A 57,671-nucleotide genomic window follows, 5' to 3' on the forward strand; every position below is an offset into this window, starting at 1 on the left:
CCTGTTCCCATGCCGAACACAGAAGTTAAGCTCTTTAGCGCCGATGGTAGTTGGGCTTACGTTCCGCGAGAGTAGGACGTTGCCGGGCAAATAATAAATATTACATTACATATTTTAAATGGAGAATTAGCTCAGCTGGGAGAGCATCTGCCTTACAAGCAGAGGGTCGGCGGTTCGAACCCGTCATTCTCCACCATTTAAAGCCGGCCTAGCTCAACTGGTAGAGCAACTGACTTGTAATCAGTAGGTTGGGGGTTCAAGTCCTCTGGCCGGCACCATGTTTTTTAGAGCCATTAGCTCAGTTGGTAGAGCATCTGACTTTTAATCAGAGGGTCAGAGGTTCGAATCCTCTATGGCTCACCATTAGCGGGTGTGGCGGAACTGGCAGACGCACTAGACTTAGGATCTAGCGCCGCAAGGCGTGGGGGTTCGACTCCCTTCACCCGCATTATTATTAATATGATTTACAGCATTTAATTTTGCAGAAGTAGTTCAGCGGTAGAATACGACCTTGCCAAGGTCGGGGTCGCGGGTTCGAATCCCGTCTTCTGCTCCATTATTTGCCGGGGTGGCGGAACTGGCAGACGCACAGGACTTAAAATCCTGCGGTAAGTGATTACCGTACCGGTTCGATTCCGGTCCTCGGCACCATATTAATATGCGCCCGTAGCTCAATTGGATAGAGCGTTTGACTACGGATCAAGAGGCTAGGGGTTCGACTCCTCTCGGGCGCGTAATGACCATTTTGGTTACGGGAAGTAGCTCAGCTTGGTAGAGCACTTGGTTTGGGACCAAGGGGTCGCAGGTTCGAATCCTGTCTTCCCGACTCTTTAAAAGTTTCATGTTAAATGGGGGCTTAGCTCAGATGGGAGAGCGCCTGCTTTGCACGCAGGAGGTCAGCGGTTCGATCCCGCTAGTCTCCACCATTTAAAATTAATATTATTACGGCGGCGTAGCTCAGCTGGCTAGAGCGTACGGTTCATACCCGTGAGGTCGGGGGTTCGATCCCCTCTGCCGCCATTTAAAATTTTGAATATAATACATATTTTAAATTTTGGACCTTTAGCTCAGTTGGTCAGAGCAAACGGCTCATAACCGTTGGGTCGCAGGTTCGAGTCCTGCAAGGTCCATACTTATATATTGGAGGAATACCCAAGTTCGGCTGAAGGGATCGGTCTTGAAAACCGACAGGGGCTTAACGGCTCGCGGGGGTTCGAATCCCTCTTCCTCCGCCATTATATTTGTCAAATAACTTTATATTATCGCGGGATGGAGCAGTTCGGTAGCTCGTCGGGCTCATAACCCGAAGGTCGGTGGTTCAAATCCACCTCCCGCAATTATTATTTTTTTAGGTCCCGTGGTGTAGCGGTTAACATGCCTGCCTGTCACGCAGGAGATCGCGGGTTCGATTCCCGTCGGGACCGCCATTTTTAAAAATTAATGTATGGCTCAGTAGCTCAGTCGGTAGAGCAAAGGACTGAAAATCCTTGTGTCGGCGGTTCGATTCCGTCCTGAGCCATCTTTTAACATTATGCCGGCCTAGCTCAATTGGTAGAGCAACTGACTTGTAATCAGTAGGTTGGGGGTTCAAGTCCTCTGGCCGGCACCATCTATCGGGAGGGGTAGCGAAGTGGCTAAACGCGGCGGACTGTAAATCCGCTCCTTCGGGTTCGGCAGTTCGAATCTGCCCCCCTCCACCATCATTATTTTAATAGGGGCATAGTTCAAAGGTAGAATAGAGGTCTCCAAAACCTTTGATGTGGGTTCGATTCCTACTGCCCCTGCCATGGCGGTTGTGGCGAAGTGGTTAACGCATCGGATTGTGGTTCCGACACTCGTGGGTTCGATTCCCATCAGCCGCCCTTAATTTTTTATTAATGGGCTATAGCCAAGCGGTAAGGCAACGGACTTTGACTCCGTCACCCGCTGGTTCGAATCCAGCTAGCCCAGTAGTCAGGCGGCATAGCCAAGTGGTAAGGCAGAGGTCTGCAAAACCTCTATTCACCGGTTCAAATCCGGTTGCCGCCTCCATTAATAATTTGCGGGAGTATTTCAACTCTTAGAATACATTCCTTCCCGGAATGAGATATAGGTGTAAATCCTATCTTCCGCTCCATTTTCATAATTAAATATTAATATGCGGGAGTATTTTAACTTTCAGAATGCATTCCTTCCCGGAATGAGATATAGGTGTAAGTCCTATCTTCCGCTCCATTATTTCTTCCATTGGGAAGATTTTTTTGTTTATATGAGTAATTTTTGAGCAATCTTTAATGATATAATCTGTTATGTACAATAAATAAATTTAATATAGATAAAAGGCGATACGACAAAATGAGTCGTATCGCCTTTTTTAATTTGATATTATAAACAGTGTTTAAAAGCATATCATTGACATATCGAGAAAAGACGATATAATAGGGCTTATGGAATATATAAATATGTTTAAAGCATTATCAAACGAAACACGGTTGAATATTTTGAAATGGTTAAAAGATCCTGAAGTGAATTTTCCAAAACAAGGAGCACATTTACCAAAAGGGGTGAGTCTTAAAGGCGGAGTGTGTGTAGGTGATATACAGGAAAAAACAAATGCTTCTCAGTCTACTATTTCTCAATATTTAACTATTCTACAGAATGCTGGGCTATTAGAGTCTGTTCGTTATGGACAATGGACATACTATAGAAGAAACGAAGAGACGATTAAAGCTTTAGCTAGAGCTATTGAAACAGAAATTTGAACTTTTAAATTTCTGTTTATTATTTTCTGTATTATATCGTGATATTTAGATATTCAAATATACAATTATTTAAATAGGAGGATTTGCATGAAAGTTTTTATTTATATTATAGCTATATTAGCTGGCTCAGTGCTTAGTTTTGAAAGTGCTATATATGGAAAATTGGGTGAGAATATAGGTCAACTAGAAACGAGTTTTTACAATTTTCTTATGGGTACTTTAATTTTAGGTATTCTAGTACTATTTTTCGGTAAAGGAGAAATGTCGTTTGTTCCTAAAGCGCCTAAATGGTCTCTATTCGGTGGTATACTAGGTGTTATTTATCTTACAGTAATCGTTGTCAGTGTTCCATTTGTGGGCGTTGGCATAACAATGACTGCTGTTATAATTGGTCAATTAATTATGAGTATGGTTGTTGAACATTTTGGTTGGCTTGGAATTGAAAGAACGAGAGTGAACAAAGAAAAAATATTTGCAGTTATCGCTATGGTGATTGCACTTATATTAATATATTAGGAGGGAATATAATGAGTGTTATAATGGTTTTACTTACTTTAGTAGCAGGGATTACATTAAGTGCGCAATCATCAGTTAACGGCACTTTAAGTCGTAAAGCAGGGACTTTAGAGACAACATTTTTAACGTTTTTAACAGGTTTAGCATTTCTATCGATCATCATTATTTTCTTCGGACAAGGGAATGTTTTAGGTATACTACATGCACCTAAATGGCAATTAAGTGCTGCATTTTTAGGTACGTTGTATCTGCTGCTTTCTGTAATAGCAGTTACAAGAATTGGAGTAGTAGCAACGAATATTTCTGCGATAATCGGACAATTAACGATAGGTATTATAATAGATCACTTTGGGTGGTTTGATAGTTTAATTATTTCTTTTGATATAAAAGGATTTTTTGCACTTTTATTTATGGGTGTAGCATTGTATTTTATTTATAAAGGTAACATGCGCTCTAATAATGAAAAAAAGGCAATATATAATAAAGAAATGGCATCTAATATTGAAAACATTTAGCTATAAAAACATTATCTAATTCGAGAGTTTGGGACATAAATATCCTAGAAACTTAAAAAGGACAGAAATTCATTGTTAAAATTGAATTTCTGTCCTTTTTCTTATAAAATCTTTTGTGTAAAATTGCTATAAACATGAATTTAATGCGGTTTGTAGCAGAAAAGTATTGACGTTAAATACGCTACATATTATAATGAGGATACGCGTTTTGGTCAGGAATTCGAGTAATCCTATGTGATTATTTAGACTTTTATGCTTACATAGTCGCTAGTAGTAGCGTTTTATGCCGGTGTGGTGGAATTGGCAGACACGCGGGACTCAAAATCCCGTGTCCGTTGAGGACGTGTCGGTTCGAACCCGACCACCGGTACTTATATAAAAAACCTTAAACAATTTTGTTTAAGGTTTTTTTATTTTAAAGTTTTATAATATAATCAATTCTTTGATCTTTGTACATTTTATTTCTTGTCATTACTTGTGGTATATCGTATTTAGCTTTCATCTTAATTGCTTTAGATAAGCTTTCATCTGCGCATGCTACAATGTCAATATTGCTTGTGTGTTGAAGAATTTCTACATATATTTCTGAAGTAATGTTACATCCATCAATGCCAACTTTTTGTATATTCATTTAAATTACCCCCTAAGATATGTGATTGAGTAAAGGATAATCTATGAAATGCATTTCATGTCAAATATTAATATTTTTTACTGATTGTCTTGCTATTAAACGTGTTTCAAATAATTGATTGCTTACAGATTTGTCATAAAGTTGATTGAATAGACTTTTTCCTATGTTTATAAGAGGTATTTCTATTGTTGTTAAGTTAAGTAACTTTGAAATTTTATGGTTTTCAAATCCTATGATTGATAAGTTTTCTTTTAAATCATCATTTAAACTTAATAACAAACCAGCTGCAGTATTATCACCTGAGACTACGATGGCGGACGGGGGATTTAGTGATTTTTGAATTTCCTTTGATAAATCGTAACCATCTTCTAATAATACATAATTTTCATATATATTGTTGTCATTATAAGTGAGTGATTTTTCTATACAAAAATCTTTATAAGCAGCAATTCTTTCTATAGAGCTAGTGCTCTTTTTTCTATTAATAGCACATGAAATGTTTCGATGCCCATGTTCGTATAAGTGATTTAACGCTGTAAGAAATGATTGATAGTGATCGATATAGGATGTACGTAGTTTCGAATGTGTTATATTTTCAAAAATTGAAATAGGCCCATATTCAATATATTGCTCAATAATCGTTAAAGATATATTTCTAGAACATATGATTAATGCGTCTAATTGCTTCAACTTTAACATTTCTAATGCATCAATTTCTTGATCAGTATCATAAGATGTTTGGAAAAGGACTATTTTTTTTTCTAATTTAATTGCTTCTTCTGATATGCCTTGTATAAGTTGTGAAAAGTATGGATGATTTGAAAAAGGTATGACAACACCTATTAAGTTTGTTTTGCCCCTTTTTAAATGTATAGCGTTTATATTAGGGATATAATTCATTTCATCTATAATTTGAAGAACTCTATTTCTTTTTTCTTCGTTTACATAAGGGTGGTTATTAATGACTCTCGAGACGGTACTCGGAGAGACACCAGCTTTTCTTGCAACTTCTTTTAGATTTGTCATATAGATACCCCCTCATTTATACTATGTATGATACTAATAGTTTAGCATATTAGGTTAAGTTATTATTTTAAATTTATAGAGTAGGTGACATTTATTAAACAGCAATTTTATGAACTAGAGATTTCTCACTTAAACGCGAATAATCGTGAAGATAAAGATATTATATTAAATCTTCTTGATGAAAATTTTAAAGAAATAGGTAAGTCAGGTAAAATTATTAAAAAGAGTGATATTGAAAATAACTCATTACATACTTTTGAATATAAAATCAGTGAATTTGTAACTGAAAAGATTCAAAAGGGTATTGTATTAGTTACATATAAGTTATTCAATGAAACAGATAATGTGACAACGAATAGAAGTACTTTGTGGATTAGAAAAAACTCAGAATGGAAAATGAGATTCCATCAAGGAACTATTATATAAATAAAATGGAATGACTACTGATTTTAGTAGTCATTTTTAGGTTTGAAAATTAAAATGTGATTGTCTAAAATTTTAAACTCATATATGATGAATACATATTTAAATATGGAGGAATTTTATGGATAAACGGTTCACGGTAAAGGAATTTTTCTTTAACATATTAAATGGTATTGGCGTTGGAATTGTGATAGCGCTTATACCTAATGCGATACTTGGTGTTTTATTTAGTTATTTAGCACAGTTTCATCCAGTACTTGAAATGTTTAATCAAGCATTGTTACTCATGCAGTATGCTATGAGTTTTATCATAGGGATAGTTGTTGCTAATCAATTTAAGTTTCAAGCTACAGATGCAGTAATGATCGGAGCAGCCGGTTTAATTGGTTCTGGTGCTGTAAAAGTTCAAAATGGACAATTCATGTTTGTTAGTATAGGGGATGTCGTCAATTTAATCGTTGTATTAATCATAAGTTGTTATTTAATGATTAAATTAAAAGGAAAATTTGGTTCTTTAGATATGTTGATTATGCCAATCATCATTTCCGTATTAAGCGGATTTATAGGTATGCTTACATTACCGTATGTCAGTAATGTAACTAAAGGAATAGGGAAATTAATAGAGCATTTTTCAACCTTGAATCCATTGCTCATGTGCATACTGATTGCAATAGCATATGCTTTATTGATGGTAACACCTATTTCCGTAGTAGCTATTGCAACAGCAGTAGGGTTAGAAGGACTTAGCTCAGGTGCCGGTAATATGGGTATTGTTGCTGCATGTGTAACGTTCTTGATGGGATCTTGGAAAGTGAATGATAAAGGTATTAATATCGTTCTGATAGTCGGTGCTGCAAAAATGATGATTCCAGTGTACTTTAAAAATCCTATTATAATAGTACCTTTAATGATTAATGGATTAATGAGTGGATTGTTAACATACTTTGTAGGTATAAAAGGAACACCAATGTCTACTGGTTTTGGATATACAGGATTTGTAGGCCCCGCGAATGCTTTAAAATATATGGACGGCTCGTTAGCCTTAAATATCGTGATTTTAATATTTACATACTTTGTTATACCATTTGTATTTGCATACATTGTGCATAGAATCTGTTTGAAGTTGTTACCAAAATATTATCAAGAAATATTCTTATTTAAAGAAAATGCATAAAATAATAGATCTCTTCATTAGGTTATAGCCTAGTGAAGAGATCTTTTTTTATTATAAAATCTCACGATTTTGCTCGTGCATGCTTGCCTAGGGGTATGGTTCGAGCCTGTAGTCTCTCACTCATACTTTTCCCCCGGGCGTCAGCACTTTACAAAATCGTGAGGACTATCTATGTAAAATTAGGATTACGGTGTTTAGTGAGTGATATGGCTATTTCTCAGTAAATAGCGTCATATGTTTTAAAATCTCACGATTTTGCTCGTGCATGCTTGCCTCAAGCGTTAGCACTTTGCAAAATCGTGAGGAAATATTATAAAGATTTTTTGCTATTTATCATGTGGAGCATGACTTGATAAAATCACGGGCTCTATTGATTAAATTGTAAGAATATTATGAAAAATGGATTGTTTGTTTTCATAAAGTGATGTAAAATTAATCATTATTATTAATTTAGGTATTGAAAGGAAGTTATGCTATGCGCTTTAAATTATTTAATGTAAGAGAAGATGAAAAGGCGTTTGCTTATAATTGGGGCGAATCAAATGGACATGAAATTGTGTGTACTGACGAGGATTTGACGTTAGATAATATAGAGACTTTAAAGACTTTTGATGCTGTAAGTACACAACAACTTTTTAAGTTTGATGACGGAATATATGAAGCGCTTAAAAATGTAGGAATTAAACAGATTGCTGGCCGTGCTGCTGGATTTGATATGTTTAATCTGTCTGAAGCTTCTAAACATGGAATTAAGATTACTAATATACCTTCTTATAGTCCTAATGCTATCGCTGAATTTGCAGTGTGCAGAGCTTTAGAGCTTATTCGAAATATTAATAAAATCAATAAAAAAGTTAACAATCAAGATTTTACATGGAATGAATCTGTTATAGCAAAAGAGCTAAGAAATATGACAGTACTTATTATAGGTGTCGGAAGGATAGGAAAAGTTTCTGCACAGCTATTTAGTGGGTTTGGTGCAAAAGTTATAGGATATGATCCATACGATCAATCTTTAGATAGTATAACGTATGTTCAAAGTTTACATGAGGCTTTATCAAAAGCAGATATCGTAACGCTTCATGTACCGGCTAATGAAGAAACGACACATCTGATAAATGAAGAAACTATTAGCTTTATGAAAAATGGTGCATATTTAGTTAATACATCAAGAGGTGCAACTGTAAATACAAATGATCTCTTACATGCATTGAATATCGGCAAAATACATAGTGCAGCATTAGATGTATATGAGCATGAATTCGAATATTTTTCATATGATTATACAGATAAAAAAATAGAAGATGCTGTTTTGAGAGAATTGATAAATCGAGAAGATGTATTAATTTCACCACACATTGCTTTTTATACTAATATAGCGGTTAAAAATATGGTTGAAATTGCTTTAGATAGTGCATTAAATATAATTACACAAGGTTATAGTGAAAACGAGGTTATACTTAATGAAGTATGAATGAATAACCATTCATACTTTTTTATAAAAACAGGTTGCATAAAATTACATAAATGCGTATAATAATGAATATTATTAATCCAGGAGGTAACAACTTTGAAAAGAAATTTATTTGTAAAAGTAGTAATTGCAACTATTTGTTTACTACTTACTATCCCATATTTAGTCCCCATACAGTCACAAGCCGCAGAAATAGATCAATGGGATAAGGCAAAAGAACGTGGCGAGTTGAGGGTTGGTTTATCAGCAGATTATGCACCTTATGAATTTGAGCACACTAAAGATGGAAAACGTGAATATGCTGGTATAGATATAGAACTTGCCAAAAAAATCGCGAAAGATAATGACATCAAACTCAAAATTGTGAATATGCAATTTGATAGTTTATTAGGTGCTTTAAAAACCGGAAAAATTGATATGATTATTTCTGGTATGGCGCCAACTCCTGAGAGGAAAAAAGAAGTAGATTTTTCTGATGATTATATGGAAGTTAATCAACGATTGATTATACAGAAAAAAAATAAAGATAAATTAAAGACAGTTGAAGACTTCAAAGGAAAAATGATTGGTGTCCAAAAGCAGACTACTCAAGAAGAATTAGCTAAATCTGAAATGCCAGATTCTCAGATTAGTTCATTAACAAGAGTACCTGAAGTTATTATGTCACTTAATTCAGGAAAAGTTGACGGGATGATTATTGAAGGTCCTGTAGCAGATGCATATTTAGAGAAGAATCCTAATTTAACTTATTCAGATGTTCAATTCTCTGATGCAGATAAAACAACTGCTATTGCTTTACCTAAAGATTCACCAGAGTTAATGAAAAGAGTTAATAAAAGTGTGAAAGACGTTCGTGATCATAATTTAATCAAAGATTATAAAGATAAAGCAACAGAAGCAATGTTCGATGACGGTTCGTTTTTCAGTAAATATGGTTCGTATTTCTTACATGGGGTTGGCATTACAATTTTATTATCATTCTTAGGTGTTGTAGCTGGTGCACTTATTGGTTGTTTCTTTGCATTAATGAAGTTAAGCAACAGTAAAATTTTAAAAACAATTGCGTCAGTATATATAGAATTTATAAGAGGTACACCATTATTAGTTCAAGTGTTCTTAGTGTATTTTGGTACGACAGCAGTATTAGGTTTAGATTTATCCGCGCTTATTTGCGGTATTATTGCACTCATTATTAACTGTAGTGCATATATTGCAGAAATCATTAGAGCTGGAATCAATGCAGTTGATAATGGTCAAATGGAAGCAGCAAGATCTTTAGGATTAAATAAATCTCAAGCTATGAAAAAAGTTATTATGCCTCAAGCGATTAAAAATATACTGCCTGCTTTAGGTAATGAATTTGTAACAGTTATTAAAGAATCATCTATTGTGTCAGTTATAGGTGTTAGTGAATTAATGTTTAATGCACAAGTTGTTCAAGGTGCATCATTCGATCCATTTACACCATTGTTAGTAGCGGCAGTATTGTACTTTATTTTAACGTTTACGTTATCTAGAGTGATGTATTTTGCTGAAAGGAGGTATAGTGTCAGTGATTAAAGTGAATGATTTACACAAAACATTTGGTAAAAATGAAGTATTAAAAGGTATAAATTTAAATATTGAAAAAGGCGAAGTCGTCGCAATAATTGGACCCTCAGGTAGTGGTAAAAGTACGCTATTAAGATGCTTGAACTTATTAGAAGAACCTACTTCAGGACAAATCATTTTTGATAACAATGATTTAACAAACACTAAAGGTGCTAAGTTAGATCAATTAAGACAAAAAATGGGCATGGTGTTCCAAGGTTTTAATTTGTTTCCTCATAAAAAGGTTTTAGAAAATGTCACGTTAACACCTTTGACATTAAAAAAAGGAAATAAAGCTGAATTAGAAGAACAAGCTCATCAATTGCTTAAAAAAGTTGGCTTAGAAGATAAGTCAGATGTTTATCCATCTAAACTTTCTGGAGGTCAAAAACAACGTGTGGCAATTGCTAGAGCGTTAGCGATGAATCCTGAAGTTATTTTATTCGACGAACCGACTTCAGCACTTGATCCAGAAGTTGTAGGAGAAGTATTAAGTGTTATGAAAAATTTAGCAAAAGAAGGTATGACAATGGTAGTTGTCACCCATGAAATGGGCTTTGCTAAAAATGTGAGTGATCATGTCATTTTTATGGATGAAGGAATTGTTCAAGAAGAAGGTACACCTGAACAGATTTTTGACAATCCACAAAATAGTAGAACGAAACAATTTTTATCTAAAGTATTGTAATACTAAAAAATAAAAGAGGTGTTTTCGTGTTAGAAATAGGTATAGTCGGCGGAAGTGGGTATGGCGCAATAGAATTAATGAGATTACTCAATCAACATAAAGAAGTGAAAATTAAATATGTGTTTTCACATTCTAAGTCTGGGGATGACATTAAGGAAACATACCCCCATTTACAAGACAATATTAATGTACCATTTTCTAGTTTAGATGTTGATAAAGTAGATTGTGATTTAATATTTTTTGCTACGCCATCAAATGTAAGTAAACATTTTATTCCTAAATTAATAAAGCGAGGAATAAAAGTCATTGATTTGTCTGGGGACTTTAGGTTGAAAGACCCCGCAGTGTACGAAAAATATTACGGTGAAAAGCCTGCTGAACAAAGTGTTCTTGATGAAGCGGAATATAGTTTAGCTGAGTGGTCAAATATAAATAAAAACTCGACTAACGTTATCGCAAATCCGGGTTGTTTCCCAACTGCAATTTTACTATCGTTACATCCGCTTTTAGAAAACAACTTAATAAATAAAGAATCTATCATTATTGATGCTAAGACTGGCGTTTCTGGTGCAGGAAGAAGTTTGAGTCAAAATGCTCATTTTGGAGAAGCGAACGAGAATTTTTCTGCATATAAAATAGGTACACATAAACATACGCCAGAAATAGAGCAATACTTATCACAAGTTTCCGGATCAGACATAAAAGTGATGTTTACGCCACATCTTGTTCCAATGACAAGAGGTATATTGGCAACTATTTATGTTGACTTGAATGAGCATATGACAGGAGAGGCACTATATAATTTATACAGTAAAATCTATGAAGAAAAACCATTTGTTCGTATTCGAGCATTAGGAGAACTTCCGAAAACTAAAGAAGTATTAGGAAGTAATTTTTGCGATATCGGTATTTATGTTGATGAAGAAAGAAATAAAGCAGTTATCGTAGCAGTTATAGATAATTTAGTAAAAGGTGCAAGTGGTCAAGCAATACAAAACATGAATATTTTATATGGATTTAACGAAAATGAAGGATTAAATTTATTACCAGTATACCCTTAGAAATGGAGGAATTTGATGTTAGAAGAAACTAAACAATTAATCGACACTGAAATGACAGTAATCGAAGAAGGTGATGTTGCAACTCCCAATGGCTATGTTGCAGGAGGAATCCACGTCGGCTTACGTAGAGAAAAGAAAGATTTTGGTTGGCTATTTTCATCAGTTCCAGCCAATTGCGCAGCGGTATATACACAAAATGCTTTTAAAGCTGCACCATTACAAGTAACTGAAGAAAGTATTAGTGTTGATAACAAGCTATCTGCTGTAGTCATTAACTCTGCAATCGCAAATGCTTGTACAGGTCATAGAGGTATAGAAGACGCTAAACAAACTCAAAAATGGGTTGCATCTAAGTTACAAATTCCTGAGCATCATATTGGAATTGCTTCAACAGGATTAATCGGTGAATTTTTACCAATGCAAAAAATAGAATATGGTGTTAATAATATAGATATTCAAAATGATTCTAATTCTGAAGACTTTAATGAGTCTATTTTGACTACAGATAAAGAAACTAAACATATAGCGGTACAAGTGACTATTGATGATGAAGTCATTACTATAGGTGGTACTTGTAAAGGTTCAGGAATGATACATCCAAATATGGCTACAATGTTAGGATTTATGACGACTGATGCAAATGTAGAAGTTGAAGATTTAAATAGTTTATTAAAAGAATCTGTTGATGAAACTTTTAATATGATAACTGTTGATGGTGATACGAGCACAAATGATATGGTTATACTTTTAGCGAATGGACAAAGTCATAATCAACCTTTAACGAAGCAACATCCAGAATGGAATAAGTTTGCAAAGGCTGTTCAATATGTAAGCCAATATTTAGCACAAAGCATTGCTAGAGATGGTGAAGGTGCAACAAAATTAATAAAAGTGAATGTTACCGGTGCTAAAACAAAACAACAAAACAACGTCATTGCTAAGACAATTGTTGGTTCTAGTTTAGTTAAGACAGCTATTCATGGTGCAGATCCTAACTTCGGTAGAATCGTAACTTCTATCGGGTATGCAGATCACACAATTAATCCAAATGAAATAGATGTGTGGTTATGTGGTCATTTATTAGTCAGTAAAGGAATGAATGTCTCTTTTGATGAGCTAGATTTAAAAGCTAAAATGGAGCAGGACACGATTGAAATCTGTGCAAAAATTGGCGATACACCACATAAATCAACAGCATTTGGATGCGACTTATCTTATGAATACGTAAAAATTAATGCATTATATAGAACTTAATAGGAGGTCTTTAAGTGAAGTATGCAGTAATTAAAATTGGTGGCAGTATCTTAAACAATTTAAGTCAGACGATAATAGAAGATATTTTAACTTTAAAAAAAGAAAATTATGTCCCGATCATTGTTCACGGTGGTGGTCCATTTATTAATAAACAACTTAGTAAAATGGGCGTAGAAAGTAAATTTGTAGATGGCTTACGCGTGACGGATGATGAAGTGTTACGACAAACTTCTAATACATTGATAGGTGAAGTGAATCCTCAAGTTGTTTATCAAATTAATCAACATGCTCCTATAGCTATTGGCGTAAACGGAATAGACATGAACTTATTTGATATTGAACCACTTCATTCTAAATATGGTTATGTTGCTGAATGTTCTTCAGTTAACAAAGATGCCATTGAACAAATTTGTTTGAATAGCATACCTGTGGTTGCGCCTATTGGCATCGATAGAAATAGCGGTCAACGTTATAATATTAATGCAGATAGTTTAGCATATAAAATTGCGAGTGAAATGAAAGGTGATTTATTTCTCATTAGCGATATACCAGGGGTACTGATTAAAGATGAAGTAAAATCAAATTTAAGTATTAATGATATCAACAATTATATTGAAACGACTGAAATTTATGGTGGTATGATACCAAAAGTTACAGGGGCAATAACAGCAATAGAAGATGGATGTAAAAGTGTGAAAATCATCCCTGGCGCTTCTGAACATGCATTGTTGAAAAGTTCAATTTCTAATAAAGTAGGTACTACTATTACATTATAAGAAAACCAACTTTGTAATAGCACAATCCATATACTAAGAGTTTGGGACATAAATCCCAACTTAAAATAAATCACCCAATCCGTTGTAATCATTTCCGGATTGGGTGATTTTATATTTCTGATTTTGTAAAGTGCTGACGCCTGGGGGAATAGTATGTGAGAGAGACTACAGGCTCGAGCCATACCCCAGGCAAGCATGCACTTTACAAAATCATTATAGTTTAGGACATTTATGGCCCAGACTCTTTTTTTATTTGCTCAAATAATAGTTATAGCAAAAATTCTCTTTTAAATATGTTAAAATATATAAGCATGTTTGATAGTGAGGTGAATAAATTTGAATTTAGATCAATTGAAGCAAGAAGTGATAGAATACGCACATTCTATAGGTATCGATAGTATTGGATTTACAACTGCAGATCCATTTGATGAACTTAAACAGAAATTAGAAGATTATCATTCAAAAGGATATGCTTCTGGTTTTGAAGAAAGTGATATTGAATTAAGAACTGTGCCAAAGCTCTCTTTACCATCTGCAAGATCTATAATTGCAATTGCTGTAGGTTATCCTAATAAATTAAAAGGCGCACCTAAAAGCGTTAAAGGTGATAGAAGAGGTATGTTTGCACGAGCTTCATGGGGTCAAGATTATCATACTATTATGAGAAATCGTCTAGATAAACTCAGTTTATTCTTACAAGAAAAAGTTCCAGATGTAGAAGTGAAATCAATGGTCGATACAGGTGTATTATCAGACCGATCAGTTGCAGAAAGAGCAGGACTTGGTTTTGAAGGAAAGAATGGTTTTATTATTAACGAGGAATTAGGGACATGGAGTTATTTAGGCGAAATGTTAGTAAGCATTCCATTTAAACCTGATGATCCAGTTATCGACAGCTGCGGTGATTGCAATATATGTGTAGACAGATGTCCTACAGGTGCATTAGTAGGAAATGGACAGCTTAATAGCCAAAAATGCATTAGCTTTTTAACGCAAACTAAAGGCTATTTAAAAGATGAATATCGCTATAAAATTGGGAACAGATTATATGGGTGTGATACATGCCAACAAGTATGTCCTAGAAATAGAGGGATTAATACAGAACATGATGATATCATTTTGGAACCTGAAGTATTAAAACCTAGATTAGTTCCATTATTAAAAATGTCTAATAAAGAGTTTAAAAACACATATGGTCATTTAGCTGGTGCATGGCGTGGAAAAAAACCGATTCAAAGAAATGCAATTATTTCGCTTGCGCATTTTAATGAAGAAAGTGCAATTCCTGATTTGAAAGATGTCGCACTAACAGACCCAAGACCAATGATCAGAGGTACAGCATTTTGGGCAATTGGTCAAATACAAGGTGAAGAAGCAAGACCATTTATAATGTCCCACTATGAGCGTGAAATAGAAGAAGTACAAGAAGAAATGATAAAAGGATTAGAGATTAGGAGAAAATAAAATATGACAAATCATGTAGTTTTATATCAACCAGAAATACCAGCTAATACAGGGAATATTGCACGTAGTTGTGCAGCAACTGATACTACTTTGCATTTAATAAGACCATTAGGATTTAGTACTGACGATAAAATGTTAAGAAGAGCAGGTTTGGATTATTGGAAGTTTGTAAACATTGTTTATTACGATAGCATTGAGGAATTTTTCGAAAAAACTGAAGGCGGAAACTATTACTTACTAACGAAATTTGGTACGCAACCGCATACTCAATTTGATTATAGTAGCACAGAAGAAGATCATTATTTTGTGTTTGGTAGAGAAACGACAGGACTTCCTGATTGGGTTAAAGAAAAATATAAAGAAACAGCTTTAAGAATTCCGATGAATGAAAATGTAAGATCATTAAACTTATCTAACACGGCTGCTATATTAATTTATGAAGCTTTAAGACAACAAAATTATCCTAATTTATCATAAAAAAAACTGAGGCCCAATGGTCTCAGTTATTAATTATTTGATTTTAGAGATTCAAGCTCTTTATTTAAATCTTCTTCTTTAAGACCATAGTCCTTAGAATCGCGACCAGCAGTTAACATCGCAGTAATAAATGCTACACCAACCATACAAATTAATAACGTGTTCATTTAATTAGCCCCCTTGTAATGTTATGTTATCTTTATTATATACGAATTAGAGGGATATTTAAATACATTTTTAAGGAGACCTAGAAATGAATCATTATATTTTGAAAAATGCTCAAGTGTATACTGAAACAGCTAAAATAGAAAATGGATATATCGAAGTACGAGATGGATATATATATGACATTCAAGAAGGCGAGTATAAAGGTGATGCACAGTCTGTAGATTTAAAAGGGCAACACTTGCTACCTGGCTTCATAGATATACATATACACGGTGGCTATGGACAAGATGCTATGGATGCTACACCAGAAGCATTAAACATATTATCAGAGAAATTGTTATCAGAAGGAACGACAAGTTTTCTTGCGACTACAATGACGCAATCAGCTGAAGCGGTAAGTGATGCATTAGAAAATGTTGCGAATTATAAACAGCTAGATGAAAAACGCGCAGAAATTTTAGGTGTACATTTAGAAGGTCCATTTATATCTGAACATAAAGTTGGCGCTCAAAATCCAGCATTTGTTACGAGACCTTCAGTTCAAAAATTCAATGACTTTCAAGATAAAGCGAAAGGGAATATTAAAATCGTAACAATTGCTCCTGAAGTAGAAGGGGCAGCAGAAACGATCAAACAATTAAACAATGAAGTGATTTTTTCTGCAGGTCACACTGTAACAGATTTTAATGGCATTGAAGAAGCGGTAGAAAATGGTCTTAAACATATAACGCATTTATATAATGCACAAACAACTTTTACACATAGAGAACCAGGTGTGTTCGGTGCTGCTCTGACAGATGAACGACTGACAACAGAAGTGATTGTCGATGGTATTCATTCACATCCAGCTGCAGTTAAATTAGCTTATTTAGCAAAAGGGAATGAAAACTTTTGTATTATAACTGATGCGATGAGAGCTAAAGGGATGTCAGAAGGTAAATACGATCTCGGTGGACAAGACGTTTATGTTAAAAATAATGAAGCAAGATTGAAATCTGGATCATTAGCAGGCAGTATATTGTTGATGAATAAAGGATTGAAAAATTTAATGGACTTTGCAAACGTGTCACTCGAAGAAGCGTGGCGTACTACTAGTTTAAATCAAGCTATACGATTACATGTAGATGATAGACTCGGTTCAATCAAAGTTGGCAAGCAAGCAGACCTTGTTGTAGTTGATTCAGAATTAAATGTTTTAACTACCCTTAAAAAAGGGTATATTATAGATAATGAATGAAGATTATGATTTAGAAAATAGATAAGTTGAAATGAGGAGTGGACAAAATGGCTTTAAATTTTAAAGTATTTGAAACAAAAGATATCGCTGCACGTTACGCTGCAGATGTAGTTCGTAAACAATTTAATTCAGACAGTACTTCAGTAGTTGGTATTCACTTAGATGCAGAAAACACTTCATTTTTTGATGAATTATTAGATGACGTAAAGAAAAATCCAGTGAACTTTAGCCAAATTCATGTTTTAGATTTTGATGGTAAAGAAGATTACTACACAGAATTAGGTGTACCAAAAAAACAAGTTTTAAAAACTGATGTCGGTAGTGATCTAGAATCATTTATCAAAGATAAAGTGAACACTGACAAAAAGAAAAATAAATTAATGTTAGATGTCATTACTTTAACTGAAGATAGTAGAACTGGATTGGATTATAATCAAGCGATACATCCAGCTAGAGAAGTTATTGTACTTGTTACAGGTAAAGAAAAAGCTAAAGCAGTTAGTCAGTTATATGAAGAGCCAGCAAATGGTTCAGTTGAATCAGCAAAATTAAAACAACATAGAATGGTCACAGTTTTATTAGATAACGAAGCGGCACAAGGATTGCCAGAAGACGTTAGATCTTACTTCTCAATTCAATTTTCATAAGAAGGTGAAACTTTTGAATAAACATCCTGAAGTAGAAAATGAAATGGTTCAAGACTTAGATGATGTAAAAGAGCTAGGTAAAGAAATGGAACAAATTTCAGAACAGAACGACGAAGCGTATGAAGAAAAGAAAGAAGAACAAGACTCATAACTTGAACTGATTAGATGAATTTTAATTATAATAAGTTGACTAAAGTTAAAAGACTGTCCATTGTGACAGTCTTTTTTGTGAAAATTTTAATTTTCTGACAACTGAGAGTTTAAATCAAAGGCTTTATAAGATATAATAAAGATGAATAAAAAGTGATGAATACAAGAAATAAAGGGGCGTAATAAGAATGAGTTATAGAATCGAACATGATACTTTTGGTGAAATAAAAGTACCAAGTGACAAGTATTGGAAAGCGCAAACACAAAGAAGTAAACAAAATTTCCCAGTAGGTAAAGAACAAATGCCTATCGAAGTGATATATGGATTTGCGCATTTAAAAAGAGCAGCTGCAATTTCAAACCATGATCTTGGTAAATTATCTGACGATAAGAAAGATGCAATCGTCTATGCAACTGATGAAATTTTAAAAGGAAAATTAGATGATCATTTTCCATTAGTTGTTTGGCAAACGGGTAGTGGTACACAAAGTAACATGAACGTGAATGAAGTTGTAAGCTTTGTTGCAAATGAATATTTAAAAGACAAAGGTTCAGAAGAAAGTGTTCATCCGAATGACCATGTAAATATGTCACAAAGCTCAAACGATACATATCCTACTGCTATGCATGTTGCACTGTATCATGAAATTGAATCTAAATTATTACCAGCTTTAAGTACTTTAAGAGATACTTTTAAAGAGAAAGAAGAATCGTTTAAAGATATCATTAAAATTGGTAGAACACACTTACAAGATGCAACGCCGTTAACTTTAGGTCAAGAAGTTAGTGGTTGGAGATATATGTTAGATAAAAGTGAGTCATTATTAAATCAATCTAAAGGTCAATTATTAAACTTAGCAATTGGTGGTACAGCTGTAGGTACTGGTATAAATGCACATCCTGAATTTGGCGATAAAGTAGCTAAACAAATTGCAGAACAATTAGGATATCCGTTTGTATCATCTGAAAATAAATTCCATGCTTTAACTGCTCATGATGAAGTTGTCTACGTGCATGGTGCATTAAAAGCATTAGCAAGTGATTTAATGAAGATTGCCAACGATGTAAGATGGTTAGCATCAGGACCAAGAGCTGGTTTAGCTGAAATTTCTATACCTGAAAATGAACCTGGGTCTTCAATTATGCCAGGTAAAGTAAATCCAACTCAATGTGAAATGTTAACAATGGTCTCTGTTCAAGTACTTGGTAATGATGCAGCTGTAGGTATTGCTGCTTCACAAGGTAACTTCGAATTAAACGTGTTTAAACCAGTTATTTTATATAACGCGTTACAATCAATATATTTATTAACAGATGGAATTGAAACATTTAACAATAATTGTGCTGTAGGTATTGAACCGATTGAAGAAAATATTGATAAATATTTAAATCAATCATTAATGTTAGTTACAGCATTAAATCCACATATTGGATATGAAAATGCAGCAGCAATTGCGAAAAATGCTCATAAAAATGGCTTAACATTGAAAGAATCAGCTATACAATCAGGACATTTAACTGAGGAACAGTTTGATGAATGGATTAAACCAGAAGATATGATAAGCTCTCAAAAATAGTAGCAGCTATAAGACATAAATATAAAGAACATAAAAAGGTGCTATAAGCACCTTTTTATGTATCAAAATATATTCCTGGAGGCAATTTATGAAAAGGTTAGGATTAATAGATATAGGTTCCAACACTATAAGGCTCGTTATTTTTGAGTATTCTAAAGAAACAGGTTTAAATGAATTACAAAACGTAAAGACACCTGCTCGCTTAAGTCAATATTTAGATGAAGATAAAAATATGAATGAAGAAGGTATAAACGTCCTAGTAGAGACTTTAAATAGCTTTAAAAAAGTTGCCAAGAAATTTCATGTTGAAGAACTTGTACCTGCCGCAACAGCAGCAGTTAGACAATCACAAAATATTAATCAAATAATTGAAAAAGTAAAAGCTAAGACAAATTTAGATATTGAAATAATACCTGAAGAAGATGAAGCATTTTACGGATTCTATGCAGTGACACATACATTGAATATTGAAAATGGCATAACAGTCGATATTGGTGGTGGTTCTACTGAGATAACTTATTTTGAAAATAAAAAATTAAAAGAAGCAATCAGTTTTCCTTTCGGTGTCGTAACTTTGGAAAAAATGTTCTTCGTCGATAAAGATCATAATGACAAAAATGCGATAAAAAAATGTGAGAAATATGTTAAAGAGCAATTTGAATCACTAAAATGGATTAAAGATAAAAAAGTTCCAATCATCGGAATTGGTGGTTCAGCTCGAAATAATGCACGTATCCACCAATCTTTAAACAACTATCCTATAGCAGGTGTACACGGATATGATATGACTAAAAAAGATTTAGAAGAAGTTTATGAAGTCTTGAAAAAATCAGATAAAAGTGATTTGAAAGATTTAGATGGTTTGAGTAGAGATCGCACAGATATTATTATCCCAAGTTCCATCGTATTTAATGCATTGTATGAAATTTCCAACGCAACACGATATACATTCTCGAGAAAAGGGTTACGTGAAGGTGTTGTTATGACAAGGTTGGAAGAAGAATTTCCTAAATCTTTCAATAAGGATAAAGTAACTTCAGATGCTTTAAAATATTTAGCTAATGAATACAATATACATGCATCAAATGGTAAGCAACGTATGAGATTAGCCGAAGATTTACTGAATAAAGTAATCGATATAACTGGTTTTGAAGTTTCTAAAGAAGACAGAGAATTATTTAAAGAAGCGGCTTATTTATATTATTTAGGTTCTTTCATTGATGCAGACTCCAGCTCTCAACACACGTATTATATTATCGCTAATTCAAGTATTAATGGTTTATCGCATAAAGAACGCGTTAAATTAGCGCTTTTATCAAGCTTTAAAAATAAAACATTACTCAAGTTTTATGTTAAAGAAACGTCTTGGTTTAAAGATGGTGAAATTGAACTCATTCAAAAACTTGGCGGTATTATAAAATTTGCTAATGCATTAAATGTTTCAAATACAGATTGTATAGAATCGATGGAACTCATTGAAAAGAAAAATGAATTTGAACTAAAAGTAAAATATGTAACAGACCCAATTGCAGAAGAATATCAATCAGAAAGACAGAAAAAGCATCTAGAAAAATTACTTTCGAAAAAACTTAATATAATATTCACACAGGATTAACAATTATACGTTTTAATAAAACAGTATGAGTTTTTAATGATGAACGGAAATATGTAAAGGGTGAGGTAATTATGGAAGCACAAGCGGAACAATTTTATTTAGACAATCCAGAGTATTACAACAACAGAGAGTTAAGTTGGCTAGACTTTAATTATCGTGTTCTTGAAGAAGCAATTGATTCTAACAATCCATTGCTAGAACAATTAAAATTTTTAGCTATTCACAGTTCTAATTTAGATGAATTTTTTATGGTTAGAGTAGCAGGTTTAAAAGACCAAGTAGCAATGAATTTTAATGAACCAGAGAACAAAGCACAAATGACTCCGAAAGAACAACTTGCCGGCATTGAAAAGAAAAATAGAATGAACGTCGAGCTTCAATATAAGAGATTTAATGAATTAAAAGATTTGTTAAAAGCTTATAAAATATGTATTACACAACCTGAAAGACTACCAGAAACTTTAATTGAGCAACTACAAAATCAATTTAATACAGAAATATTGCCAACGCTTTCTCCATTAGGAATTGATGCGTATAGACCATTTCCAAAATTAAATAATAAAATGCTGAATTTATTTGTTGATATTAGATTAAATGATGGAGAAATAAAATCTGCAATAGTACCCGTTCCAACATTATTAGAGAGAATTATTAAGTTAGAATATGATGGTATCAAATATATCGTATTTCTTGAAGACGTGATTTCATTATTTATTGAACAATTATTTAATGGGTTTGAAGTCATCAATACGTATACGTTTAGAGTGACGAGAAATGCCGATTTAACAATTCATGAAGAGGGCGCAGAAGATTTATTAATAGAAATAGAACGATTTTTAAAAGAAAGAAAAAGTGGTGCAGCAGTAAGATTAGAAATAGATAGTAGACATATCGATACAGAAGTGAAAAGTTTATTTTTGATGAACGAGTTAGAATTAACTAATAAAGATATATACAGAGTAAATGGCCCATTAGATTTAACAGTTTTATTCTCATTAGTAGGGCAACTAGAAGACTTACACCCTGAATTATTGTTTAAACCGTATACACCACAATTACCTTCCTCTTTAAATAATAATAATATTTATGAATTATCTTTAGAAAGAGATATCTTTTTCCATCACCCATACGAAACTTTTGAGCCAATAGTAGAATTTATTAAAGAGGCTTCAGAAGATCCAAATACGCTTGCTATTAAGCAAACACTTTATCGCGTGAGCAGTGATTCACCTATTATCCAAGCACTCAAGAATGCAGCAGAGAATGGCAAGCAAGTTACAGTACTTGTTGAACTAAAAGCTAGATTTGATGAAGAAAACAATGTGCAATGGGCGAGAATGCTAGAAGATGCAGGTTGTAACGTCATATATGGTATGACTTTCCTCAAAACGCACAGTAAAATAACGCTCGTTATCAAAAAGGTAAATGGAAAAGTAACGCCATTTGTACATTTAGGTACTGGAAATTACAATGATAAAACAGCTAAGATTTACACGGATATGGGTATCATTACGACGAATCCTAAAATAGGAAAAGATGCGATTAATTTCTTTAACTATTTAAGCGGTTATTCCTTAAAACCTGAGTATAATGAGCTGATCGTTGCACCATTTGAAATACGAGACTTCTTCGTAGAACATATTGAACAAGAAATAAAATCACATAAAGAGCATGGCAACGGACTTATTATAGCTAAGATGAACTCATTAACTGATAAAAAAGTTATTAAAAAATTATTCGAAGCTGCGCAATGTGGCGTAAAGATTAAACTCATTATACGGGGGATTTGTTGCTTAAAACCAGGTATTAAAGGTGTCAGTGAAAATATCGAAGTTATAAGTATAGTAGGAAGATTTTTAGAGCACTCTAGAATATATTACTTCTTCCATAACGGTGAAGAAAAAATGTATCTCTCTTCAGCAGATATGATGACGAGAAACATGATTAAACGTGTAGAAATATTATTTCCAATTCTTGATCCTAATTTAGTAAAACGTTTAAAAGAGATCATCAATTTACAATTAAACGATGGTTTAAAAGGACGCATTCAAAATTCTAAAGGTGAATATCGATACAATGATGCAGGAAATAAACGTATGAATTCACAAGAAATGTTGATGGACGAAGCAATGTTAAGTGCTAAAGAAATGAGACAATCACAAATTACCATTGGAAAACCAGTAAGAAGTAAAAAAAATAACTTCATAAACAAGTTTAAAGAACGATTAAAACGATGAAATTCAACAACATAAAAAGCTGCCAATAAGGTCAGAGACTTTATTGGCAGCTTTTTATGTTTGTTGTGAATTAATCATCTAACCTAACAGATACGAGTTCATCTTTAAATGGATGTTCGAATTCAATTTTATAACTGTGTAATTGTAATTGTCTAAGTTTACTGTTGTTATATAAAGGATCTCCAACAACAGGGTGTCCTATTTCTGTTAAATGAACACGGATTTGATGGGTTCTACCAGTATCTAATTTAAGCTCAACTTCTGCTGTGCGTTCATCAATCATATGACTTTCGATAATGTGTGTAATCGCACGTTGACCGGTTGGTGATACACGTCTTTTGTTCGGATGGAATTTATCCTTACCAATTGGCATATCTATCGTTTGTGGTTTAAGCGGTAAATGACTATCGACTTGTGCTTTATATGTTCTTGTAATTTTTCTGTCTTCTAGCATATGATCCAGTATCTTTTTAGCAATTGGGTGTTTTGCGATCAGTAATAAACCAACTGTTTCTTGGTCTAATCTATGAACTGGTTCTGCATAATCTGAATCTAAAGTATAAATGACATGATTCATAAGTGTGTTTGCTTCTTTTAAATCATTAGGGTGAGTCTTTACACCTTTAGGTTTAACGACGATAGCTAAGTATTCATCTTCATACTTAACTTCAGCTAAACGATAACTAGGAACATACTGACTCGTCTCATTAAAAACGGGTATGCTCAGTTTATCACCTTCACTTAACGAGTCTCTTAAAGCGCTCGCTTGATCATTTATCGTAATCTCTTTTGACATTCTCAAAAGATGTAGTTCTTTTTTTGGAAGGTGTAAAGATTTGAACATTTCTTCAATTGTTTGGCCTTCATATTTTGATGGTATTGTAATTTGCATAGTATCCTCCAGGAATATTTCTCGTAAAATCGGGAAAAATTATATTGTAACTAAAAATAAGTTATAATTAGTATAACAAGAAAAATAGATAAGGAGTATCATTCATGTCAAAATCGATCGATAATAATGAATTTAATGTAAGTATTCATACAAGACAAATGACTTTTGAAGATATAGATGAAGTCATTGAACTGCAATCTAAATGCTTTCCAGGTATGGAACCTTGGGAAAGAGGACATTTAGAAAGTCACTTAAAAATGTTTCCAAGAGGTCAAATGGTCGTTGAATTTGAAGGCGAAATTATAGGATCATGCTCATCACTGATCATTAACTTTGATGAATATGATGATAGACATACGTGGGATAGTATTACGAACAACGGTTATATAACAAATCATAATGACCACGGTCACAATCTATATGGTATTGAAGTTATGGTTCATCCTGAATATAGAGGGATGAAAGTCGGCGCAAGATTATATGAGGCACGTCGTGAAATTGCATATGAACTGAACTTAAAAAGTATCATCATCGGAGGCAGAATTCCGAACTATCATGAATACAGTGATGAGTTAACTCCGAGGGAATATGTACAAGGTGTTATTAAACATAGAATCAAAGATCCAGTATTAACTTTCCAACTGATGAATGATTTTACGTTAATGCGTATTAACCCTAATTATTTAAATGATGATGTAAAAAGTATGAAATATGCCACTTTAATGGAATGGAATAACCCTGATTACATAGCTCGAAGTAATGTGCGTTTTAAAACGAGTGAACCCGTTAGAATATGTACTGTAAACTATATGATGCGTAAAATTAATTCTTTCGATGAATTTGCAAACCAAATTGAATATTTTATAGATGTTGCATATGATGCAGATAGCGATTTTATCGTGTTCCCTGAACTTTTAACGACACAACTCATGAGCTTTGATGAACAAAGTAATCCAGCAGAATCAATTAGAAAATTAACGACTTATACTTCTCAATATATTGAAATGTTTAATCAATTTGCGATGAAATACAATATTAATATTATTGGAGGCTCACATTTCGTAGAAGAAGGCGAAGATATTTATAATATTTCTTATTTATTCCGTCGAGATGGCTCTATAGAAAAGCAATACAAAATACATGTAACACCAAATGAAAGAAAATGGTGGGGCGTATCACCAGGTAATGGTGTAGAAGTGTTCGATACTGATTGTGGCAAAATAGCAATTCAAATTTGTTATGACAGTGAGTTCCCTGAAATGGCTAGAATAGCAACTGAAAAAGGTGCGAAAATTATATTTACACCATTCTCAACTGAAGATAGACAAAGTTATTTACGTGTTAAATATTGCTGTATGGCAAGAGCGATCGAGAATCAAATTTATACTGTTACATCAGGAACTTGTGGTAATTTACCTCAAACTGAAAATATGGATATTCAATACAGTGCTTCAGCCATTTATTCACCATCAGATTACGGATTTGCACGTGACGGTATCGTCGGAGAAACAGGCGAAAATCTAGAAATGGTAGCTATAGGTGAGATAGATTTAGAAGTATTAAGAAGAGGTAGAGAAAATGGAACAGTTAGACATCTTAGAGATAGAAGACATGATGTCTATAATGTAACTTATACTCAATAATAATAAAGGTGATGTAGATGGAAAAACCAACACGTACAAGCCTCTTAAAAGAAATAGCAGAATTTTTGAATGAAGAGACAGAGATGTACAGCATGATGCATGGTGCCTTAAAAAAATTAGTAAATGGCAGTAATTTTCACACTGGTTGGATCTTTTTTATAGATGAAGATGGTAAACATGAGTTAGTTGCAGAAGAAGCCTTACCACCAGCATTAACGCACAATAACTGCCAATATATGACTGAGGGTACGTGTTGGTGTGTTACTGCATATCAAAATAAAAAATTAACTAAAGCATCGAATATTATTACGTGCTCGAGAATTGTAAAATCTACTAAAGAGCATCACGATAAAACGGATGGTATAACACATCATGCAACTGTGCCACTTAGGTCAGGTAATGAACAATTCGGATTGTTGAATATCGCCACACCTCATACGAAACTATACTCTGAAGAAGATTTAGAATTACTAGAATCAGTAGCGTTTCAAATTGGGTCAGCCATTAAGCGTATCATTTTAACGGATCAAGAGAAGGAAGCGGCACGTATTAACGAAAGAAATAGGCTTGCTAGAGACTTGCACGATTCTGTTAATCAGATGTTATTCTCTTTAAAAATTACTGCTCATGCTGCTAAAGGATTAAACGATCAACAAGCAGCTAAAGAAGCTTTTCAAACTATAGAAGATACGAGTCAAAGTGCTGTAAATGAAATGAGAGCCCTTATCTGGCAATTAAAGCCTATTGGTTTAGAACAAGGTTTGATAGCCGCCATTAAGCAATATAGTCAATTTATCCATATTCAGCCAGAATTTGAAGTAGAAGGTTTAATAGACTTACCTAATACGATAGAAGAGAATGTGTATCGCATTATTCAAGAATCTCTAAATAATATTAATAAACATTCTGGGCAAAATCGTGCGAAAATTTATCTAGAGCAAAATAAAAATGAATTTAAGTCGCGCATTATAGATGAAGGAAAAGGATTCGAAAGCAATAAATTAGAAAACAGTTTATCACATGGATTAAAAAATATGAAACAACGCGTTCAAGTTATGAAAGGCCATATCGTCATCAACTCTGAATTGAATAAAGGAACGGAAATTAGTATATCCATTCCACTATAAATGTTAGGGGCATCGTACATGAGTTATAAAATAATCTTGGTAGATGATCATCATATTGTGAGACAAGGCTTAAGATTTCTATTAGATACTGTTCCGGATTATGATATTCTTGCTGATTTTTCAAGTGGCGCTTTATTACTAGATTACTTGGAAAATCATGAAACGCCGGAAATTGTACTATTAGATTTAGTGATGCCTGAAATGAATGGTATAGAAATAACTGAAATAGTGAAGAAGAAATATCCGAATATCAAAATATTAGTATTAACAAGCTTTTATGATGAAGAACATGTTATTTCTGCACTTGATAAAGGGGCTGACGGCTATGAAATAAAAGACGTAGAACCTGAAGCGCTGATTCAAACAATTAGATCGGTATTAAAAGGTGAAAAAAGCATTCATCCAAAAGTACAATCTATTATTACTGAAAGTTCACAAAAGCCACATCGAGAAAATAAATTATCTAAAAGAGAACTCGAAGTATTAGCAGAAATGGTTAAAGGTAAAACAAATAAAGAAATTGCAGATACACTTTTTGTTTCAGAAAAAACGATTAAAACACATGTTAGTCATATACTAAACAAATTAAAAGTTTCAGACAGAACTCAAGCTGCAGTATATGCTATGGAACATCAATTGATCAATTAAAGACTATTATTGATACGAGTATGTATTGAACAATTCAATATTTACTCGTATTTTTATAAGTTATTTAAAAAATAAATTTACAAAATGAAAGCGCTTAAAGTATAATGTGTTACATGGGAGATATAATTTCACTATTTTATAGGGGGTAGTTTGTATATGAAGGTCAAAAAGAATTTAACTTTAAAAATTGTAATAGCCTTAGTACTAGGTATATCGATTGGTTCAATATTTAATATGTTCGCAGGAGCGGACTTTGTACAAAACACAAATCAATATGTATTTAATGTGCTCGGTCAAATATTTCTAAATTTAATCTTTATGCTTGTAGTACCAGTAGTGTTTGTATCTATTGTACTTGGTGTAGTAGGTGTAGGTGATCCTAAACTACTTGGTGGCATAGGATTGAAAACAGTAACATTCTTTTTATGTACAACAGCAATCGCTATTATAATAGCAATGCTGTTAGCTTTAGTATTTAAACCAGGTGTAGGACAATCAGATTTATTAAATAGTGATGATGTTAAAAAATATGGTGCTGAACAAAAAGCCAAATCCGGTGATGCAGCTGCGCCAGAGAATCAAACATTTGACCAAACATTAATTAACTTGTTCCCACAAAATCCAATGAAATCTATGGTTGAACAAGATATGTTACCAATTATTACATTTGCAATCTTTATTGGTATCGGTATGATAGCGCTTGGTCGAAAAGTAGAAGCGGTAAAAAAAGTTTTCGAGCAGACAAACGATATACTGATGTATATCGTTACAATGATTATGAACTACTTTGCGCCAATTGGAACATTTGGACTTATCGCGACAGCATTTACTAACGCTGGTTTTGGTGCGATTAAACAATTAGGAATGTATTTCTTTGTTGTACTACTAGCATTAGCTGTACATTTCTTTGTTATATATGGTGGGGCAGTTAAAGTACTAGCTCATAAAAATCCATTCTGGTTCTTTAAAATGTTCTTCCCAGCTATGACAGTTGGATTTAGTTCATCTAGTTCTAACGCAACGTTACCCATTTCATTAGAATGTACGAAAGAAATGGGTGTGAGAAAGGAAATTAGTTCCTTCGTTCAGCCTTTAGGTGCAACTATAAACATGGATGGTACAGCTATTATGCAAGGTGTAGCTATCATATTCATTGCACAAGTTTCAGGAGTGGATTTATCAGTGATGCAAATGGCTACTGTTGTCGTAATTGCGGTTATAGCCTCAATTGGTACAGCAGGCGTACCAGGTGTTGGCCTTGTTATGTTAGCCATGGTACTGACATCGGTTGGTTTAGACCCCGCAGCAATCGGTATTATATTAGGTATTGATAGACTACTTGATATGACGAGAACATCTGTAAATATTACAGGCGATGCTGCATGTGCGTTAATTTTATCTGAAAGAGAAAAATCAAAGTTCGTAAAAGAATCATAATTTAACGTATTAAAGGGGTAAATTGATATTAAATTCAATTTACCTCTTTTATTTTGTCTCAAAATGTATTATGATGATACTTGTGCTTGAAAAAATCGTGTATTTTTGCAACATATAAAATCAATTAATAATATATATTAAGAAGAAAGGTAGATATAGATGGATAAACAGACATTTACAACGATAATCCAAACAAAATTTAAAATGGTTCGTATTGAGGCAGGTTATACTCAAGATACAATGGCGAATACAGTAGGATTATCTAAGAAAACTTTAGTACAAATTGAAAAAGAGAGAGTATTACCTAACTGGACAACATGTGTGTCTATATGTGCATTATTTAGAGATTCAGATGTATTAAACACTACTTTTGGTTGTGATCCATTAGAAGTTATTCAAATTATATCTCGCCATCATTGTGCTTATCCAAATCATGACAACACTAGTGATATTTATTGGGTAACACTTGATTCTAAATCAGGACATATTTTACAATCTAACAAAAAATCAGATTTGTATAGAGTATTAAATGAAGAACGTCAACCTATCTTCGGTACTGCTAAAAAACGTGAAGCAGAAACATATTTCTTACGTAAAACACAATCATTATTTGTATAATATTTGTTAAAAGCTACTTCTTAGATTATTCTATAGAAGTAGCTTTTTTAGAAGGAGAATTCCCATGTCAACAATTTTAACAATTATAAGTATGATGGTTATTGGAGCAATAATTGGTGGCTTTACGAACTTTATTGCCATTAAAATGTTATTCCATCCATACCATGAAATAAGACTGTTTGGTTATAAATTACCATTCACGCCAGGGTTAATACCTAAAAGAAGAAATGAACTATCGGAAAAAGTAGGAGAAATGGTTACAAAACACCTCTTAACACCAGAAGTGTTTAAAGAAAAACTTGTTAATCCTAGTACAAAACATGTACTTGAAGATACAATCAAAATCCAATTCAATACTTTGAAAGAGCAAAAGTATACGATTCAAGATTTTGTTGATCGAATTGATTATCCATTAGAAGAAAAAATAAATGAAACGCTTGAGGCGACGATTCAACAGAAAGTTGATAAATATTACGAAACACATAAAAATGATGAGCTACAAAATCTAATTCCAGAAGAAATATTTGAGCAATTGAGTCGCCAAGTTGATCGCGTAACGCCTGAAATATTAAATAAAATTGATCAATATTTATCATCAGAAAAAGGCGAACAAGACATTTATTTAATGGTAGAAGAATTTTTCGAACAAAAAGGTAAAATGGTTGGCATGATTCAAATGTTTATGACAACTGAAGATATCGTTTATAAAGTTAAAAATGAGTTAAGAAATGTTATTAAACAAGAAAAAATTGAAACCATGATAAATTTACAAGTTCAGATGCAATATGAAAAATGGATGTCTAAGCCATTAAAAGATGTTCTTACAATAGAAAGAAAAGACAAAACGAAATTATTAATAGCTGAAGAATTAACAGAATCTATTAATATTAATAAATATTTAAACACGCCGCTTGATGAATTAGTACCGAAATTATTCAGTTATATGGAAGGTGAAGGTACTGAAAGATTTATTGAGTATATGGTACGAAAAGTAGGAGATAACATCAGCTTAATTTTAGAACGTATGAAGTTGGCTGAATTAATTAAAAATCAAATAGATAAATTCGAGTTATCTTACTTAGAAAAATTAGTCATAGAGATATCTAATAAAGAGTTGAAATTAATTACATTACTAGGATTTGTATTAGGTGGGATAATAGGATTATTCCAAGGAATAATCGCTATTTTTGTATAAGATCTAGAATTATGATACAGTGTTATTGGAATTGATATTCTAATACATTTATTTATTATAGGAGCGAATTAATTATGGCAGAAGTAAACATTTACGACAAAGCGAATGAACTAGAACAAACTTTACGTGAAAGTGAAGAATATAACAAAATTAAAGAACAATACGAAAAAGTTAATGCTAATCCAGAAACTAAAAAGTTATTCGATGAATTCCGTGAAGTTCAATTAGAATTACAAACTAAACAAATGCAAGGCGAAGAAATTTCAGAAGTAGATATCGCTAGAGCTCAAAAATCTGCTCAAGAAATTGAACAAAATGATACAATCGCTGAATTAATGCAAGCTGAACAAGCTATGAGTCAATTAATTCAAGATTTAAACCGCGTTATCATGAGACCATTAGAAGATATCTATGGTAGCCTTGAAGAAAATCAAGAAGGTTAATACGTTATAATTCTTGTGAACCTTATTAGATACAACAAGTATCTAATAAGGTTTTTTTATTTTGTTATAACGGCTTTCTTACCTGTCCAATGTATCGTACAGCCATGGAATATGGTAAAATTAAAGCATTAAAAGTCTTTATTAAATCTGATTATTCTATTGTTTGAGCTTGAATAAAATAATTAAGAAATGAGCTAATATTGAAAGAGGTTAGGTATATGATTAAATTTATACATTGTGCGGATTTACACCTTGATAGTCCATTTAAGTCTAGACATTATTTAAGCCCTTCTATTTTAAAAGATGTTAAACAAAGTGCTTACTATAGCTTCACAAAAATTGTGGATGAAGCTATTAAAGAGCAAGTAGACTTTGTTGTCATTGCAGGAGATTTATTTGATCAAGATAATAGAACGCTTAGAGCAGAAGTGTTTCTTAGAGAGCAATTTATTAGACTAGAACAAGAACAAATATTTGTATATATCATACATGGTAACCATGATCCATTATCAATAGGTGTTCATACTGTATGGCCAGAAAACGTTACTGTATTCACCGACCAAGTATCTACGCATCAACTCATTACGAAAAACGGTCAGGTTGTTTACTTACATGGGTTTAGCTACCAAAAAGATCAAAGTTACGAGAACAAAGTAGATGAATATCCAGAATCAACAGGTAATAGAGGTATACATATTGGTGTGTTACATGGGACTTATTCGCAAGCTTCGAATGTAAAGAAGAGATATACGGAATTTAATATTGAAGACTTAAATAGTAAGTTATATCATTATTGGGCATTAGGACATATTCACGAAAGAGCAATGATTAGTGAACTTTCTCAAATACATTATTCAGGAAACATACAAGCTCGTCACTTCAAAGAAAAAGGTGAGAAAGGATATTTGCTTGTTGAAGGCGATGAGTCTAAATTGCAGGCTACTTTTAAACCTACACAGTACATACGTTTTGAAAAAGCAGTAATTGAAACACAAGCTCAAGGCAAACATGCTTTATATGAAGCCATTCAAAAATTCAAAGATAGTGTGCGTACTGAAGGAAAAGCATTTTATCAATTAGATGTTTATGTTAAACATGATGACGTTCTAAAACAAGATGAAATCAATCAAGTTATCCAGCTTATTCAAGAATTTGAAGAAAACCAAACAAACTTTATTTTTATCGAACAGTTAAATGTCTTTTTTGAACAAGACTCTGAAATAGCATTAGCTAATGAATTCAACGATGATATTTTGCAAGATGATACCATTCTTGAAGATGCATTAAGTGATTTGTATATGAACCCTAAAGCCAATCGTTTCTTAGAACCATTTAGCGATATTGACAAACAGGCATTGATTGAACGCGGGGAAGCTATTTTAAAAAGAAGAATGAGAGGTTAAAGCGATGAAAATAATATCCTTAGAAATTTATGGCTATGGCCAACTCATGTCTAGAAAAATTAAATTTGATCAAAGTTTTATGCAAATATATGGAGAAAATGAAGCAGGTAAATCTACAATTCAAGCTTTTATACACTCTATTTTATTTGGGTTTCCAACAAAAAAAGAGAATGAGCCAAGGTTAGAACCACGTCTTGGCAATCAATACGGTGGTAAATTAGAACTGGAATTTGATGGTCAAAAAGTGGAAGTAGAAAGAGTCAAAGGTCGTGTTACTGGCGACGTGAAAGTTTACCTTTCAAATGGTAAAATTAAAGACGAAGAATGGCTCAAACAAAAGCTTAATTATATTAATAAAAAGACATATCAAGGTATCTTCTCCTTTAATGTATTAGGATTGCAAGATATTCATAAAAATTTAACTGAAGATCAACTTCAAATGTACTTATTACAAGCAGGTGCTTTAGGTTCTACTGAATTTACCGGTATGAGCGATTTAATGCAAAGTGAAAAAGAAGCGCTGTATAAAAAGAATGGTAAAAATCCAGTTTTAAATGTTCAATTAGAACAGTTAAACGATTTAGAAATAAAAATTAAAAACGAAGAAAAGAAGTTATCGGAATACGAAAGACTTCAAGATGAACGTGATAAAATATCGAGAAGACTCAATCAGTTAAAAGATAATTTAGGCAACCTTACAAATCGATTAACAAATAAAGAAAAAGAAATTTTTTTACATAATGATGTTGTAGAATGGAAAAAGCTAGAAACGAACTTAAATATAGAACCGTATGAATTTCCAGAGCAAGGTATTGAAAGATATGAATCTGCAGTACGTTCAAATGAAAGTATTAAGCGTGATTTAACATTAAGAAATGAAAAGCTAGCGCAAGTTGTTCATACTTTAGATCATGTGAACGTTATGTCTGAAAGAGATGAAAAAGCTTTAAATAGTATTAGACAACGAGAATCAGATATTAAAGAAAAGCATCAAGAATTAAAGCAATTAAACAAACAAATTGATGATACAGAACGAGATAATGAACTGTTGCGTCAAGACATTGGTTGGAATGATGAATATTTAGATGTTGATACTTCTGAAGCGATGAAGACGCATATAGCAGAAGTGAATCGTGTTAAAGAAGAAAATGTAGTTGAACGTGAACAAATAAAACGAACTTTAAATCAATTGGATATTGAGCGAGATAGATACAATAATAATGTTGATAGATTGCACAATGATTTAGTTTCTGACGAAAATTATGAACAAAAGAAAGTTTACAACCAAAAAGCTTTAGAGTTAGGCGAGAAGAAATCACTTTATAAAAAAATGGAAGAAAGCTTTAAAAAGCAAAAAGAAGAAAGTGAAAAAAGAAGTAAGCAATATAAATTAGCTTCATGTATCGGTGGCATATTATTAATAGCAATTGCAATATATGCTTTTATCGCTTCTCAGCTTATATTTAGTGCAATCTTTGCGATAGTTGGTATAATTTTAGTCGTATTATCTTTCTTTATAAAATCTAAAAACTTAGATCATGATCAAGCTTTTTCTAAAGAGATAGATGAATTAGAAGAAAAGGTTAAACATTTAAAGCAATTTTATGATTTAGATTTTAACTTAGATGAACAGACTAAAATGAGACAAGAATTAGAAGGTTATTACCAATCGCAAGAAATTTTAAATACAAAGAAAGCTGAATTGAAGAAAGAGTTAGAACAAGTCGAAGAAATAATAGAGCAGAAAGAACGTGCATTAAAAGAAACAAAAGCAAGTATCCACGTTTCTAATCAACTGTCATCTCAATTATTAAATGATGCGTTAACGACCATTAAGAAAATTAAGCAAAATAGATTCGAAATCAAGCGTTTAACTAAATTAAGAGATGAGAAACATTCGGATCTTGAAGCATTTTATCTTGAAGCAGAAAGTATCGTAAGTCATGCACGATTACATTATCAAAAGGTTTCATTATTTCATGACGTAAAACAAGCTTTAGATGAGCATCAAAAAGAATTTAACATTCAATCAAGAAATGTTGAACAACAAGCACTGCTTACAAACGAAATCACTGCGCTTTCAAAAAGACTAGAAGAAAACAATAACGTGATTCAATCATTATTTAGCTTCATTAATGTAGAAGATGAAGAATCATATTATCGACATCATAAATCTTACATATCATATAATGAGGATATGGAGAGATTTAACTATTTAACTGAGTTGCTCAACAATCATAATTATGATTATGATAAAAATACTCAGCTAAGTTATATGACGAAAACGGATTTAGAAAATGAAAGAAATCAATTAGAACTGCAAGTTGATGAATACAATGACAACTACTTAAATGTACAAGCAGAACTTAGTGATTTAAATGCTAAAATTAATCATATGGAAACCGATGAAACATTGTCAGCATTGAGACATGAATATCATTTACTTAAAGATAAAGTTAATGAAACAGCAAATGATTGGGCAGCATTAAGTTATTTGCAAAACTTAGTTGAAGCGCATATTAAGCAAATTAAGGATAAGAGATTACCTTATGTTGTGAAAGATGCAACAGATATTTTAAGTGCATTAACAGAAGATAGATACAATCAAGTGATCTATGAAGACCAAAATGTACAAGTAAGACATGAAAATGGTCAAGTATTCCATCCAACTGAGTTAAGCCAGTCAACAAAAGAACTGTTGTATATTGCGCTTAGATTTAGCTTGATTAAATCCTTGCAAAAATACTATCCATTCCCGATAATAGTGGATGACGCATTTGTCCACTTTGATAAACATCGTAAAGAAATTATGATTAAATATTTAATGAGCATGTCAGAAGATATTCAAATACTTTACTTTACATGTAACAAAGATCAAAACGTACCACAAAAACAAACGATAACTCTGACAAAAATAGAAGGAGCTAAGAGCAAATGAGAACAATCGAAACATTAAAGCCAGGAGACCCAGTTGATCATTATTTTTTAATACATCGCGCCATTCAAGGTGTAACTGCTCAAGGTAAACCATATATGACACTTTACTTGAAAGATAAGAGTGGAGATATAGAAGCTAAAGTATGGACTGTATCAAGCGAAGATATTCAATTACTTGTACCTGAGACAATTATACGCGTTAAAGGTGATGTAATAGATTACCGCGGACGTAAACAAATGAAAATTAATCAATTTAGAGTTGCTGTAGACGAAGATAATGTAAAACTAGAAAACTTTTTAGAAGCAGCACCATTAACAATTGATGAAATGTCAGAAGAAATTATGACATTTTTATTAGACATTGAGAATGCCAAATTACAAAGAATTACACGTATATTACTCAAAAAATATCAAAAAGAATATTTCACATTCCCAGCAGCGAGCTCACATCATCATAATTTCGTCTCAGGACTCAGTTATCATGTCGTGACAATGTTGAGGCAAGCAAAAGCTTTGTGTGACATATATCCAATATTAAATAGAAGTTTATTATATAGTGGTGTTATTTTGCATGACTTAGGAAAAGTGAAGGAATTATCAGGACCAGTCGCAACAACTTATACGGTAGAAGGTAATTTGTTAGGTCATATTTCTATAGTAAGTGATGAAATATCGCAAGTAGCTAAAGAACACAATATAGAAGGTGAAGAAGTACTATTACTAAGACATTTAGTATTAAGTCACCATGGTAAATTAGAATACGGCTCACCAAAATTACCAATGGTAAAAGAAGCTGAGATTTTGCACTTTATCGATAATATTGATGCTAGAATGATGATGTTTGAAAAGCATCTTAAAAAAGTAGATAAAGGTCAATATACAGAACGTATCTTTGCTCTAGAGAATAGACAATTTTATAAACCTGAAACGTTAGATTAAAACAGGTAGGGACATAAATACCCGTAGTTAAAATGAAAGATCTCTTCATTAGGTTATAGCCTAGTGAAGAGATCTTTTTTATGTTTTATAATTTTACGATTTTGAAAGTGATGCTTGCCTAGGGGATATAGCTCGAGCCTGACATGATAAAATCAAGAGTTCTATTTATCATGTGAGCCATGACATGATAATATCAAGGGTTCTATTTATCAAGTGGAGCCTGACATGATAAAATCAACGGTTCTATTTATCATGTGAGCCATGACATGATAAATTTACGAGCAAAGCGCACGAAGACTTAAAAGATAAAATAAAAAGAGCGCAAATTCTTATTTTCAAAGAATTTACGCTCTTTTTTAATATCCAAAACTTTTCGTTTTGTTATATCATATTTTAGCTAGCTGACTGTTGTTGTGCTGCTTGCATTTGTTGTTGTTGTAGTGCTTTTTCGTTTAAGATGTTATCTTCAATTGCTTTTTTAATGTCTTTATCTTTGTAATCTACTTTGTATTCATCTAATAATTTTTTGTAAGCATTAATGATAATCTTAGGTTCTTTTTGAATTTTCATTTGACGATATTGTTCTTTAAGGCTGTCTTTTTCTTTTTTAGATGCTTCGCCTTTATCTGCTCTTATAATATGGTATCCATATTGAGATTTAACAACATCTGAAATTTCGTCGTCTTTAAGGTCGAATAGTGCTTTTTCAAATGATTCATCCATTTGACCTTTCAATACGAAACCTAGTGAACCATTTTTATCTTTAGTACCTTCATCTTGTGATTCTTTTTTAGCAATTTTGTCGAAGTCATCTGGATTTTTCTTAATTTGAGCTAGTAATTCATCAGCTTTTTTCTTAGCTGATTTATCACTTAAACCATCTTTTGAATCTTCTGATTTAACTTTTATTAAGATATGAGAACCTTTTTTAGTGTTTTTATCAATTTCTTTATCGGAAACGTTCACCGCATCATTGATAAATTCTTCTTGGAATTTAGAAGTTTTTTGAGATTCTTTAAAGTCTTCTAAAGTTGCACCTGGTTTTTCTTGTTGAAGTGCTTCTTCAAATTTCTTCTTACCACCATATTGCTCAATTTGTTTATCAACTTGTTCGTCTAATTTCTTAGTATCAACTTTGTCTTCGTATTTATCTTTTAAGACTTTGTTAAGTACAATTTGGAATGCATTTTGGGCTACTTCGTTGTTACCCATCTTGTCTAAAACGTCTTGTGAAGTTACATTTCCAGCCTTAGTTTCAACTAAAGTTTCTCCGGAGTTATCTGAACCGTTACCACAAGCTCCTAATGTTAATACAGATGCTGAAAGTGTTATAGGTAACACTATTTTTTTAATTGATTTCATAAATAGAACTCCTTTTGTAAGAATACAATGATAAATATAGCATATTTAGTAATTTAAATACAAAAAATAACTTATAAATGTTCAGCATCCAGTGAACGTTTTGTTAACAATTCGATACCGTTCTTTCTTTCTTCAATATAAGTACCTCTTTTTGTAAATAAAATTATTTTAAAATAAAGTAAGTCAATAATTGATATACCAATATTTATAGACATTATAAATAAAATGTAGTGTCCATATTGAGGGATAATATTAATTAATACAAGTGATAGGGTAGTTATTGCAATTAATGGACAGATAAGTGCTAAACAAAACACAATTTTATTAACGGGTTGATCCACTCTAATATTATATAATGGTAAAGCGCGTTTCGCTTTAGTAGTTTTATTCATTTTAAATGACTTACGATAATAAATTAGTACAATCAAGTGCAATAATTTATGGATTGGATAAATTAAGCAAAGGACGAATAAGAATAAAATAAACTTATCGTCCTTTAATGGTTGTGTTTGTATATAATTAAATATTTCGTAAGTGACTATAAATGTTAAAAATGAAACTAAAGCACTGATTAATACGATTCTCTGTAGTCCATATCGAGAATGTATGTTAATTGATTTAGAACATAAGAACATAAGATACGTCACCTTCTAAGTTAGATTTATCTTGATATTATGCATCATCCTCAGAGTGTTCGTCAAGTAGATATTTTCTTAATTGTTCGTGGTTTTGTTCAATGTGATTAATAAAGTCACTGCCGTATATTTGCCCAACAATATACTTTACATCTGTAAACTCTGGCATACTATACATAACTTTTTCATATTCAGCTGCAATATCATATAATCTATTCGTATCGTTTGTATAGCTCACATACGTTTTTCTTAATACTTCAAGCCCTTTATCCGATAACTCTAAATATGTTGTACGTTTATCATGTTGGCTTTTAGGCATCGTTAAATAGCCGCGTTTTTCTAAGTTTTTAGCAAAATTGAAAACTGTAGAAACATGCATAACACCATATTTACTAACTTCTGAAATTGTTGCTTCGTCTAAACTTCTGATGATAATAAGAATGTGATGCTCATTAATATTTAAATCAAATGGTTTAATCCATTGTTGCCAATCTTTTTCAATCGTCTTCCATAAAGCTTTAGATAATTGAGAAACTTTATGTGTGAATAACATTTTTTCGATCATGTCCCGTTCGTTCGCCATCGCAATATCCCCCTTTAATTGTATAATAAAAGCATGATACTAATGTATCATGCTTACATATAACACTTTCATAATATAATAATTTTAACACGTTTTCTATTTTTTTAGAAACGGAAGCTTCGTATTTTGGATTTCTTTTTGGATTTCATTTCCACGATTGCTTATATTCTCAATATTTTTCTGAATTTGTTCGATATTTGGATTGATATCTGCTTTAAATTCATTAATCATCGTTTTGATTTCTTCACTTAACGATTGAATGGCAATTTGGCTTTCATCTTTAGTTTTTAATACATAATCTTTAATTTCCATAGCATTGTCTTTAATTTCGCTTAATTGAATTTTTGAACCGTCAGCAGTGGATTTTAAATCTGTCTTTAAAGCATCACCTGAACGATCTGTATTTAATATTGCTGTTGTAAAACCAGTAACAAGTCCTACACCAACACCGATAGCTAATCTTGAAAATTTCATAATATTCCTCCTTGATTTCTCTTACTTGAATATATACCCTTAAAGCTTGAAAATATGCAATGAATTAAAATTGTTGCTGGATCGTTTTTGCAATTTCTGCCTTTTTATCGTCATCTATTCGGTCTTCATTAGTATTCCAAATATATCCGAATCCATCTATGTCTTCTTTATACCTTGGGATTAAATGAAAATGAATATGGAATACAGATTGTGAAGCATACTCGCCATTATTTTGGATGATATTCAAACCGTCTGGATTGAATGCTTTTTTAATAGCATTAGCGACAATCGGTAACGCTTCTGCTATATGTTTCATCGTTTCAGGATCTGTTTCATAAATATTAGGTGATGCTTTTTTCGGTACGAGAAGTGTATGACCTTTAGAAACTTGAGATATATCTAAGAAAGCATAGACATAATCATTTTCATAAATTTTGTAAGAAGGAATTTCACCATCGATAATTTTGCTAAAGATTGTTTCTGACATAATATCATCTCCTATGTAAATATTAGCTTTATTATATCATGCAAGTAGTATCATCTCACTGATAAAGATATTATTTAATGAATGTAACAATGAGAACATGCTACAATATACTTTGGAGGTGTTTTCACGTGACAATTAAAGTGAACAATTTAACAGGTGGATATGGGAAAAAGGCTGTTATCCATGATATCTCATTCGAATGTAAACCAAGTGAAGTCGTCGGACTGATAGGATTAAACGGTGCGGGAAAAAGTACGACTATTAAACATATATTAGGTTTATTAACACCACAAAAAGGTGAGATGTCCATAAATAATATTGATATCAAATCAGATATAGAATCATATAGAAGAAATCTTACATATATACCTGAAAGTCCAGTATTATATGATGAGTTAACATTAGAAGAACATATATATATGACTGCAATGGCATATGGAATAGATAAAGATACTGCAATGTCAAAAGCTATGCCGTTATTGAAAAGGTTGAGACTTGATAAAGAGCTAAAAGTATTTCCGATTCATTTTTCTAAAGGTATGAAACAAAAAGTTATGATTGTATGTGCTTTTTTAGTCGAGCCAACACAATACATTATTGATGAACCATTTTTAGGATTAGATCCGCTCGGTATTCAAACAATGTTAGATTTAATAGTAGAAAGACGTAATCAAGGTTCATCCGTACTCATGTCTACGCATATTTTAGCAACTGCGGAAAGATATTGTGATAGGTTTATTATTTTACATCAAGGTAAGTTGATCGCAATGGGGAATTTAGATGAATTAAGAGCTGAAACTGGTCTTACAAATGCAACATTGGATGATATTTATATCCATTTAACACAAGGTGACAGTTATGAATGATGCTAAAACTTTATATAACTTAAGACAAAAAGAAGAAGTGTTAGAGAAGCTTAAGTATAATAAATTTATATTTAATGGTCATTTTTTAATTTTTTTAACAATTATGCTCGGGGCATTTGCGTTAGGCTACAGTAATTGGTTGAAAGATATTCCTCAAAATATTAATTATAGATTGATTGTTTCTTTAGTATTATCTATTTGTTCAATCTTTCCAATGAGAACGTTGTTTCGAGAAGCGGATAAGTTATATTTATTACCGTTTGAAAAGCATTTATCAACATATATAAAAAAAGCGATAACTTATAGTTATATAAATAGACTTTATTTACCAGTCGTAATTCTAGTGATAGGCCTTCCATTATTTTATCAATTATTGGGAAGCGAATTTCATTTATACATTACTGTAATGGTATTAAGTTTCATCTTTCCAATATTAGGTTTAGTTATAAAATGGTTCTGGCTAAAATATGGCTTAGAAATATGGGGCGTTAATGTCTTGCTTTTTATCGTATTTGCTAGTGGGTATTATACAACGTTAAAAGTAGCGATGCTTTCAGGCTTATTGACTATCGTCATATTGATAGCGCTGATTATATTAATGGAAAACATTAATAGAGGTACATTTTATCAGTGGGAAACATTGGTATCTCTAGAACATAATCATAAAATGAATTACTATAAATTCGTCAATATGTTCACAGATGTAAAAGTGTTAAATGAAAGAACGGTTAGAAGAAGATATTTAGATGTATTTTTAAAAGTACCAAGGTCGAAGAAATTTAATCAAGACTATATGTATAAATACTTGTTTGTAAGAAGTTTCGCAAGGGGTAAAGATGCATTCTTCATTGTTTTAAGATTTTTAATCATTGGGTTACTGCTTATATGGTGGATAGATCAATCAGTTATCTCCGCTATACTTGGCGCGTTGATAATGTATTTACTTATTTTGCAACTTTCTCAATTTTATAAACAGCAAGCATATGGTTTATGGCCGCAAGTATGGCCAGTCAGTGAACATCAAGTCATAAAAGGCTATCATCAGTTTTTAATAAATATGATGTTAATATTAGGTGTTATTCTGTCGATTATATATATTGTTAAATTCCTATCAACAACATATTTTGTAGTTGTATTCTTTATAGTAGGTTGGTTAACGATAGATTCATCGATTAAAAAGATTAAAAAACATCAAGAATTATTGAGAGACTAAAATAAAATATCTCTCCATTAGGTCATAGCCTAGTGAAGAGATATTTTTATATTTTAAAATCTTACGATTTTGAAAGTGCATGCTTGCCTGGGGTATGGCTCGAGCCTGTAGTCTCTCTCTCATACTATTCCCCCGGGCGTCAGCACTTTATAAAATCTTGAGTACAAAACAAAAGGGAATCTAGGATGTTAATGTCCTAGATTCCCTTTTGTTTTATTCATCTTCATCTGGTCTATACCAATATTTAGTATAATTTGCTGTTGAATATTGATCTGCACCTGAGAATTTTCTCGTAGCATCTCTTGAAAAATATTCTGTATATAATGATGATTTCGTAAAATCTTCATAAAGTTCATTTGAATCAAAACCAACAATAATCATATAAGTATCGCCTTTTCTAGGTCTAAGTAGTCTAAATGATTCAAAACCTTCAAAGTTATCAAACTGACCATCAATATCTACATAATGATTTTCAAATCGGTGTTGCATTTCTTCTGATACAGGAATGTAGCTAACAGCTAAAAATTCATGATTAACAAATTCACCTTTAGATTCTAGAATTCGATATTCTCTAGGTTGTGAGAATACTGTTTCTCCAGATGTTTCATGAATAAGTACCGTCGTATCTTGTCTCGTATAATGATGAATGTTTTCTTCAGGATATTTTTTTAAAATACTATGAAGAAAATGATACGTACCTGTTGTTATATAACATTTCATAATTACAAACCTCCTATATCTCTTTAATTTGATTATAAACATGTAAGCGCTAAAATCAACTGATTCATTAAATCTTTTGTATAATTTATGAATTTTTGTACACAAAGATGTCTTTATAATAGAATATGTTAAAATAGATTGTAATGATTATAATGAGGTGAAATAAATGAGTGTACCGTTTAACGATACAATTTTAAAAGCAGCAAAAGGTGAAAGTACAACTCATACGCCAGTTTGGTTTATGAGGCAAGCAGGTCGATCACAACCTGAATATAGAAAGATTAAAGAAAAGTATTCATTATTTGAAATTACGCATCAACCTGAACTTTGTGCATACGTTACAAAGTTACCTGTAGATCAATATAATACAGATGCTGCAATTTTATATAAAGATATTATGACGCCTTTAACAGGAATTGGTGTAGATGTAGAAATTAAATCTGGAATTGGTCCAGTGATACATAACCCAATAAAAGATATTTCTGATGTTAATAAATTAGGAAGAATTAATCCTGAAGAAGATGTGAAGTATGTATTAGATACAATCAAAATTTTAACTAAAGAACAACTAAATGTGCCTTTGATAGGTTTCACAGGAGCGCCATTTACGCTTGCGAGCTATATGATTGAAGGTGGACCATCAAAAAATTATAATAAAACTAAGGCGTTTATGTATACACAACCAGAAGCTTGGTTTAAATTAATGGATTTACTTGCTGATATGGCTATTCGCTATACACATGCTCAAATTGACGCTGGTTGTAAGATGATACAAGTATTTGATTCTTGGGTAGGTGCTTTAAATGCTGAAGATTATCATTACTTTATTAGACCATCAATGAATAAAATAATTACAGCAATAAAAGAAAAAAATGTACCTGTAACAACATTTGGTGTTGGCGCAAGTCATTTAATAGAAGAATGGAATCAATTACCAGTTGATGTTATAGGTTTAGATTGGCGCTTACAAATTAAGGAAGCGCGTGAGAAGGGCATAACTAAAACATTACAAGGTAATTTAGATCCAGCTTTATTATTAGCACCTTGGGAAGTAATTGAACAGCGATTAATTCAAATATTAGATCAAGGATTAGTAGATCATAATTATATATTTAATCTTGGACATGGCGTGTTTCCTGAAGTTCAACCTGCTACATTGAAAAAAGTAGCGCAATTTGTACATGAATATTCAGCAAACCATAAATCACAACTATGATTAATCAATAAATAGCTTTAATTTTACTTAAAGGGAGTATAGAAAATGAATAAAAAAGTGGGACTTTTAGTTATGGCATATGGTACGCCATATAAAGAAAGTGATATCGTGCCATACTATACGCATATCAGACATGGTCGTAAGCCATCTGATGAACAAATTGAAGATTTAAAAGGACGTTACAAAGCAATCGGTGGCATTTCACCATTAGCTGGAACAACTGAAAAACAAGCTGAAAGTTTATTAGGTGCATTAAATGATACTTATGATGATGTTGAATTTAAATTATATATCGGTTTAAAACACATCCATCCATTTATTGAAGATGCTGTTGAACAAATGCACAATGATGGTATTGATGAAGCTATTACAATTGTATTAGCACCACATTATTCTAACTTCTCTGTAGGTAGTTATAATAAACGTGCTAAAGAAGAAGCGGATAAATACGGTATTAATTTGCATCATGTTGAGCAATTTTATAATGAACCAGCATTTATTTCTTATTGGACAACAATGATCAATGATACTTTACAAATGATTCCAGAAGAAAGTCATGATGAGACTGTTTTAATTGTTTCAGCACATAGTTTACCTGAAAAAATTAAAAAAGCTAATGATCCTTATCCAGATCAATTAGAAGAAACAGCTAAAATTTTGAGTGAACAATCAAATGTTAAACATGTTTCTGTTGGTTGGCAATCAGAAGGACAAACTGGCGAACCTTGGTTAGGACCAGATGTTCAAGATTTAACGAGAGATTTGTATAACAAACATGGATATAAACATTTTATTTATACGCCAGTAGGTTTTGTATGTGAACATTTAGAAGTTCTATATGATAACGACTATGAGTGTAAAGTTGTATGTGATGAATTAGGCGTAAATTATCATAGACCACCTATGCCAAATATCGATCCTAAATTTATAGAAGCAATGGTATCAGCAATTAAGAAAAAATTCTAATTCGATTTTCGAATAAGAAAGAAGTGTTAAGCATGTCAAAACGTATTGCAATAATAGGGGCAGGGATAACTGGGTTATCTGCTGCCCATTATTTAAGAAAAGAATGGCCAGATGTTGAAATTGACGTATATGAACAATCAAATAGAGTAGGCGGGAAAATTAAGACTTATCGTAAAGATGGCTATACGATTGAATTAGGTCCTGAATCATATTTAGGTAGAAAAACAATTATGACTGAATTAGCTGAAGAAATTGGTATAGCGGATGATCTCGTTACGAATAAAACGGGACAATCATACATTTATAGTCATAATAAACTTTATCCTATTCCAGGCGGTTCAATAATGGGTATACCAACAGAAATAAAGCCGTTTCTAAAAACACAACTTATTTCACCAGCAGCTAAATTAAGAGCTGGTTTGGATTACTTTTTACCGGTGAAACCAATGAACACCGATATATCTATTGGTCATTTCTTTAGACAACGTTTAGGAAATGAAGTGTTAGAAAATTTGATTGAGCCACTTATGGCGGGTATTTATGGAGCGAATATCGATAATTTAAGCTTGAAGACTACTTTTCCTCATTTTAAAGAGCAAGAGGAAGAAGAGGGCGGTTTAATTAAAGGAATGATCGCTCAGAAGGCAAAAAATAATGCCGATAAAAAAGTGACTGTGAAACCTAAAGGTCAATTTAAACAATTTAAACATGGGCTTGAATCATTTGTGAATACTTTGCGAAATGATTTAGAAAGCAAAGGCGTTAATATACATCTGAATTCAACTGTTCAAAATTTTACTGAAGAAAACGATAAGTCCATTTTAACAATTAACGGTGAACGTCATGAGTATGATGGTGTAATTGTTACAATTCCACATCAACATTTTGTTAAATGGTTTGATGATGACTTGAAGCTAGACTATTTCAATTATATGCCTTCTACAAGTGTAGCAACAGTTGTTATGGCATTTGATAAAGAACAAGTCGTTAATGATAAAGATGGCACAGGATTCGTCATTGCTAGAACGAGTGATACTGCCATTACAGCGTGTACATGGACAAATAAAAAATGGCCACATACAACACCTGAAGGTAAAGTGTTGTTAAGAGCATACGTTGGTAAGCCAGGTTCAAACATTATTCACCATAAAGATGAAGAACAATTAAAACAAGTTGCTTTAAATGATTTAAATAAAATCATGACAATTAAAGGCGAACCAGAATTTTCAATTGTAACGAAATTACCTCATAGTATGCCTCAATATGAAGTAGGGCACATTGATCGTATTAGAGATATAGAGCAACATATAGAAAAAAACTACAATAATTTAATTATTACTGGAGCTTCTTTTGATGCAGTAGGACTACCTGACTGTGTAAAAATGGCTCAAGACGCTAGTCATAAAATGATAAATTACTTGAAATGATTATAAATTTAGGTGAAAACGATATAAAGAATCGATCGTTTTCACCTTTTTTATGTGTTAAAATCGGAAGATTCCGATGTTTATTTTTCCCTTTAGTGAGAATTGTTACATAGATGTTAAAAGTTCAAATTTTTATTAAGAAAAGTAAAGAAATAGCATTGACGTTCTATGGTTTTCTATATATACTTAAGAAGTTCTCAATTAGAGGCCCCTTGGTCAAGCGGTTAAGACACCGCCCTTTCACGGCGGTAACACGGGTTCGAGTCCCGTAGGGGTCACCATTTTTTATAAAAAAGAATTAATATTTTCTTGACATAATATTAATAAATGTGTTATATTTAAAAGGTAGTCAAATTACTTAATATTAACGCGGGATGGAGCAGTTCGGTAGCTCGTCGGGCTCATAACCCGAAGGTCGGTGGTTCAAATCCACCTCCCGCAATACTTTTTTTAATGAAGGTCCCGTGGTGTAGCGGTTAACATGCCTGCCTGTCACGCAGGAGATCGCGGGTTCGATTCCCGTCGGGACCGCCATTTTTATTTTGGCTCAGTAGCTCAGTCGGTAGAGCAAAGGACTGAAAATCCTTGTGTCGGCGGTTCGATTCCGTCCTGAGCCATACTTTTTAACAAGTATGGCGATTGTGGCGAAGTGGTTAACGCATCGGATTGTGGTTCCGACATTCGTGGGTTCGATTCCCATCAGTCGCCCCATATTTATATTAATTAAGCGGGTGTAGTTTAGTGGTAAAACCTCAGCCTTCCAAGCTGATGTTGTCGGTTCGATTCCGATCACCCGCTCCATTATTATTCCACAGTAGCTCAGTGGTAGAGCTATCGGCTGTTAACCGATCGGTCGTAGGTTCGAGTCCTACCTGTGGAGCCATAAGGCCCCTTGGTCAAGCGGTTAAGACACCGCCCTTTCACGGCGGTAACACGGGTTCGAGTCCCGTAGGGGTCATATAATCAGAGGTGAAATATCGCTTCTGATTTTTTTGTTTGTGGAGAGTTGTCCGAGTTGGCCGAAGGAGCACGCCTGGAAAGTGTGTAGGCGTCACAAGCGTCTCGAGGGTTCGAATCCCTCACTCTCCGTTTGTACCTTAATAATCAACTCATCCAAGACGTTGATATTACTGGGTTTTCTTGCAATAGGTAAGTAAACCTAATCGAGCAATGTAAACGTGTTAGAGAATTATTCTCTAACACGTTTACATTGCTTTTTTTACGTTCATCAAGAAGATCGGAGTAAATATCTAATGCAGTCATAGCCTTGTCTTTTTCAATTTCTGCACCGTTTTAAAATGTAATATATGGAAACACCATTGTGAAGTAGGTAAGAACATCTTTCTTATTCACTTCAATCCATTGATTATAAGATCTTGCATGAATTTATTCTTGGCTTGAGTTTCTCCTTCAGTAGCTTCACGTTATCTTTTGTAACTTTGCTTTCGGTAACGTTTACCTTCATGACGAAGTAATATCCCCATTTACTATAATTTTATTTTGTGTTTTTGCTTGAAAATATATGCAATATATAATTCAATAACAATATTTAGGAACTAAAACAAAACACTAAGAAAATAAATATTGCAATGCATTTATGAAGAGTGATAATATTGTTTTGTTGAAAAATATTCGAAAAATAATTTAATTAAGAAAAAATAAAATTCTAGGACAGTTTGTACGGCAAGTTTAGCACTCTCACTTACATTATCCCCTTTAGCAGATGCTGCTCAAGTAAACCAAAATGTTCAAGGAGCAAAATATGTAACTGTTGAGAAAGGTGGGGTTTCAACGGTCTTATGTTATCTATCGAATCCCTCACTCTCCATTTGCATCTTAATAATCAACTCATCCAAGGCGTTGACCTTGCTCTTTTTTATGTTCATTAAGAAGGTAGGGGTATATATCTAATGTAATTGAGATGTTCGTGTGGCCTAATCTTTTACTTATATATTCCATATTTGCTACTAAAGCTATAATTATATTATATATTCACGGATATATTGACGAATAAAAGTATTAACATGAGATATAAACAAACAATTTAAAGGGTAATACAATGAAAAAAATAATAAGCGTTGCCCTAAGTACAACAATATTACTAGCAGGTTGTGGATTGATGTCTAATAAAAAAGAAATACCTGAAACAGTAAGTGTGAAAGATTATGACGGTAGATATATCGGAGATCATGATAAGAAAAATGAAGCATTTTTGGAAAAACATAAAGCACAAGCTGAAAAGATGTATAAAGATTACGTGAAAGAAGTATTTGGTAAAGAGGCGAAAATTAATGGCATACATTCATATAGTAACCCTTCACCGAGTCTAAAAACCTCAGAGGGCATTTCTATCGTGGGAACGATTGATTATGATGTTCCTTTTCAATTGAGACTTTTGTTTGTTGAAAGCGAAGGCAAGTTAGTGATGACCACATTTACACCTGGACATCAAAATGAACTATCTTCTGCAATATCAGCTATGTTGTATAAGCGCTATGAACAAGACATAGAAACTGCACGCCAAAAATTCAAAGAAGTTGTGGAAAAAGATGGCTACTATGCGATGAATAAAAAATTAGAAAAGCATCAAGAATTTAGTGGTGTTACAAAACAGTATCTTGATTTCACAACCAAAGCTACAATCGGAGTAAACGAGTTTAAAAAAGATTTCAAACCAATCATGGAGTTAAAAGGGGAAGCATTCAATCAAAGCATGGATAAGCTCATACAAAAATATCCTGAAATTAAAAATAGTATGAAAACAGATTTTGTGGCGTATTATAAAGATAAAGATGAAAAATCTGTAAATGAATACAATTGGGATTTACAAATACCCACAAATGAAACTATGAAAAAAATACATGGTGATAAGGGCATGTACTTTTTCAAAGATAAGGTATCACCTACTGACATAGATCAATATGGTCGACTAGAATCTACTACTCAAGAAATTTCAATGACCGGAGGAATGTGGGATGAATATAAAAAAGAAGAAAATAACTGATTTAGACGCAGTAGAATTATGTGGAATAAAAGTATTAACATGAGATATAAATAAACAATTTAAAGGGGGATACAATGAAAAAAATAATAAGTGTTGCCCTATGTACCATAATATTACTAGCAGGTTGTGGATTGATGTCTAGTAAAAAAGAAATCCCTGAAACAGTAAGTGTGAAAGATTACGACGGTAGATATATCGGAGATCATGATAAGAAAAATGAAGCATTTTTGGAGAAACATAAAGCACAAGCTGAAAAGATGTATAAAGATTACGTGAAAGAAGTATTTGGTAAAGAGGCGAAAATTAATGGCATACATTCATATAGTAATCCTACACCGAGTCTAAAAACCTCAGAAGGCATTTCTATCGTGGGGACAGTTGATTATGATGTTCCTTTTCAATTTTATTTAAGCTTCGTAGAAGTGGATGGGCAATTAGCACTCAACACGATTACACAAGACCAGTCCAATGAAATCAGAGGCGTATTTGCGGCGATGTTATTCAAACGCTATGAACAAGACATAGAAACCACACGCCGAAAATTCAAAGAAGTCGTAGAAAAAGATGGCTACTATGCAATGAATAAAAAATTAGAAAAGCATCAAGAATTTAAAGGTGTTACAAAACAGTATCTTGATTTCACAACCGAATCTACAATTGGAGTAGAAGATTTTAAAAAAGATTTCAAACCAGTCATGGAGTTAAAAGGGGAAGCATTCAATCAAAAAATGGACAAGCTCATACAAAAATATCCTGAAATTAAAAATAAAATGAAAACAGATTTTATAGCGTATTATTCAAAAGATAAAGAAGTGGAAAACAAAGAAGTAACTAGATATGCATTAAATTTAAGAAAACGCACAAACAATATTATGAAAAAAATCAACGGTGAAAAAACAATGTACCTCTATGAAGATACTGTAATGCCGGACGAGATTAGTAGTTTAGGTCTATTAGAATCTAAAGGTCACAAGGTGAATATTGGAGGCGGAGACTACTAATGAGGTTAAATAACAAAATCTCCTTTAAAACTCTGATCATTGAACTTTTTTTGTAGCTATGCTACAAGTGATATTCTCTCATCACTCAACATATTCAATTATTGATTAAAAGGTGAGTAGCTTAGATAGTTTTCTTTCTGTTTTTAAATTTCAGAATCTTTATTAATATATTTAAATAATAATAATAGCAATATTTTTATTAATTTATATTAGGATTATTACCATAACAACACTTTTAAATATGCTTTATAACAGTGATGTTATACTAGGATTATAATAAGTCGTTTTATTATATGTTTGTTGGAATTTATGGCTTCTATTTTTAATTGTATAGCGATAGAATATATGGTATTAATAAACTTAGAGTTAAAATAATACACATAAAAGATTCGTATATTTTATATACAATGGAGGAAGTCATGAAATTAGCATGGTTAATTGATACAACGACTTATATTGATCAAAATATTGACGAGAAAGATTTATTTGTAGTTTCTTTATCAACAATTATAGAAGGAAAGCCATATAAAGATACAGAGTTTGAAAGTTCTAAATCATTTTTCGATATGTTAAAAGATAATGGAAATGGAGCAAAGACTGCGCAACCTACGCCTCAAGATTTTATTGAAACATTTCAACAAATTGAAGATGAAGGATATACGCATGTTATAGCGATTCATCCTTCTAGCAGCTTGTCAGGTACTTACGCATCATCACTTTCAAATTCAAAATCTTTTCCTATGAAGATTCATGTCATAGATAGTGGTACGGGTAGTTATCCTCAAAGAGCGTTAATTGAATACGGGAAGCAACTTTATGATGAGAATAAATCATTCGATGAGATTGTGAATAAGTTAGAAAATATTAAACAGACGAGTGAATTGTACTTATTACCAAGAAATCTACAGCAATTAAAAAATAGTGGTAGAGTTTCTAATAGTAAATACTTATTAAGTAGTTTGCTGCATATTAAACTTTTATTGAAACTAGAACATGGCACGATAGATTTAGAGCTTAAGTCTAGAGGTATGAAGAAAATTGAAGCTTATTTAATAAAACGTATTAATGAAATGATTGATAAAGGGGTTACAAGTATAGGTGTATTACATGCTGGCAATGAGCGTGAAGCACATATTTGGAAAGAACGGATTTTAACATTAAGTAATGATATTAATGTATATGTTGAACCATTAGTACCGGTTGCTTCTGTTCATACTGGTTTCGGTACGATTGGTATAGGTTGGATCAATACAACAGAATGAAAACGTTTTATAAACTGAGAATTTATTTCTCAGTTTTTTTATTTAATAAAATAATAAAAAACTCTTGTCATATGCTTATAAAAGTAATACTATGGATAAATCTGATTAAAATAATAAGGTTAAAGGAGAGGTGTTAGATGAAGAAGTATCCTTTAGCGATATGGATATTAAGTCTTGGTGCATTTGCAATAGGTATGACAGAGTTCGTAATTATGGGATTGCTACCAAATATTGCAAGAGATTTGAATGTAACAGTATCTGATGCTGGGCAACTTATTACTGGTTATGCACTAAGTGTTGCAATTGGTGGACCAATTATTGTCCTTGCGACATATAAATTACCGAGAAAAAATTTACTGATTTTATTAATGGGAATCTTTATTATTGGTAATGGTATCGGTGGAATTGCACCAAGTTATGGTTTATTAATGTTAAGTAGAATTGTAGCTGCTTTAGCTCACGGTTCATTCTTTGGTATAGGATCAATATTAGCTGCAAATATGGTACCACCTCATAAAAGAGCAAGTGCAATGGCGCTTATGTTCACAGGTTTAACGATGAGTAACATTATTGGTGTACCTTTTGGGACTTTTGTAGGACAAATATTCGGATGGAAAATGACTTTTATTATTATTAGTGTATTAGGTCTATTAACATTAATAGGAATTATAAAATTTGTACCTAATCAAAAAGACACGCAACCGATATCTATTAAAAACGAATTAAATGTATTAAAAGATGTTAAGCTATGGCTAACACTTGGCGTAACATTATTTGGATTTAGTAGTGTATTTGCATATTTCACATATATTTCTCAAATATTAACTGACGTTTCACATATAGAAGAACGTTGGATCTCATTTGTGCTTATCATATTCGGTGTTGGTGTAACATTCGGTAATATAATTGGTGGTAAACTAGCAGACTGGAACTTAAATAGATCTTTAAATATTATTTTTATAGTCTTCCCAATTTATATTTTTATGATGTATTTTATTCAAAGTAATAGTTTACTAATGATTGTAGGTATATTTGTATTTGGATTAATAGGATTTAGTATGAGTCCTTCATTGCAATTTAAGAGCATGGTCATTTCAAAAGATGCGCCAATGTTAGCAAGTACGATGAATCAATCTGCATTTAACATTGGTAATGCACTAGGTGCATTTATCGGTGGAATAGTTGTAAGCCAACTAGAAGTTAAAGACTTAGCATTAGTAGCTCCGTTTTTAACATTAATAGGATTAATCTTCTTTATATTAGAACGTATAGTTTCTAAAAAAAGAGGAGAATAGTATGAGTGAGAGACTATCGTCTCGAGCCATACCTAGGCAAGCATAGACTTTACAATACTAGAAACATAAAAATCACCCAATCCGAAAATAAATTTAACGGATTGGGTGATTTATTTTGAAAAAGAGAATGATATCCTAAGCTCTTTTATGTTTAATCATAATCTAGTTCTAAATTATAGAGCATTTTTTATGTTCATTTATTAAATTATCGTTATAATGAATAATGGTATAAGGAGGTCCAAATATGAAACATTGGATTGAAGAACGTAATATTGAGACACCGAACAAAATAGCGATTAAACAAGGTGATGTTGAACTGACATATCGACAATTGTTTAACAGAGCAAAAATTTATGCATCTTATTTAAACCAACTTAATTTAAAAAGAGTGGCATTCTATATAAAGAATGATGTGCATCATGTTTCATTAATTGTTGGAGCTTGGTTAGCGAATGTTGAAATTGTCATGGTTAATACGAAATTAACTTCAAGAGAAATCGAACAACAGTTAGAAAGTATAGGTGTTGAAACGGTATTAACTTACAAACCCCTTAATATAAAACAAAATCATATCATAATTAATGATATTACGAGCATAAATAATAAAAATTTAGATTTCCATCTTAATATGGATGATATCGCGACAATTATGTTTACTTCCGGAACGACAGGGCCAGCTAAAGCGGTACCTCAAACTTTTTCTAATCATTATTATAGCGCAATTGGTTGCAAAGAAAGTCTTGGTTATCATGGTTTAACGAAATGGTTATCTGTCCTACCTATTTATCATATATCTGGATTAAGCGTGCTTATTCGTAGTTTAATTGAAGGCTTTACTGTTGTATTAGAACCTAAATTTGATGTTGATCGTGTCATGTATTTAATTAAACATGAAGATATTACACACATTTCACTCGTTCCACAAACATTACAATGGTTGATTAACGATGAGCTCACACAGCCTTACCAGTTAGAGAAAATACTATTAGGTGGAGCGAAATTATCCGAAGCGATTATCAATAAATCACTTGAATATCAATTGCCTATCTATAACTCATTCGGTATGACAGAAACTTGTTCACAGTTTGTAACAGCAAGTCCTGAAATGTTGCGCATAGAACCACGTACTGTCGGTAAAATACCTTCAAATGTTAAACTTAAAATTATGAACAAAAATGCTGAAGGTCATGGTGAAGTGTCAGTGTTAGGTAAAAATGTTATGAATGGCTATTTAACGAATGGCAGTAATGCGGATACATTTGAAGATGGCTACTTTAAAACAGGTGATATCGGCTCAATAGATGATAATGGATATGTATATATTTATGATAGAAGAAAAGATTTGATTATTAGTGGTGGTGAAAATATATATCCTTATGAAATTGAACATATTATTTTAAATCATCCAGAAGTTACAAATTGTGTCGCTGTTCCTGTCGAAGATGAAAAATGGGGACAAGTACCTGCGTTAGTATACGAATCTCATAAAAATATTGATAGCAGTGAATTTAAGTGTCTGCTTGATGAGTATTTAGCAAAATATAAACATCCTAAATATTTTTATAAAATGACAGAAATACCAAGAACGTCAACTGGAAAGCTTTCAAGATATAAAGTGAAAGAGTGGATAACGCATGCGTAAAAATAATATGAACTTTTATATGTTTAAGGCACCATTTAGAGTTCCCATCAAAACGCCTTTAGTAGAACTTGAAGAGCGTGAAGTATTAATCGTTGAATGGCAAGATGTTGATGGTCATAATTATTACGGAGAGTGTAATGCATTTAAGACGGATTGGTATCATTTTGAAACAATAGAATCTATAAAAGAGGTATTAACGAATTGGTTTAAAAAGCATGAATTTGATCAAATAAACCATTATAAATTAAGCTGTCAATTAATAGATGAACTCAACGATTTTCCAAATGCGCGAAGTGTTATGTCTATGATTTTCTTTCAGAAGTTTCATGAATTACATGATGTTAAGGTTGAATATGGTGCTACTGTTAATCATGATATTGAAACATATTTCAAACAATATAATGGGCAATTACCTTCTAGAATTAAAATCAAATGGCATGACGATATTAAAAATGACATTGCGTTTTTAGAAAAAAATTATCCCAATATCCAAAGAGCAATCGACGCTAATGGTGTATTAAGTCAAAACGAAATTTCTTTGTTGAACACATTTGAGCATCAGAATTTTATTTATATAGAGCAACCATTTCTTACATTTGATTCCTATTATGAATATCATAAGTCATTATCATTACCGATATTTATTGATGAGTCGGCATTAAATTTAGAACAAATTAAACAATTTAATGATTCTCAGATAATTGATGGGGTTGTTATTAAGCCTTCTCGAGTAGGTGGAATAGATAAAGCTTTAGAGATTATCGATTATTGTAAAGCGCATAACCTTAAATATGTAATAGGTGGTATGTATGAGTTTGGTTTGAGTGGTTATTTCACTGCTTATTTAGCTGAGCAAAGCAACTATCCTAGTGATATAACGCCAAGTGATTATTACTTCGTTGATGATATTGTTTTTGAGAAAGCTGTTTTAGAAAATAATAAAATTATATATTCACCGCCAAAAATAGACATAAATAAATTAATAAAATAAAGGCATATACGCGCATCAGTGCGTATATGCCTTTTAGATATTAGTGCTTATGGTCTTTCTTAGGTGGTACTGGATCGTATCCACCAGCATGGAATGGGTGACATTTTAATATTCTTTTCGTGCCTAGCCATGTTCCTTTTAAGACACCATACTCCGAAATAGCTTCTACAGCATAATTAGAACAAGTTGGTTGAAACCTGCACGTAGGTGGTGTCAGAGGTGATATATAGCGTTGATATAAGCGAATTAATTTAATGAATAATGTTTTCATAACAATGCTCCTATTTATAATGATTGTCAGTTAAATGTTTATATGGCTGAACATCAGTATTATTAAATTTATAAAACTGTGTTGTTTGTTTCATATGGATATTAATTGTTTCATTTTTGATTTTTCCAGTTGCTACAATATCGAACGTTAACTTTTTAGGTAACGTTTTATCTTCTTGGAATGTGAGATTGAATTTACCTTTTTTAATTTTTAAATCATTAATATTACTTAATGATTTTTGATCAACTAATGGTGATTGGTTAAATCCTAATTGATATAAATATTTCATGACGCTGTTCGTGCCTTCATATGAAAGTGTATTTTCATTAATAGAAATATCGTCTTCGATAGGTTTTAACAAACTTTGATTAAATGTAGTTAAATCAAACCAATCTTGGCCTATTTTTTGATAATAATCAATTTCTGCGTTTTGAGCACGATAATTTAAATATTTCGTCTTTGGTGATGATTGGATTTCATTTGAATTAATAAATACACTTTTATTCTGTGTATTAAATTGTTTCGTATTACTTGATTGCTCAACGTTAAATGCTAGTTTATCATGATGGTTCGTTCGTCCGTATGAATTTTGTTTTAACTGAGTCTTTTTATCTTGAAAATTTACTGTCGTCTCATTTTTAGATTTTATAGAGTGTGTATCCACATCTTTAATATTTTTTTGAAATGCTTCAATGGCATCACTACTATTTTTATAATAATTTTGACCTTGTGGACTACAACTTGCTAGAATAAGAGTAATTGTTAATACAAAGGTCGTTAAGGTTAACTTTTTCAATGTTTTCTACCTTTCTAATAAAATATATATACAGTTTATCACAATCTAAGAAAGAGGTCGTGTATCATGCGCTATAAAGATCCATATGGATTAAATGTAGATTTAGAATATAAAGAACGAGACGACGTGCAAAAAGCTAAACATGTTCTCGGTATACCTATTTACAAAGAAAATTATGTTTTGACACATCATAAAATTCGAGGAATAGAATTTCCTGGTGGGAAAGTAGAGTATAATGAGACGAATAAAGAAGCGATAGAGCGAGAGTTATACGAAGAAACAGGTGCCATTGCTAAAGAGATTACATTTATAGCATCATATATCGTTCATGATGAAATACCTTTTGATAAAGATGTATATTTTATTGAAATTGATTCTATTGAAGAAAAAGATGAGTACTATGAAACATATGGCCCAATCATCGTTAAAAATATTGATGATGTTATGGAACAAAAAAAGAGCTTTTTATTGAAAGATAAGGCAATATTAAAGTGCGTTGAAAGGGTGAATAAACTTGGATTTCTTAAGTAGAAAAAGAATGCCTGTCTTCTTTAATGATCACCTTACAGAAGAAGTAATATATGAAGTAGATCAGCTTAAATTAAGAGGACTACTCATGACACCACACATAGATGTTGAGCGAATCGTCGTGTATTTACGTGGGGGTAAAGGACAAGTGGGTAAAGTGAGACCAGCGAGAATGTCTCAATTTAAAAATGAAAACACTTTAGTATTTG

Annotated in this window: 54 protein-coding genes, 31 tRNA genes, 1 rRNA gene and 1 pseudogene (1 of these 87 running past the window's edge); 74 read left to right on the plus strand and 13 right to left on the minus strand. The window is 32.3% G+C overall.

Translation table 11 applies throughout. The annotated features are described in order from the left end of the window. The 26 genes from rrf to LQ598_RS00130 all read left to right on the plus strand — a co-directional run. Positions 1–88: ribosomal RNA gene (rrf, locus tag LQ598_RS00005) — 5S ribosomal RNA — on the plus strand; the annotation flags it as partial. A 32-nt stretch (positions 89–120) separates the two neighbouring features. Beyond that, a tRNA-Val gene (locus LQ598_RS00010) sits at positions 121–196 on the plus strand. A 6-nt stretch (positions 197–202) separates the two neighbouring features. Continuing rightward, positions 203–278, plus strand: a tRNA-Thr gene (locus LQ598_RS00015). Positions 279–287: 9 nt separating this feature from the next. Continuing rightward, positions 288–363: transfer RNA gene (locus tag LQ598_RS00020), tRNA-Lys, on the plus strand. A 3-nt stretch (positions 364–366) separates the two neighbouring features. Next, positions 367–448 (plus strand) — tRNA-Leu (locus LQ598_RS00025). Between the two features lie 33 nt (positions 449–481). Continuing rightward, a tRNA-Gly gene (locus LQ598_RS00030) sits at positions 482–556 on the plus strand. Positions 557–562: 6 nt separating this feature from the next. Next, positions 563–651: transfer RNA gene (locus tag LQ598_RS00035), tRNA-Leu, on the plus strand. Positions 652–660: 9 nt separating this feature from the next. Beyond that, positions 661–734: transfer RNA gene (locus LQ598_RS00040), tRNA-Arg, on the plus strand. Between the two features lie 18 nt (positions 735–752). Continuing rightward, a tRNA-Pro gene (locus LQ598_RS00045) sits at positions 753–826 on the plus strand. 24 nt (positions 827–850) lie between these two features. Then, positions 851–926, plus strand: a tRNA-Ala gene (locus tag LQ598_RS00050). Positions 927–946: 20 nt separating this feature from the next. Further along, positions 947–1,020 (plus strand) — tRNA-Met (locus LQ598_RS00055). Positions 1,021–1,056: 36 nt separating this feature from the next. Continuing rightward, a tRNA-Ile gene (locus tag LQ598_RS00060) sits at positions 1,057–1,130 on the plus strand. A gap of 12 nt (positions 1,131–1,142) precedes the next feature. After that, positions 1,143–1,235 (plus strand) — tRNA-Ser (locus LQ598_RS00065). Between the two features lie 28 nt (positions 1,236–1,263). Then, positions 1,264–1,337: transfer RNA gene (locus tag LQ598_RS00070), tRNA-Met, on the plus strand. 14 nt (positions 1,338–1,351) lie between these two features. Next, positions 1,352–1,427 (plus strand) — tRNA-Asp (locus tag LQ598_RS00075). Positions 1,428–1,446: 19 nt separating this feature from the next. Beyond that, a tRNA-Phe gene (locus LQ598_RS00080) sits at positions 1,447–1,519 on the plus strand. Between the two features lie 14 nt (positions 1,520–1,533). Then, positions 1,534–1,609 (plus strand) — tRNA-Thr (locus LQ598_RS00085). A gap of 7 nt (positions 1,610–1,616) precedes the next feature. Continuing rightward, positions 1,617–1,700 (plus strand) — tRNA-Tyr (locus LQ598_RS00090). A gap of 13 nt (positions 1,701–1,713) precedes the next feature. Next, positions 1,714–1,787 (plus strand) — tRNA-Trp (locus LQ598_RS00095). A 2-nt stretch (positions 1,788–1,789) separates the two neighbouring features. Beyond that, positions 1,790–1,862 (plus strand) — tRNA-His (locus tag LQ598_RS00100). Between the two features lie 16 nt (positions 1,863–1,878). After that, a tRNA-Gln gene (locus LQ598_RS00105) sits at positions 1,879–1,950 on the plus strand. Between the two features lie 6 nt (positions 1,951–1,956). After that, positions 1,957–2,031, plus strand: a tRNA-Cys gene (locus tag LQ598_RS00110). Between the two features lie 395 nt (positions 2,032–2,426). After that, positions 2,427–2,741: an ArsR/SmtB family transcription factor gene (locus LQ598_RS00115; protein ID WP_107537297.1), complete on the plus strand. Its 315-nt coding sequence runs from the start codon at positions 2,427–2,429 to the stop codon at positions 2,739–2,741. Between the two features lie 87 nt (positions 2,742–2,828). Beyond that, complete coding sequence (locus LQ598_RS00120; RefSeq protein ID WP_107537298.1) at positions 2,829–3,257, plus strand: DMT family transporter; 429 nt, start codon at positions 2,829–2,831, stop codon at positions 3,255–3,257. 11 nt (positions 3,258–3,268) lie between these two features. Further along, entirely contained in the window at positions 3,269–3,772 is a 504-nt protein-coding gene (locus LQ598_RS00125; RefSeq protein ID WP_239745107.1) for a DMT family transporter, read from the plus strand. 285 nt (positions 3,773–4,057) lie between these two features. Next, a tRNA-Leu gene (locus tag LQ598_RS00130) sits at positions 4,058–4,142 on the plus strand. 45 nt (positions 4,143–4,187) lie between these two features. Here LQ598_RS00130 and LQ598_RS00135 read toward each other — a convergent pair. Continuing rightward, positions 4,188–4,403, minus strand: coding sequence for a hypothetical protein (locus LQ598_RS00135; protein ID WP_016912967.1), 216 nt, complete (start codon positions 4,401–4,403; stop codon positions 4,188–4,190). Positions 4,404–4,463: 60 nt separating this feature from the next. Beyond that, entirely contained in the window at positions 4,464–5,429 is a 966-nt protein-coding gene (locus tag LQ598_RS00140) for a LacI family DNA-binding transcriptional regulator (RefSeq protein WP_107537300.1), read from the minus strand. An 84-nt stretch (positions 5,430–5,513) separates the two neighbouring features. Between LQ598_RS00140 and LQ598_RS00145 the strand changes: the two genes are divergently transcribed. The 10 genes from LQ598_RS00145 to trmL all read left to right on the plus strand — a co-directional run bounded on the left by LQ598_RS00145 (position 5,514) and on the right by trmL (position 15,810). Further along, the gene (locus LQ598_RS00145) at positions 5,514–5,855 is read left to right on the plus strand and encodes a nuclear transport factor 2 family protein (protein ID WP_016912965.1); all 342 of its coding nucleotides are present in this window, start codon (positions 5,514–5,516) and stop codon (positions 5,853–5,855) included. A 118-nt stretch (positions 5,856–5,973) separates the two neighbouring features. Beyond that, a complete protein-coding gene (locus tag LQ598_RS00150) occupies positions 5,974–7,026 on the plus strand; it encodes a PTS sugar transporter subunit IIC (protein ID WP_016912964.1) in 1,053 nt (350 codons plus the stop codon). A gap of 475 nt (positions 7,027–7,501) precedes the next feature. Beyond that, a complete protein-coding gene (locus LQ598_RS00155) occupies positions 7,502–8,500 on the plus strand; it encodes a D-2-hydroxyacid dehydrogenase (protein ID WP_107559276.1) in 999 nt (332 codons plus the stop codon). Between the two features lie 96 nt (positions 8,501–8,596). Next, complete coding sequence (locus LQ598_RS00160; RefSeq protein ID WP_107559277.1) at positions 8,597–10,060, plus strand: ABC transporter substrate-binding protein/permease; 1,464 nt, start codon at positions 8,597–8,599, stop codon at positions 10,058–10,060. Next, positions 10,053–10,778 carry an amino acid ABC transporter ATP-binding protein gene (locus LQ598_RS00165; protein ID WP_016912871.1) on the plus strand — a complete coding sequence of 242 codons (726 nt, stop codon included), beginning with the start codon at positions 10,053–10,055 and terminating at the stop codon, positions 10,776–10,778. Before LQ598_RS00160 ends, LQ598_RS00165 begins: the two co-directional genes overlap by 8 nt. 26 nt (positions 10,779–10,804) lie before the next feature. Beyond that, the gene (gene argC, locus LQ598_RS00170; protein ID WP_016912870.1) at positions 10,805–11,839 is read left to right on the plus strand and encodes an N-acetyl-gamma-glutamyl-phosphate reductase; all 1,035 of its coding nucleotides are present in this window, start codon (positions 10,805–10,807) and stop codon (positions 11,837–11,839) included. A gap of 15 nt (positions 11,840–11,854) precedes the next feature. Further along, a complete protein-coding gene (argJ, locus tag LQ598_RS00175) occupies positions 11,855–13,093 on the plus strand; it encodes a bifunctional glutamate N-acetyltransferase/amino-acid acetyltransferase ArgJ (RefSeq protein ID WP_016912869.1) in 1,239 nt (412 codons plus the stop codon). 14 nt (positions 13,094–13,107) lie between these two features. After that, complete coding sequence (gene argB / locus LQ598_RS00180; RefSeq protein WP_107536769.1) at positions 13,108–13,869, plus strand: acetylglutamate kinase; 762 nt, start codon at positions 13,108–13,110, stop codon at positions 13,867–13,869. A 336-nt stretch (positions 13,870–14,205) separates the two neighbouring features. Then, positions 14,206–15,333 (plus strand): tRNA epoxyqueuosine(34) reductase QueG, encoded by a 1,128-nt coding sequence (gene queG, locus LQ598_RS00185; RefSeq protein WP_016913149.1) that lies wholly within the window; start codon positions 14,206–14,208, stop codon positions 15,331–15,333. Positions 15,334–15,336: 3 nt separating this feature from the next. Further along, the gene (gene trmL / locus LQ598_RS00190) at positions 15,337–15,810 is read left to right on the plus strand and encodes a tRNA (uridine(34)/cytosine(34)/5-carboxymethylaminomethyluridine(34)-2'-O)-methyltransferase TrmL (protein WP_103323120.1); all 474 of its coding nucleotides are present in this window, start codon (positions 15,337–15,339) and stop codon (positions 15,808–15,810) included. 29 nt (positions 15,811–15,839) lie between these two features. Here trmL and LQ598_RS00195 read toward each other — a convergent pair whose 3' ends face one another. Further along, positions 15,840–15,977, minus strand: coding sequence for a hypothetical protein (locus tag LQ598_RS00195; RefSeq protein ID WP_016913147.1), 138 nt, complete (start codon positions 15,975–15,977; stop codon positions 15,840–15,842). A gap of 86 nt (positions 15,978–16,063) precedes the next feature. On the opposite strand from LQ598_RS00195, the gene nagA reads away from it, so the two are divergent. From nagA to LQ598_RS00225, 6 genes are all read left to right on the plus strand, one after another. Further along, positions 16,064–17,215 carry an N-acetylglucosamine-6-phosphate deacetylase gene (nagA, locus tag LQ598_RS00200; RefSeq protein WP_107536770.1) on the plus strand — a complete coding sequence of 384 codons (1,152 nt, stop codon included), beginning with the start codon at positions 16,064–16,066 and terminating at the stop codon, positions 17,213–17,215. 47 nt (positions 17,216–17,262) lie between these two features. Next, positions 17,263–17,862 carry a 6-phosphogluconolactonase gene (locus LQ598_RS00205; RefSeq protein ID WP_107557126.1) on the plus strand — a complete coding sequence of 200 codons (600 nt, stop codon included), beginning with the start codon at positions 17,263–17,265 and terminating at the stop codon, positions 17,860–17,862. Positions 17,863–17,905: 43 nt separating this feature from the next. Then, entirely contained in the window at positions 17,906–18,013 is a 108-nt protein-coding gene (locus tag LQ598_RS00210; protein ID WP_328797673.1) for an SAS053 family DNA gyrase inhibitor, read from the plus strand. A 187-nt stretch (positions 18,014–18,200) separates the two neighbouring features. Then, positions 18,201–19,589 (plus strand): class II fumarate hydratase, encoded by a 1,389-nt coding sequence (gene fumC / locus LQ598_RS00215; protein WP_107557127.1) that lies wholly within the window; start codon positions 18,201–18,203, stop codon positions 19,587–19,589. Between the two features lie 88 nt (positions 19,590–19,677). Then, positions 19,678–21,204, plus strand: a complete 1,527-nt coding sequence (ppx, locus tag LQ598_RS00220; RefSeq protein ID WP_103323117.1) for an exopolyphosphatase — start codon at positions 19,678–19,680, stop codon at positions 21,202–21,204. 71 nt (positions 21,205–21,275) lie between these two features. Next, positions 21,276–23,441, plus strand: coding sequence for an RNA degradosome polyphosphate kinase (locus LQ598_RS00225; RefSeq protein ID WP_016912014.1), 2,166 nt, complete (start codon positions 21,276–21,278; stop codon positions 23,439–23,441). 70 nt (positions 23,442–23,511) lie between these two features. Here the strand turns inward: LQ598_RS00225 and LQ598_RS00230 are convergent, their stop codons facing one another. Next, on the minus strand, positions 23,512–24,333 hold the full coding sequence (locus tag LQ598_RS00230) for an RluA family pseudouridine synthase (protein WP_107557128.1): 822 nt from the start codon (positions 24,331–24,333) through the stop codon (positions 23,512–23,514). A gap of 104 nt (positions 24,334–24,437) precedes the next feature. Here LQ598_RS00230 and LQ598_RS00235 point away from each other — a divergent pair, with 104 nt between their 5' ends. The 10 genes from LQ598_RS00235 (at position 24,438) to yhaM (ending at position 36,723) form a co-directional block, all read left to right on the plus strand. After that, positions 24,438–25,976: a bifunctional GNAT family N-acetyltransferase/carbon-nitrogen hydrolase family protein gene (locus LQ598_RS00235; protein WP_016912012.1), complete on the plus strand. Its 1,539-nt coding sequence runs from the start codon at positions 24,438–24,440 to the stop codon at positions 25,974–25,976. A gap of 17 nt (positions 25,977–25,993) precedes the next feature. Then, positions 25,994–27,103, plus strand: a complete 1,110-nt coding sequence (locus tag LQ598_RS00240; RefSeq protein ID WP_107536774.1) for a GAF domain-containing sensor histidine kinase — start codon at positions 25,994–25,996, stop codon at positions 27,101–27,103. 18 nt (positions 27,104–27,121) lie between these two features. Further along, positions 27,122–27,751: a response regulator gene (locus tag LQ598_RS00245; protein ID WP_016912010.1), complete on the plus strand. Its 630-nt coding sequence runs from the start codon at positions 27,122–27,124 to the stop codon at positions 27,749–27,751. Positions 27,752–27,907: 156 nt separating this feature from the next. After that, positions 27,908–29,188: a dicarboxylate/amino acid:cation symporter gene (locus LQ598_RS00250; protein ID WP_107592747.1), complete on the plus strand. Its 1,281-nt coding sequence runs from the start codon at positions 27,908–27,910 to the stop codon at positions 29,186–29,188. A gap of 159 nt (positions 29,189–29,347) precedes the next feature. Continuing rightward, positions 29,348–29,806: an XRE family transcriptional regulator XdrA gene (gene xdrA / locus LQ598_RS00255; protein WP_016912008.1), complete on the plus strand. Its 459-nt coding sequence runs from the start codon at positions 29,348–29,350 to the stop codon at positions 29,804–29,806. A gap of 64 nt (positions 29,807–29,870) precedes the next feature. Continuing rightward, positions 29,871–31,001, plus strand: coding sequence for a DUF445 domain-containing protein (locus LQ598_RS00260; RefSeq protein WP_107557129.1), 1,131 nt, complete (start codon positions 29,871–29,873; stop codon positions 30,999–31,001). Positions 31,002–31,075: 74 nt separating this feature from the next. After that, positions 31,076–31,444, plus strand: coding sequence for a YlbF/YmcA family competence regulator (locus LQ598_RS00265; protein ID WP_016912006.1), 369 nt, complete (start codon positions 31,076–31,078; stop codon positions 31,442–31,444). Positions 31,445–31,662: 218 nt separating this feature from the next. Further along, the gene (locus tag LQ598_RS00270) at positions 31,663–32,847 is read left to right on the plus strand and encodes a metallophosphoesterase family protein (RefSeq protein ID WP_016912005.1); all 1,185 of its coding nucleotides are present in this window, start codon (positions 31,663–31,665) and stop codon (positions 32,845–32,847) included. 4 nt (positions 32,848–32,851) lie between these two features. Next, the gene (locus tag LQ598_RS00275; protein ID WP_107559286.1) at positions 32,852–35,785 is read left to right on the plus strand and encodes an ATP-binding protein; all 2,934 of its coding nucleotides are present in this window, start codon (positions 32,852–32,854) and stop codon (positions 35,783–35,785) included. Further along, the gene (yhaM, locus tag LQ598_RS00280) at positions 35,782–36,723 is read left to right on the plus strand and encodes a 3'-5' exoribonuclease YhaM (RefSeq protein WP_016912003.1); all 942 of its coding nucleotides are present in this window, start codon (positions 35,782–35,784) and stop codon (positions 36,721–36,723) included. Before LQ598_RS00275 ends, yhaM begins: the two co-directional genes overlap by 4 nt. Positions 36,724–37,116: 393 nt before the next feature. Here yhaM and LQ598_RS00285 read toward each other — a convergent pair whose 3' ends face one another. The 5 genes from LQ598_RS00285 to LQ598_RS00305 form a co-directional block, all read right to left on the minus strand. Then, positions 37,117–38,085: a peptidylprolyl isomerase gene (locus LQ598_RS00285; RefSeq protein WP_107557131.1), complete on the minus strand. Its 969-nt coding sequence runs from the start codon at positions 38,083–38,085 to the stop codon at positions 37,117–37,119. 71 nt (positions 38,086–38,156) lie between these two features. Further along, on the minus strand, positions 38,157–38,720 hold the full coding sequence (locus LQ598_RS00290) for a DUF3267 domain-containing protein (RefSeq protein WP_016913025.1): 564 nt from the start codon (positions 38,718–38,720) through the stop codon (positions 38,157–38,159). A 37-nt stretch (positions 38,721–38,757) separates the two neighbouring features. Next, positions 38,758–39,303 (minus strand): HTH-type transcriptional regulator Hpr, encoded by a 546-nt coding sequence (locus LQ598_RS00295; RefSeq protein WP_016913026.1) that lies wholly within the window; start codon positions 39,301–39,303, stop codon positions 38,758–38,760. A gap of 96 nt (positions 39,304–39,399) precedes the next feature. Beyond that, positions 39,400–39,777, minus strand: a complete 378-nt coding sequence (locus LQ598_RS00300; protein ID WP_016913027.1) for a YtxH domain-containing protein — start codon at positions 39,775–39,777, stop codon at positions 39,400–39,402. Positions 39,778–39,841: 64 nt separating this feature from the next. After that, on the minus strand, positions 39,842–40,264 hold the full coding sequence (locus tag LQ598_RS00305; RefSeq protein WP_107557132.1) for an HIT family protein: 423 nt from the start codon (positions 40,262–40,264) through the stop codon (positions 39,842–39,844). Positions 40,265–40,392: 128 nt separating this feature from the next. On the opposite strand from LQ598_RS00305, the gene LQ598_RS00310 reads away from it, so the two are divergent. Then, positions 40,393–41,130 (plus strand): ABC transporter ATP-binding protein, encoded by a 738-nt coding sequence (locus LQ598_RS00310; protein ID WP_107557133.1) that lies wholly within the window; start codon positions 40,393–40,395, stop codon positions 41,128–41,130. Beyond that, positions 41,123–42,343 carry an ABC transporter permease EcsB gene (ecsB, locus tag LQ598_RS00315; protein ID WP_107592746.1) on the plus strand — a complete coding sequence of 407 codons (1,221 nt, stop codon included), beginning with the start codon at positions 41,123–41,125 and terminating at the stop codon, positions 42,341–42,343. The genes LQ598_RS00310 and ecsB overlap by 8 nt, the downstream gene beginning before the upstream one ends. Before the next feature lie 213 nt (positions 42,344–42,556). On the opposite strand, the gene LQ598_RS00320 is transcribed toward ecsB, so the two are convergent. Further along, positions 42,557–43,063, minus strand: coding sequence for an antibiotic biosynthesis monooxygenase family protein (locus tag LQ598_RS00320; RefSeq protein WP_016912886.1), 507 nt, complete (start codon positions 43,061–43,063; stop codon positions 42,557–42,559). Between the two features lie 166 nt (positions 43,064–43,229). On the opposite strand from LQ598_RS00320, the gene hemE reads away from it, so the two are divergent. From hemE to LQ598_RS00380, 12 genes are all read left to right on the plus strand, one after another. Next, entirely contained in the window at positions 43,230–44,279 is a 1,050-nt protein-coding gene (gene hemE / locus LQ598_RS00325) for a uroporphyrinogen decarboxylase (protein ID WP_016912887.1), read from the plus strand. Between the two features lie 45 nt (positions 44,280–44,324). Continuing rightward, a complete protein-coding gene (hemH, locus tag LQ598_RS00330) occupies positions 44,325–45,245 on the plus strand; it encodes a ferrochelatase (protein ID WP_016912888.1) in 921 nt (306 codons plus the stop codon). Positions 45,246–45,277: 32 nt separating this feature from the next. Then, positions 45,278–46,672, plus strand: coding sequence for a protoporphyrinogen oxidase (gene hemY, locus LQ598_RS00335; RefSeq protein WP_016912889.1), 1,395 nt, complete (start codon positions 45,278–45,280; stop codon positions 46,670–46,672). 206 nt (positions 46,673–46,878) lie between these two features. Then, positions 46,879–46,953 (plus strand) — tRNA-Glu (locus tag LQ598_RS00340). Between the two features lie 87 nt (positions 46,954–47,040). Next, a tRNA-Met gene (locus LQ598_RS00345) sits at positions 47,041–47,114 on the plus strand. 16 nt (positions 47,115–47,130) lie between these two features. Next, positions 47,131–47,206 (plus strand) — tRNA-Asp (locus tag LQ598_RS00350). Positions 47,207–47,216: 10 nt separating this feature from the next. Then, positions 47,217–47,289: transfer RNA gene (locus LQ598_RS00355), tRNA-Phe, on the plus strand. Positions 47,290–47,307: 18 nt separating this feature from the next. After that, positions 47,308–47,383: transfer RNA gene (locus LQ598_RS00360), tRNA-His, on the plus strand. Between the two features lie 16 nt (positions 47,384–47,399). Further along, positions 47,400–47,473: transfer RNA gene (locus LQ598_RS00365), tRNA-Gly, on the plus strand. 7 nt (positions 47,474–47,480) lie between these two features. Beyond that, positions 47,481–47,555, plus strand: a tRNA-Asn gene (locus tag LQ598_RS00370). Between the two features lie 3 nt (positions 47,556–47,558). Continuing rightward, a tRNA-Glu gene (locus tag LQ598_RS00375) sits at positions 47,559–47,630 on the plus strand. 42 nt (positions 47,631–47,672) lie between these two features. Next, a tRNA-Ser gene (locus LQ598_RS00380) sits at positions 47,673–47,761 on the plus strand. A gap of 759 nt (positions 47,762–48,520) precedes the next feature. Here LQ598_RS00380 and LQ598_RS00385 read toward each other — a convergent pair. Then, a pseudogene (locus tag LQ598_RS00385) lies at positions 48,521–48,631 on the minus strand (site-specific integrase); the annotation flags it as partial. A gap of 100 nt (positions 48,632–48,731) precedes the next feature. On the opposite strand from LQ598_RS00385, the gene LQ598_RS00390 reads away from it, so the two are divergent. From LQ598_RS00390 to menC, 6 genes are all read left to right on the plus strand, one after another. Further along, positions 48,732–49,676, plus strand: a complete 945-nt coding sequence (locus LQ598_RS00390; protein WP_199183079.1) for a hypothetical protein — start codon at positions 48,732–48,734, stop codon at positions 49,674–49,676. A 74-nt stretch (positions 49,677–49,750) separates the two neighbouring features. Beyond that, positions 49,751–50,677 (plus strand): hypothetical protein, encoded by a 927-nt coding sequence (locus tag LQ598_RS00395; protein WP_107559346.1) that lies wholly within the window; start codon positions 49,751–49,753, stop codon positions 50,675–50,677. 419 nt (positions 50,678–51,096) lie between these two features. Continuing rightward, entirely contained in the window at positions 51,097–51,939 is an 843-nt protein-coding gene (locus tag LQ598_RS00400) for a DegV family protein (protein ID WP_107557136.1), read from the plus strand. Between the two features lie 137 nt (positions 51,940–52,076). Next, on the plus strand, positions 52,077–53,234 hold the full coding sequence (locus LQ598_RS00405; protein WP_107557137.1) for an MFS transporter: 1,158 nt from the start codon (positions 52,077–52,079) through the stop codon (positions 53,232–53,234). A gap of 244 nt (positions 53,235–53,478) precedes the next feature. Then, a complete protein-coding gene (gene menE / locus LQ598_RS00410; protein ID WP_107557138.1) occupies positions 53,479–54,876 on the plus strand; it encodes an o-succinylbenzoate--CoA ligase in 1,398 nt (465 codons plus the stop codon). Continuing rightward, complete coding sequence (menC, locus tag LQ598_RS00415) at positions 54,869–55,867, plus strand: o-succinylbenzoate synthase (protein ID WP_107559347.1); 999 nt, start codon at positions 54,869–54,871, stop codon at positions 55,865–55,867. The genes menE and menC overlap by 8 nt, the downstream gene beginning before the upstream one ends. A 40-nt stretch (positions 55,868–55,907) precedes the next feature. On the opposite strand, the gene yidD is transcribed toward menC, so the two are convergent. Then, entirely contained in the window at positions 55,908–56,138 is a 231-nt protein-coding gene (gene yidD / locus LQ598_RS00420; protein WP_016912172.1) for a membrane protein insertion efficiency factor YidD, read from the minus strand. A gap of 10 nt (positions 56,139–56,148) precedes the next feature. Next, positions 56,149–56,934 carry a hypothetical protein gene (locus LQ598_RS00425; protein WP_107536925.1) on the minus strand — a complete coding sequence of 262 codons (786 nt, stop codon included), beginning with the start codon at positions 56,932–56,934 and terminating at the stop codon, positions 56,149–56,151. A 66-nt stretch (positions 56,935–57,000) separates the two neighbouring features. On the opposite strand from LQ598_RS00425, the gene ytkD reads away from it, so the two are divergent. Next, positions 57,001–57,465, plus strand: coding sequence for an RNA deprotection pyrophosphohydrolase (ytkD, locus tag LQ598_RS00430; protein WP_107557140.1), 465 nt, complete (start codon positions 57,001–57,003; stop codon positions 57,463–57,465). Further along, positions 57,449–57,671 carry the 5' end (the start) of an alpha/beta hydrolase family protein gene (locus LQ598_RS00435; RefSeq protein ID WP_182475367.1) on the plus strand. It continues 542 nt past the right edge of the window, so 223 of the gene's 765 nt are visible here — the first part of the coding sequence; it begins with the start codon at positions 57,449–57,451; its stop codon lies off the right edge, out of view. Before ytkD ends, LQ598_RS00435 begins: the two co-directional genes overlap by 17 nt.

The sequence above is a fragment of the Mammaliicoccus sp. F-M27 genome (assembly GCF_022387115.1).
GTDB classification, from domain to species: domain Bacteria; phylum Bacillota; class Bacilli; order Staphylococcales; family Staphylococcaceae; genus Mammaliicoccus; species Mammaliicoccus vitulinus.

Bases quoted from the DNA above. Each gene is read 5' to 3' on its own strand.
- LQ598_RS00305 (WP_107557132.1), bottom strand. From the start codon at position 40,264: ATGTCAGAAACAATCTTTAGCAAAATTATCGATGGTGAAATTCCTTCT.
- fumC (WP_107557127.1), top strand. From the start codon at position 18,201: ATGAGTTATAGAATCGAACATGATACTTTTGGTGAAATAAAAGTACCA.
- yhaM (WP_016912003.1), top strand. From the start codon at position 35,782: ATGAGAACAATCGAAACATTAAAGCCAGGAGACCCAGTTGATCATTAT.
- LQ598_RS00230 (WP_107557128.1), bottom strand. From the start codon at position 24,333: ATGCAAATTACAATACCATCAAAATATGAAGGCCAAACAATTGAAGAA.
- LQ598_RS00395 (WP_107559346.1), top strand. From the start codon at position 49,751: ATGAAAAAAATAATAAGTGTTGCCCTATGTACCATAATATTACTAGCA.
- LQ598_RS00320 (WP_016912886.1), bottom strand. From the start codon at position 43,063: ATGAAATGTTATATAACAACAGGTACGTATCATTTTCTTCATAGTATT.
- LQ598_RS00275 (WP_107559286.1), top strand. From the start codon at position 32,852: ATGAAAATAATATCCTTAGAAATTTATGGCTATGGCCAACTCATGTCT.
- argJ (WP_016912869.1), top strand. From the start codon at position 11,855: ATGTTAGAAGAAACTAAACAATTAATCGACACTGAAATGACAGTAATC.
- LQ598_RS00205 (WP_107557126.1), top strand. From the start codon at position 17,263: ATGGCTTTAAATTTTAAAGTATTTGAAACAAAAGATATCGCTGCACGT.
- menE (WP_107557138.1), top strand. From the start codon at position 53,479: ATGAAACATTGGATTGAAGAACGTAATATTGAGACACCGAACAAAATA.
- LQ598_RS00270 (WP_016912005.1), top strand. From the start codon at position 31,663: ATGATTAAATTTATACATTGTGCGGATTTACACCTTGATAGTCCATTT.
- LQ598_RS00405 (WP_107557137.1), top strand. From the start codon at position 52,077: ATGAAGAAGTATCCTTTAGCGATATGGATATTAAGTCTTGGTGCATTT.
- hemY (WP_016912889.1), top strand. From the start codon at position 45,278: ATGTCAAAACGTATTGCAATAATAGGGGCAGGGATAACTGGGTTATCT.
- nagA (WP_107536770.1), top strand. From the start codon at position 16,064: ATGAATCATTATATTTTGAAAAATGCTCAAGTGTATACTGAAACAGCT.
- xdrA (WP_016912008.1), top strand. From the start codon at position 29,348: ATGGATAAACAGACATTTACAACGATAATCCAAACAAAATTTAAAATG.
- yidD (WP_016912172.1), bottom strand. From the start codon at position 56,138: ATGAAAACATTATTCATTAAATTAATTCGCTTATATCAACGCTATATA.
- LQ598_RS00150 (WP_016912964.1), top strand. From the start codon at position 5,974: ATGGATAAACGGTTCACGGTAAAGGAATTTTTCTTTAACATATTAAAT.
- hemE (WP_016912887.1), top strand. From the start codon at position 43,230: ATGAGTGTACCGTTTAACGATACAATTTTAAAAGCAGCAAAAGGTGAA.
- ecsB (WP_107592746.1), top strand. From the start codon at position 41,123: ATGAATGATGCTAAAACTTTATATAACTTAAGACAAAAAGAAGAAGTG.
- LQ598_RS00245 (WP_016912010.1), top strand. From the start codon at position 27,122: ATGAGTTATAAAATAATCTTGGTAGATGATCATCATATTGTGAGACAA.
- LQ598_RS00115 (WP_107537297.1), top strand. From the start codon at position 2,427: ATGGAATATATAAATATGTTTAAAGCATTATCAAACGAAACACGGTTG.
- LQ598_RS00250 (WP_107592747.1), top strand. From the start codon at position 27,908: ATGAAGGTCAAAAAGAATTTAACTTTAAAAATTGTAATAGCCTTAGTA.
- menC (WP_107559347.1), top strand. From the start codon at position 54,869: ATGCGTAAAAATAATATGAACTTTTATATGTTTAAGGCACCATTTAGA.
- LQ598_RS00390 (WP_199183079.1), top strand. From the start codon at position 48,732: ATGAAAAAAATAATAAGCGTTGCCCTAAGTACAACAATATTACTAGCA.
- ytkD (WP_107557140.1), top strand. From the start codon at position 57,001: ATGCGCTATAAAGATCCATATGGATTAAATGTAGATTTAGAATATAAA.
- LQ598_RS00235 (WP_016912012.1), top strand. From the start codon at position 24,438: ATGTCAAAATCGATCGATAATAATGAATTTAATGTAAGTATTCATACA.
- LQ598_RS00155 (WP_107559276.1), top strand. From the start codon at position 7,502: ATGCGCTTTAAATTATTTAATGTAAGAGAAGATGAAAAGGCGTTTGCT.
- trmL (WP_103323120.1), top strand. From the start codon at position 15,337: ATGACAAATCATGTAGTTTTATATCAACCAGAAATACCAGCTAATACA.
- LQ598_RS00295 (WP_016913026.1), bottom strand. From the start codon at position 39,303: ATGGCGAACGAACGGGACATGATCGAAAAAATGTTATTCACACATAAA.
- LQ598_RS00290 (WP_016913025.1), bottom strand. From the start codon at position 38,720: ATGTTCTTATGTTCTAAATCAATTAACATACATTCTCGATATGGACTA.
- LQ598_RS00210 (WP_328797673.1), top strand. From the start codon at position 17,906: ATGGTTCAAGACTTAGATGATGTAAAAGAGCTAGGTAAAGAAATGGAA.
- LQ598_RS00400 (WP_107557136.1), top strand. From the start codon at position 51,097: ATGAAATTAGCATGGTTAATTGATACAACGACTTATATTGATCAAAAT.
- LQ598_RS00285 (WP_107557131.1), bottom strand. From the start codon at position 38,085: ATGAAATCAATTAAAAAAATAGTGTTACCTATAACACTTTCAGCATCT.
- LQ598_RS00125 (WP_239745107.1), top strand. From the start codon at position 3,269: ATGAGTGTTATAATGGTTTTACTTACTTTAGTAGCAGGGATTACATTA.
- LQ598_RS00225 (WP_016912014.1), top strand. From the start codon at position 21,276: ATGGAAGCACAAGCGGAACAATTTTATTTAGACAATCCAGAGTATTAC.
- ppx (WP_103323117.1), top strand. From the start codon at position 19,678: ATGAAAAGGTTAGGATTAATAGATATAGGTTCCAACACTATAAGGCTC.
- LQ598_RS00240 (WP_107536774.1), top strand. From the start codon at position 25,994: ATGGAAAAACCAACACGTACAAGCCTCTTAAAAGAAATAGCAGAATTT.
- LQ598_RS00140 (WP_107537300.1), bottom strand. From the start codon at position 5,429: ATGACAAATCTAAAAGAAGTTGCAAGAAAAGCTGGTGTCTCTCCGAGT.
- LQ598_RS00195 (WP_016913147.1), bottom strand. From the start codon at position 15,977: ATGAACACGTTATTAATTTGTATGGTTGGTGTAGCATTTATTACTGCG.
- LQ598_RS00135 (WP_016912967.1), bottom strand. From the start codon at position 4,403: ATGAATATACAAAAAGTTGGCATTGATGGATGTAACATTACTTCAGAA.
- LQ598_RS00265 (WP_016912006.1), top strand. From the start codon at position 31,076: ATGGCAGAAGTAAACATTTACGACAAAGCGAATGAACTAGAACAAACT.
- LQ598_RS00120 (WP_107537298.1), top strand. From the start codon at position 2,829: ATGAAAGTTTTTATTTATATTATAGCTATATTAGCTGGCTCAGTGCTT.
- hemH (WP_016912888.1), top strand. From the start codon at position 44,325: ATGAATAAAAAAGTGGGACTTTTAGTTATGGCATATGGTACGCCATAT.
- LQ598_RS00260 (WP_107557129.1), top strand. From the start codon at position 29,871: ATGTCAACAATTTTAACAATTATAAGTATGATGGTTATTGGAGCAATA.
- LQ598_RS00300 (WP_016913027.1), bottom strand. From the start codon at position 39,777: ATGAAATTTTCAAGATTAGCTATCGGTGTTGGTGTAGGACTTGTTACT.